The following is a 54,901-nucleotide window of genomic DNA, read 5'->3' as shown; positions in this document are numbered from 1 at the left end:
AGATGTCGGGATCCGGATTAGTCGCGGCGCCCGCCATGTAGCGGCGGTGCGTGAACAGGTTTGCGGTGCCCCAGAGCAGGCGAACCTTGCTCGATGCCATCTTCTGCTCGAACAGATCGGCGATGGCGTTGAGGTTGGCGACGGACTCGGCGAGCGAAGCGCCCTCCGGCGCCGCATCGACGTCGTGGAAGGTGAAGAAGGGGACGTCCAGCAGACGGAACAGCTCGAAGGCGGCATCGGCCTTGGCGCGCGCCATCGCCATGGCGTCGGTGCCGTGGTGCCAAGGCCGCAGGAAGGTCTCGCCGCCGAAGGGATCGCCGCCGGGCCAGCAGAACGAATGCCAATAGCAGACCGCAAAGCGCAAGTGATCCTCGAGCCGGCGGCCATGCACCAGGCGGTCCTTGTCGTACCAGCGGAAGGCGGGCGCGCCTTCGGCCTCCTTGCCGCCGAAGGCGACGGGTGCACTTGCATCGAAGAATTTGGCTGGCGCGTTCACTTAACTAGACTCCTTCAATGCGGGATAAAGCGCGCGCCATCGCCGATAGGCCTCGTCATAGGCCGCGGCGACGGACGGGCGGGGTGTGAAGCTTGCGAGCCGCCGCGGGCGCGTGCAGACGTCCGCGGGGTTCTCGCCGGTCGCGGCAAGCCGGCCGAGCCGCGCAGCGCCGAGCGCGGCGCCGACCTCGCCTTCCTCGACGCGGTGGACGGGCATGCCGAGCACGTCGGCGCAGATCTGCGCCCATAGCGGCGAGCGCGAGCCGCCGCCGACGAGATCGACCTCGCCGATCGGCCCGCTGGCTGTGCTCAGCGCCGCCAGATTGTCGCGCGCGGCAAAGGCGACGCCTTCGAGCACCGCCTGCACGATCTCTGAACGCCCGGTCGCGCCGCGCAGACCGACGAAGGCGCCGCTGGCGGCGGCATCGTTATGCGGGGTGCGCTCGCCGTCGAGATAAGGCAGGAACTGGACCGGGCTTGGTGCATCGACGCGCTCGCCGAGCGGTGCCAGGAGCGCTGCGGCCGGCGTCTCCATCACGCCGGCAAGCCAGGCGAGCGAGGCTGCGGCCGACAGCATCACGCCCATCTGGTGCCAGAGGCCGGGCAGCGCGTGGCAGAAGGCATGCACCGCCGAAGCCGGCGCGGGGGCGAAGCGATCGGTGACGCGGAACAGGACGCCCGACGTTCCCAGCGACAGGAAGGCATCGCCCGGCGCGATGGCGCCGAGCCCGATCGCGCTGGCCGCATTGTCGCCGGCGCCGCCCGCGACGACGACATTTTTCGCCATGCCCCAGCGGTGCGCGTATTCAGGCGCGAGCACCGCGCTCACCGCACTGCCCTCGACGAGGCGCGGCATGTGGTGCAGATCGAGCCCGGTGGCATGCAGCAGCAGCGCGGACCAGCGGCGCAGGCCGACGTCGAGCCACAGCGTGCCTGACGCGTCCGACATGTCCTCGACCATCTCGCCGGTGAGGCGATAGCGAACATAGGCCTTCGGCAGCAGCACCTTTGCCACGCGGTCGAAGATCTTCGGCTCGTGCCGTGCCACCCAGAGCAGCTTCGGCGCGGTGAAGCCTGGCATCGCGAGATTGCCGGCGATCGCGTGCAGCGAGGGACAGCGCCGCTCCAGCGCGGCGCATTCGGCCTGCGAGCGGCCGTCGTTCCAGAGGATGGCCGGACGCAGCGGCCGACCTTCCTCGCCAAGCAGCGTCGCGCCATGCATCTGACCCGACAGCCCGATGCCGCGCACCTGCGCGACCTCGCGCGGATGGCGCGCGGCGAGATCGTCGACGGCGCCGACGGCCGCATCGACCCAGGCGTCGGGATCCTGCTCGGACCACAGCGGCGCCGGATGCGACAGCGCAAGCTCGCGCGCCGCCGTCGCGGTCACCGCGCCGGCTTCGCTCACGAGCACCGCTTTCACACCGGACGTGCCGATGTCGATCCCGAGATACAAATCGTCCTCCCTTTCGCCTGAGGCGGGAGCGCGATCTTGCGTCGCTTTTCCCCGCAGGCCTCCTGTTGCCAAATTCGCCTGCCGCTAGGGCAGATTGTCCCGCATCACGATGTCGATCCGGATCTTCTCCTGTTCACTCAAGATCGGCTCGCCGCGGGCGAGCGCGAGCAGCACGCGGACGGCCGCGCGCGCTTCATGTCCGGGGTTCTGCGAGATCGCGGCATCCATCACGCCCTGCAGGAGCAAGCGGCGCGTCAGCGCGGTGACGTCGTGCCCGACGAAAACCACCTGCTTGTCGCGCCCGGCCGCGCCCGAGGCCTTGTCGTTCAGCGCTTTGGCGACGCCCTGCGTGCCGGCGCCGACGTTGTAGAGGCCGACGATGTCGGGATGCTTGCCGAGCAGCCGCGCCAGCAGCTGCTCCGAACGGTCATCATCGTCGCGCCCTTCCAGCACCGGCAGCACGCTGAGATCGGGGAATTCGGATCCCATCACCTGGTTGAAGCCGAAGATGCGCTCGGCATGGTCGCGCAAGCCTTGCGAGCCCGCGACGATCGCGACCTTGCCGGACCTCTGGCCGACCAGGCGTCCGACCAGCGCGCCGGCGGTGCGGCCCGCGGCGATGTTGTCGATGCCAACATAATGGTGGCGGCGCGAGGACGGCACGTCCGAGACCAGCGTCACGACCTTGGCGCCGGCATCGACGAGGTCGTTGATGGCGGCGCGAACGCTCGGATGGTCGAGCGCCACCACGGCAATTCCGTCATAGTCGCCCGACAGCGCCTCGAGCGAGGCCGCGAGCGCGGCGGGCTCGAACACGTCGGCGGCGACCAGCTCGACAGCGAGGCGGCGGGCCGAGAGCCAGGCCGCCATCTCGCCGAGATAGGCCTCGATCTGCTGCATGAACGGGTTCGGCCCCGACGGCATCACGAAGGCGAAGCGGCGGGCGCGGCCGCGCGCGAGCTCGGCGGCGGCCACATGCGGCTGGAACGAATTGCGCGCGATGGCGTCCTTGACGCGCCGGACCGTATCCGGGCGGACCCCCGGCCGGTTGTGCAGCACGCGATCGACCGTGGCGAGGCTGACACCGGCCTCGCGGGCGATGTCCTTCAGCGTCAGCACGGTCGGGGTCAAGGTCTCGGCCATGGCTGAAGGCTAGCAGAGGTGTTTTGAGGTACGCAACTCATTTGATGAGGGGATCGGTCTTTTTGCTTCCCTGCTCTAGGAACAGCTCCCTGGCTGGAGGAAGCGGCCCGCGACATCGCCCCGGAGCGCGTGCTCGACAAGATTGAGGGGACGCGCTCTTAAGCTATCGGCGGTCCAGCGCCGGCAGCTCCAGCGTCAGGAATAGGCTGTTGGGATCCTCGACATAACCCTCGAACGGGCCGCAGGCGACGAAACCGTGCGCCAGATAGAGTGCGTGCGCCGGCTTGAAATAGTCCCACGAGCCGGTCTCGAGGCTGAGCCGCGTCATGCCGCGCGCGCGGGCTTCCGTGATGATGTGGCGCAGCATCTGGCCGCCATAGCCGCGTCGGCGCGCGGTCTGCAGCGTGTGCATCGACTTGACCTCGCCGTGGCTTGCCGAAAGCATCTTCAACGCACCGGTCGCGACCAGCGTCTCGCCGTCCCAGCCGGTCCAGAACGCCACCTCGGGCGCACGCAGGCCCGCGAGATCGAGCGCATGGGCGCTGCCCGGCGCCGTCTGCGCCCGCGCGGCCGCAACGTGGTGATCGAGCAGCGCGACGACGCGTGGATCATAGGTGTCGCCGGTCCGGATCTGCATCGTGCTCCTCTCCACGCTTTGCCCTCACATCTTGCCGTAGGACGCGCCGCGCCTGACGATGATGACGTAGCGCGCGTCCTGCCTGGTTTCGTTCTCGAAGATCACGGCGCGCATCACGTCGAAATCCAGACAATCGCCCTCGCGCAGCCGCACCGCCTTGGCGTCGATATGCACGGCGATGGCGCCCTCCAGCATCAGGAGCTGCTGGGTGAAGGCGTTGCGGCCCCAGGGGCTGTAGGAGACGCGCGCGCCGGCGGGAAGGTCGACGACAATGATCTCGATGCCGCTGGCCGCATCCGGCGGCGAGGCGTGCCGCCGGCGATAGCCGCTGTCGGGGTCGCGCCAGAGCGGCTGGTCCGCCAGCCGCACCAAGCGCTCCGGCGGCTTCTCGGCGAGCGCGACGACATCGCTGAGCGTGACGTCGAGCGCGGCGCAGAGCTTGTTCAGCAGCGCCGCCGTCGCACTGCTCTGCGCCCGCTCCACCCGCCCGATCATGGCCCGGCTGACGCCGGAGCGCCCTGCAAGCTCGTTCAACGTCATGCCCGCCTGCGTCCGCAGCGTCTTCAGCCGCCGACCGATCGCGCGGTCGAGTTTTTGCTGGTCCATCTGTTTGCAGGTCCTTCATCCGGACATTGGCCGGCACGAGGACTTCACCTGCCGGACGCCCTGGAGCTTAAGCCGGAGAAGCGGTGCATGCCGAGAACGAAGGACTAATATATTGGAATCTTTACACCGCTCGCGAGAGCGAATCCGTCAAGCCGGCACCATTGAAACGTCAATCGGGAAGGCTTGGAGCGGGCGAAGGGAATCGAACCCTCGTATGCAGCTTGGGAAGCTGCCGTTCTACCATTGAACTACGCCCGCGATGCGCGCTTTGCGCCCCTCTTGATTAGCCGAGACGGCGCCTGCCGCCAAGCGGTTTGGCGCGAACGGCCGGGCGGTTGTTAACGTCCTGATAAGATTCCAGGTGCGCCGGATTGTGGCGGTGTTATGATCGCTTCTCCGGGGAGAAACGTGCACTGAGTGGGGCGTGTGCATGGTGGGGCGGGCTTACGCGATATTCGATACGGCCATCGGCCGTTGCGGCATCATCTGGAGCGGCACCGGCGTGGTCGCCGTGCAATTGCCGGAGGCGCGGGAGATCGACACCCGCCGCCGGATTTTCCAGGTCCATCCCGAGGCGCGGGAGCAGCGCCCGTCCGAAAACGCCGAGCTTGCGATCGAGGGCATCACGGGCCTGCTGCAGGGTCACGATCCCGATTTTTCCGAGGTCAGCCTGGACGCCGGCGGGGTGCCGGGCTTCGACCGGCGCGTCTACGAGTACGCCTGCAGCATTCCGCGCGGGGAAACGCGCACCTATCAGGAGGTCGCCCGGGCGCTGGGCGCCTCCGGCGCGTCCTATTCCGTGGCGCAGGCGATTGCGAAAAATCCATTCATGCTGATCGTGCCCTGCCACCGGGTGCTGGAGGCCGGCAATTACACCGACCGGCTCTCGCCCTATGGCGGCGTGATCTCCAAGCGGCGGCTGCTGGCGCTCGAAGGCGCTCATCCCATCGCCAGCAAGACGCTGTTCGAGGTGCTGCTGCCGGTTGCTCCGCCGCGGGCGCCTTCCTAAATAGGCGGCATGCAGGCCAACACGCTGCTGACGACGCCATCGATAAGTGCTTCCGAGTTTCGCTGCGATGCGGGACCGGACGACACGCCGTTTGCGGAATGCCGCACCGGCCATTCCATCGCCTATGTGCGCTCCGGCAGCTTCGGCTGTCGTTGTCGTGCCGGCTTCTTCGAGCTGGTGGCGGGCTCGATGCTGATCGGCGCTCCCGGCGAGGAATACACCTGCACGCATGAGCACGTATCCGGCGACGTCTGCCTCGGCTTCTTCTTCAGCGAGGATTTGGTCGACGCCCTCGGCGGGCGGCGCGAGGTCTGGCAGATCGGCGCGACGCCGCCGCTGCCCGAGCTGATGGTGCTGGGCGAGCTGGCCCAGACGGCAGCAGATGGCAACAGCGATCTCGGCCTCGACGAGATCGGCCAGATCCTGGCCGGCCGTTTTGTCGATGCTGTCTCGGGCAAAGCGCGCAAGCCGGCCACCCCCACCGCACGCGACCGCCGCCGCGCGGTGGAGGCGGCGCTGTGGATCGACGACAACTCGCATGCCGAGCTCGACCTCGAGCAGGCAGCCAAGCAGGCGGGATTGAGCCCGTTTCACTTCCTGCGGCTGTTCTCGGCCGTGCTCGGCGTCACCCCGCATCAATATCTCGTGCGCTCGCGGCTGCGCCACGCGGCACGGCTGCTCGCTGACGACGACATCGCCGTCACCGACATCGCCTATGACGTCGGCTTCGGCGATCTCTCCAATTTCGTCCGCACCTTCCATCGCGCCGCCGGCGTGTCGCCGACCAAGTTCCGGCAGGCGTCGAAGGGGGAGCGCAAGATTCTCCAAGAGCAGCTTGCCCTCAACTGACTAGGGTCGTCTCCGGCGCGTGCCATTCGCGGCACGCTTTTCCGCAATGGAGACGAACATGTACGACCACATCGGATTGCGCGTTGCCGACCTCGACGCTGCCACGCGCTTCTACAGCGCGGTGCTGGCGCCGCTCGGCTTTGTCCTGTGCTCGAGCGGCGACGGTTATGCCGGCTTCGGGCCGAAGGGCGAGCCGGCGCTGTGGCTGCATCTGAACAAGGGCCGCAAGGCCGACGGCGTCCACATCGCCTTCCGCGCCGGGGATCATGAAGCGGTCAAGGCATTTCACAGCGAAGGCCTCAGAAGCGGCGGCCGCGACAATGGCGGCGCCGGGCCGCGCAGGGATTACAGCCCGACCTATTACGCGGCGTTCCTGATCGATCCTGATGGCAACAATGTCGAGGCGGTCTGCGTGTGAAGCGCCGCCGCGCACGAGCACTTGTAGGGTGGGCAAAGCGTAGCGTGCCCACCAACTGCTCGCGACAACGCCGATGAATGGTGGGCACGGCGCGCGAAGAGCGCGCCTTTGCCCACCCTACGGATTCCACCTGATAGGAGAGACCATGGCCTCCATCCACAACGACATCTCCCTCCCCGCCTCCGCGCGCGACGTCTGGGACGCGGTGCATGATTTCGGCGCGCTGCATCGGCGGCTGGTGCCGGGCTTCGTCACGGCGTGCACGCTCGACGGTGATGCGCGCATCGTTACCTTCGCCAACGGCTCGGTGGCGCGCGAAGTGCTGGTCGATTGCGACGATGCGCGGCGGCGCCTCGTCTACGCCATCAGCAACGAGCGGCTGAGGCATTACAGCGCCTCGGTGCAGGTTATTGCCGAGGGTGAGGCGAGCTGCCGCCTCGTCTGGATCATCGACATGCTGCCGAACGAGCTCGCGCCTTACGTTCAGGGACAAACCAAGGAGGCGGTCGCCGCCATGCACAAGGCGTTTCCGCCCGCTTCGGCCTGATCATTCACTGTGAGTTTTCTCACAGAAGCGCGTCCTCGCCGGCCGTAACCATGCCCGCGTGCGTCCGGTCGGCTCCGCTCTCCCGGCGGCGCCACGCACGCGAGGAGCATGCCATGAGAGGTGCGGACAAGGTGATCTGTCAGGCAGCCGCGGTGCTGCTGCTGTTTTCGATCTCGAGCGTGCCGGCAAAGGCGCAATTCCTCGGCGGCGGCGGTGCCGGCGGCGAGGACATGATGACCCAGATGGCGCCGATGCTGGAGATGATGAAGGCGAAGATGGGCAAGCGCCGCTTCGCCATGCTGATGCAGACCATGGGCCCGATGATGAGCCGCATGATGGAGAACGGCGGCGGCGGGCTCGGCGGCATGATGGGCGGCGGCAATTTCGGCGGCGGATTCGGAACACCGAGCTACGGCGGTTACGCGCCGATGGGCGGCGGCACCATGCCGGTCGGGATCGGCAGCATGGGCGGCGGCGACATCATGGGCATGCTCGGCGGCACCGGCGGCAGCGACATGATGGCGATGATCCCGCAATTGATGCGGCTCGCCAATACCGGCGGCGGCGGCCATCGCCGCCACAAGCGTCGCTAATTGCCAGCCGAAAGCGCCGGCTTGATCGCAGGCTTCGTCTCGCGCGGCCCCCAGCGTGTCAGCACGACGCTGGAGCACGACAAGAGGCCGAGCACGACCATCGAGCTCGCGGCGAGCCAGAAGAAGCTCTGCGCGCTGGCGCCGTGCGTCGACAGCCACCAGCCGATTCCGGCGATGTAGATCAGCCGCGCGGTCTGCGCCAGCACCGGGCCGATCACCTTGGCCGCGCCTTGCGAGGAAAAATACATCGTCGTCGCAAGGCCGAAGAAGGCGTAGAACGGCCCGACGGTCGAAAGATATTGATGGCTCGCCGCGCGCACCGCCACGCTGTCGGTGAACATGTTGACCCAAAGATCGGGGAAGATCGCCACGAGGCACGCCGGCGCGCCGACCGCCACGAAAGCGGCAACGCTGGCGGTCCAGGCGATGCGCCGGGCCCGCGCGATGCGGCCGGCGCCGATCGCCATCCCGACCATCGGCACGCATGCGATGCCGAACGAGAACGCGATCGAGGTCAGCAAAAATTCCAGCCTTGCGCCGACGCCGTAGCCGGCGAGGATCGCAGTGCCGAACTGCGCCAGCATGTGCGTGAAGATCGAGACCGTCAGCACCGATTGCAGCGGCGAGAAGCAGGCGATGGCGCCGACCTTGAGGATGTCGAAGAACATCGCCCATTGGATACGCAGGCCGCGCAGCTTCAGCGTGATCCGCGCGCGGCCGGAGAACAGGTACCAGCTCATGATGCCGATGTTCATGGTGTAGGCGATCAGCGCGCCGGCGGCGACGCCGCGCATGCCGAACTGCGGCACTGGCCCGAGCCCGAGACCGAGCGTGCCGCCGAGCACGATCTGCCAAGCCGCTGAATTGAGGATCAGGAACGAGGGCAGCTTCATGTTGCCGGTGCCGCGCAAGATGCCCGCCATGGTGTTGAGCAGCCAGGGCAGCAGGGCGCCGCCGAAGAACACCTGCGTGTAGGCAATCGCATGCGTCAGCACATCGCCGCGGCCGCCGAGCATCTCGAGCACTCTCGGCCCGAAAACCAGCATGCCCAACATGAAGACCAGGCCGAAGCTGATGCCGATCAGCATCGCGTGCACGGCCAATGCGCCGGCGCGCTCGCGATTGCCGGCGCCGAGCGCACGCGCGATAGCCGAGGCCACCGCGCCGCCCATGGCGCCGCCGGACATCGTCATGGTCAGGATGATCGTCGGAAACACCAGCGCCATCGCGGCCAGCGCCTCGACGCCGAGCCGGCCGACATAGGAGGTCTCGGCGATCACCACGCAGATACCGGCCGACAGACCGATCGCGTTCGGCCAGGCGAGCGAGAGCAGCGTGCGCAGGATCGGCCCGTCGGTCAGGGCGCTTCTGATCGGCGGCGGGGGCGGCGGCAGCGGGCGCTCTTGCTCATCGACCGGGATTTCGGCGATGTCGGACATGTCCTCTCCCGGGCGCAGGCGCCGTTTGCGGCGCAGCAATCACTTGGTGTGCCAATGGCGTCGTTCGCGCGAATGGCGCGGCTGAGGCGTGTTAGCACGGCGCGCGGCGCTTCCGCCTGCGCCTGATGCAGGCGTGCCCTGCGGCAGCGCATTTCAAGCGCTCGAATTAGTTCTTCTCCCTCTCCCCGTTCTGACGGGGAAAGGGTTGGGGTGAGGGGCTCTCTCCGCGAAGACGGCGAGGGCTGGACTCGCGGAGGCTCCCCCTCACCCGGATTGCATCTTCGATGCAATCCGACCTCTCTCCGCAAGCGGGGCGAGGTGAAGCCCGCCGCGACGCTCACCTAACCGATGGTCCACACCAGCGGCGGGCGACCGCCTGCAGCGGCGCGCATTTGCACGCCGATATGCCGGCCGCAGCCTGCGGCGAGACCCTCGAACAATCCCTCCAGCAGCTTAGCGCAGGCGCGGTGAGTGTCAGCGACGTCGTCCATCAGCTTCCAGCTCTGCTGGCGGATCTCGAACGTGCCTTCCGATTGCGTCATCTCGGCCGCATCATCCTGCGCGGCGAGCAGCGCGTTCAGGAACGATACGAATTCTCGCGCGCCGCCGCGGGTCGTCGCCAGCGCCGCGGCGACCTCGTCGAAATATTGCATGCCGATCAGCTTGCCGGTGAGGTGCAGCAGATAGCCGGCATCCTCCGGGCCGAACAGCTGCACCATCACGGGCGCGGCGGTGCGGACATATTCCATCGCGTAGTTGCGATAGGCCTTTTCCAGCCGCGGTCTTGGCCAGCTCGCGACCGGCAGGGCGGGCGCCGTCTTCGCATCGAACAAAGGTGCTTCGAGGTGGCGCGCGAACACGAGGCGCTGGTCGAGCTCGAGCGGATGGTCGTAGAGATGGTAGTAGCCTTCGAGCCCGTCCTGGCCGTCGACGCTCTGCTTGGTGCAGACGAAGCCGAGCCTGAGATCGCCGAGAGCCGCGCCATTGTTGGCGTGCCAGCCGCGCAGCATGGCGCGGGAGACTTCGCCCGGCACACCACAGATCGCGGTGCCCTTCCAGATCCAGCGCGGCGGCGGATAGCGGATCCAGGCCTTGGTATCGCTCTCGTACATGTATTCGACATGCACGCCGCCGATCCAGTTGGAGAGATAGTGGTATTGCGCAGCCGCGACCGCCGGCGGCAGATGGTCGATCCCGAGCTTCCTGAGCCCCGGCAGGAAACGCTCCTGCTGCTGGCGACGAAACACGCGGAAGACGAATTCTGCGGCATCCGCCGTGCCGCGGCGCGTGACGACGGTGAGGATCAGCCCGGTGAAACAGGCGTGATAGAGATCGGCGACGGCACGCCAGCGCTTCCATTGCGCTTCCTGCGCGAGGTCTGGTGCGGTGGTCATGTTCGCTCCCGGCTTGTTGTTTTGCCGGAGTGTGTCATCGCGGATCGGGTGACGCAACCAGACGCGCTTTCAGCGGTAGCCCGCATGAGCGAAGCGATATGTGGGAAAACTGTTCCCGGATGTCGCTTCGCTCATCCGGGCTACGGAATATTGCTACACGCGGAAATGCTTCGAGAGCTTCAGGCCCTGCGCCTGGTAGTTCGAGCCGATGCGCTGGCCGTACATCGCGTCGGGGCGGGCCAGCATCTTCTCGTAGACGAGGCGGCCGACGATCTGGCCGTGCTCGAGGATGAACGGCACCTCGCGCGAGCGCACCTCCAGCACGGCGCGCGAGCCTAGCCCGCCGGCGCCGGCATAGCCGAAGCCGGGATCGAAGAAGCCGGCATAGTGCACGCGGAATTCGCCGACCAGGGGATCGAACGGCACCATCTCCGCGGCGTAATCCGGCGGCACCTGCACCGCTTCCTTGGAGGCGAGGATGTAGAACTCGCCGGGGTCGAGGATCAAGCTGCCGTCGGGGCGCGCCGAGATCGGCTCCCAGAAATCCTCCACCGCGTAGCCCGCGCGGCGGTCGACATCGACGACGCCGGTGTGGCGCTTGGCGCGGTAGCCGACGAAGCCGCTCGCCTTCTCGCCCGACAGATCGACCGAGACGGCGACGCCGCCGGACAGATCGGCATCGTCGATGTCGACGAGACGTTCGCTCGCATGCAGCGCATCGAGCTCGTCGGCATTGAGGATGGCATCGCCGGTGCGGAAGCGCACCTGGCTGAGACGCGAGCCCTCGCGCACCAGCACCGGAAACGTCTTCGGGCTGATCTCGGCATAGAGCGGGCCGTGATAGCCGGCGCCGATCATGTCGAAGCGACGGGTGCCGTCGGCGATCACGCGGGTGAAGACGTCGAGCCGGCCGGTCGAGCTTTTCGGATTGGCGGCAGCGACGATCTCCGGCGGCAGCGCCAGGCTCTCCAGCAGCGGCACGATGTAGACGCAGTTGGTCTCGAGCACCGCGCCGTCGGCGAGGCTGAACTCGTGCAGCTTCAACTCGTCGATGCGCTCGGCGACTGTGGCACCGGGCCCGGGGAGGAAGCTGGCACGGACCCGATAGGCGATGTCGCCAAGGCGCAGATCGAGGCTCGCCGGCTGGATCTGGCTCTCGACGAAGTCGTAGGCGGGCAGGATGAGACCTTCTTCCGCCATCGCCGCGATCATGCGGTCGGGCAGGATACCATTGGCGTCGGCGGCGACCGTGAACGTCAACCGGGGGTCCTCATCAGGCGTCGAATGCATCCGGCCATGCCGGAAATACAAGTCTTTTACGGCTATCCGATGGACGCCTTGACGGAAAGGGCATTGCGGAATATGAGCATCACTTATCCCGTGGTGATTTGAGCCGGCCGGCTTGCAGCCACGTTAAATAAGTCGCTAAACAGGCCGGGGACCTCTGTGATCCCGGCCCGTGGAGATATCCAGGCCGGTTTTTTTGTGACCGTTTTCGCCTCGACGGTCATGTCGGAGAGGGTCCTATGTCGAAGTCGTCTGCTGCCTATCGCCCCGAAACCCGCCTGGTCCATTCCGGCACTCTGCGCTCGCAATATGGCGAGACCTCGGAGGCGCTGTTCCTGACGCAAGGCTACGTCTACGCCAGCGCGGAGGAGTGCGAGGCGCGCTTCAAGGGCGAGGATCCCGGCTTCATCTATTCGCGCTATTCCAACCCGACGATTGCGATGTTCGAGCGCCGCATGATCGAGCTCGAAGGCGCCGAGGCCGCGCGCTCGGCGGCAACCGGCATGGCGGCGGTGACGACCGCGATCCTGGCGCCGCTCAAGGCCGGCGATCACGTGGTCGCTTCCCGCGCGCTGTTCGGCTCGTGCCTCTACGTCATCCAGGACCTGTTGCCGCGCTACGGCATCGAGACCACGCTGGTCGACGGGCTCGATCTCGACCAGTGGCAGCGCGCGCTGAGACCCAACACCAAGACGTTCTTCCTGGAGAGCCCGACCAACCCGACGCTGGACGTGCTCGACATCCCCTCGATCGCCGAGATCGCGCACAAGGGCGGCGCGCGGCTCATCGTCGACAACGTGTTTGCGACGCCGATCTGGCAGAGCCCGCTCGCGCTCGGCGCCGACGTCGTCGTCTACTCCGCGACCAAGCACATCGACGGCCAGGGCCGCTGTCTCGGCGGCATCATCCTGTCCTCCGAAGCCTTCATCGCCGAGCACATCCACAATTTCATGCGCCAGACCGGCCCGTCGATCTCGCCGTTCAACGCCTGGGTGCTGCTCAAGGGCCTGGAGACGCTGGGCGTGCGCGTGCGCGCGCAGACCGACACGGCCGCGCGCGTCGCCGAGGTGCTGGCGAGCCATCCCAAGATCTCGCGACTGGTCTATCCCGGCCGCGCCGATCATCCGCAGGCGGCGCTGGTGAAGAAGCAGATGCGCGGCGGCTCGACGCTGGTCGGCTTCGAGGTGAAGGGCGGCAAGGCGGCGGCGTTCCGTGTGCTCAACGAGTTGAAGCTCGCCAAGATCTCCAACAATCTCGGCGACGCCAAGAGCCTCGTCACGCATCCGGCGACCACGACGCATCAGCGCCTCAAGCCGGAAGACCGCGCCGCGCTCGGCATCAGCGAGGGCTTCATCCGCTTCTCGACGGGGCTGGAACATGCCGACGATCTGATCGAGGATCTGACCGCGGCGCTGGAAAAGGCGTGAGAGAGGCGAGGTCTCGTAGGGTGGATTAGCCGAAGGCGTAATCCTCCTCTTCCGCATCCGGGGAGATAGACAGTGGTGGGTTGCGGCTTCGCCTAACCCACCCTACGCACCCTCTCACATCGGCCGGTACGTTCTCACGTCGGCGGGCACGCTCACACCGAGCTTGATCTGGCCGACGGAGCGGATGATGTCGTCGCCGAGCAGCTGGGCGAAGCAGGCATAGCCCCAATCGTTCATGTGCAGGCCGTCGGCGATGACGAAGCTCTCGACCGGGATCGACTGATTCTCGTGCCAGTCGCGCATCACCTCGAAGCGCGGGAAGATGCCGACCTTGCGGAGCTCGGCGACGTTGCCGAGCAGCTTGATCATCTTGCCGGCGCTCTCCTTGCGCTGGTTGACGGCCGGCGAATATTGCGGATCGACCAGCACGATGTCGGTGCCGCCGGCGGCCTGAATGCGGCTGATGCCGTCCTCGACCAGCTTGGCCGTATCGGCAGGATCGAGATTGCGCAGCACGGCATTGGTGCCGACCTGCCAGATCACGAGATCCGGATGCACGTCGATGACCTGCGTCTGCAAGCGCTTCATCATCTCGGGCGCATCCTCGCCGCCGACGCCGGCATTGACGACCGTGATGTCGGCGGCCGGATAGTGCCGGCGCAGCTGCGCCGCGAGACGATTGGGGTAATTGAACTCCGGCGAGCTCGCGCCGAACCCCTGGGTCGACGACGAGCCGAACGCGACGATGACGACGGGCTGGCCGGCAGCCAGCTTGCTTGCGACATGGGGCAGCGAGCCCATCGCCTTGGAGCCGCCCTTCGGCGGCAGGCAGGGCACCCGGCTGAAGATGTCGGCGGCGGACTTCGCGACCTCCTTCACCTTGTCGATGGCGCGCGAGGTGACGCCGCGCTGCTCGGGCGACCTCGCGGCGACGGTGGTCTGGGACGGCGCAGCGGGCGCGGGATCAGGCGACTGGGCGGGTGCGGGGGTCGCCGGCTGTGCAGCCGGCGTCTGCGCATGCGAGGCGGGCGTCAGCAACAACAGCACTGCTGTTGCAGGCACGGCCAGCCATGACGTCAGGCAAAAAGGGCGGAGAGAACTCATTAACGCTAGACCTCAATTTTGCTGCTGGGCCGGCTCCAGATGAGCAGCGTCAATCACGAACTGTGCCAACGCCCGGCCAAGGCAATCATGGACCTGCTTCGCCAGCTCAGGCCCGCGGGACGGGTTGAACAGGTCGAACTGGCCCTGTTCATTCCACTGCCGCATGATCGCGAAACGATCGAACAGCGGGACGTCGTGCTCCTGTGCCACGACGCGCATATTGTCGAGAAAAGGCTGCGCCGAGATCATGGTCTCGGTGCGCGGGCTATATTGCAAATTCATCAAGACGACGTCCGCCCCTGCCTTTTGCAGCGCAACAACCCCGTCGGTCACCGCGCTACGAAATTCGTCGGGATCGATGGATCGGATAGCATCCACGGTCCCGGTCTGCCAGATGACCAAAGTAGGCGTTTTTGCTTCCATCAGCTTAACGAAGGTGGACGCCGTCTCCTCTGCCGTTCTCTTGCTCTGTATTTCTACGGAGACGTGCACCGGCTCGGAGGGCGGCAGCTTCTCCTTGAGGATCGCCTCCATGCGCGCCGGATAGGAGCTGCTCTCCGACGACGGAATCGTGGTCGAGCGGCTGCCGATCACCAGGATGTCGAGCGGTTTGCCGGCCTTGATCGCCTCGGCGACCTTGGGCAGCTGGCTTTCGCTGGTCAGCAGATAGGACGGCAGTTCGCAGGCCGCAGGCGATGCGGCAGACGCGGCATCGCCCGCGCGCGCCGTGGGCGCGGCGAGGTTACCGCATAGCAGGACCAGGCTCAGGAGAACCTTCGCCTTCATCAGCCCCCTCCCGCCAGATCGGCGTTGCCGACGGCGTTTTTGGTTTTCGCACCGCTCTTGTCAGCCACGCGCTTGTACCACGAAATGACCCAGGCCACCGCCCACATGATCAGGATTCCGGAGAGGCTAATCAACGCATGCATGACCGGCCCGCCGGAGATTTCGGCGAGGACGAAATGGCCGGCAAAGGCCAGGAAGACGCCGAGGCAGAAGATCTCGAGCGAATGCTGACCACATAGAATCAATGGTCGCAGCCAGCGCGATTTCAAGCCCGGCCAATCGCGGGGCAGGAAGCGTACGGTGAGCGCCGCCAGCGCCAGGAAGTGCGCGAAGCGCAGCACGTCGAGGTCGGTCTTGTCGATCGGATACATCCATTGCTCGATCCGCTTCGGCATGAACTGGGAGAGCTGAGGCACGTACCAGGTCAAGGTCACGTAGAACGCCGCGATGAGATAGGCGATCGAGATCCACATCGTCACGGGCGAGGCCAGGATGCCAGACATGCGACGCGCACCTCCGAGCGCGCACCAGGCACCGAACACGAACAGCAATTGCCAGGCGAAAGGATTGAAGGCCCAGAAGCCGTTCGGATAGGCCGACAGGTAAAGGTCGTACTCCCAGGTCACCGCGTAGAGCAGGACCGACAGCCCGAGCGTGACGTCCGGCCGCCATTTCATCGACCACAGGATCAGCGGCAGCGCCAGCATCAGCACGATGTAGAGCGGCAGCACGTCCATGTTGACGGGACGGAAGCGCAGCAGCAGCGCCTGCACGATGACGACGTCCGGCTGCTTGAGGAAGTCCATGATGCCCATCTCTTCGGTGTAGAGCGGGTTCTCGAACCTGGTCGCGACATAGGAGATCTCGGCGAGGAAGATCGTAAACAGGAAGACGTGGGCGACGTAGATCTGCCAGACCCGGCGCAGGATGCGCGCGGTGGCGATGAGAACGCCGCTCTCCAGCATGGCCCGGCCATAGACGAAGGCCGCGGTGTAGCCGGAGATGAAGATGAAGATCTCGGTGGCGTCGCTGAGGCCGTAATTGCGGATCGTGAACCAGGTCAGCAGACTGGGCGGCAGATGGTCGATGAAGATCAGCCACAGCGCGAGCCCGCGGAACAGATCGAGCCGGAGCTCGCGCTCGCCGATGGCAGGCAGCGTGATGGCCGGCGCTGCGGCGCGCGCCTTGGTCCCTGCGGGCTTGGCGCCCGCGGTTCCTGCGATGGTCGATCCCGTCACTTGGTCGGCAATGGTCATCGGGGCCTGGAAACCGTTCCGCAAATCGCGACGTTGAAGCAATGTAATGGTCCGGCTGTCGTCTCGCAAAGCGGCCGGATCACATAAGGTGTCTGCCTCGGTGGTGTGCTTTCCCGCCAATTCTGGCGGGACGATGTCGCCAAGGGCGCCCGCGGGGGGTTTGGTTCCCTGGGCGGATTTCGGTATGATGACAGCCATGTACCGCGCCGTGACCCGCCAGATCGAAGTGACCGTCGAGCCGAACTTTGTTCCGGAGCAATCGTCGGCCGACCGCTCGCGCTACTTCTGGTCCTACACCATCGTCATCACCAATTCGGGCGAGGAGACCGTGCAGCTCAAGACGCGGCACTGGATCATCACCGATGCCTCCGGCCGCCAGCAGGAGGTGAAGGGCGAGGGCGTGGTCGGCGAGCAGCCGATCCTCGCTCCCGGCGAGCGCTTCGAATACACCTCCGGCGTGCCGCTCTCGACCGCCTCGGGCTTCATGACCGGCCGCTACCAGATGGTCAGCGAAACCGGCGAGCGCTTCGAGATCGACGTGCCCACGTTTTCGCTGGACAGCCCGGACAACAAGCGGGTGTTGAATTAGCGGCGATCCTTGCGCAGCTAACTTAGGGCGGGCAAAGACGCATCGCGTCGTGCCCACCATGCCGATCATCGCGCATAAGATGGTGGGGCACGCTCCGCTTTGCGGAGAGACTCTGGATTGCTTCGCTGCGCTCGCAATGACGGAGGATAGACTTAAGCGTCCTCGACGCCCGCCTCGTGCGGCGTGAACTGGTACACCGACGAACAGAACTCGCAGGTTACGACGACCTTGTCGTCCTTGACCATGGCGGCGCGGTCGTCGTGCGAGAAGCTCTTGAGCATCGCGGCGACGGCATCGCGCGAGCAGGAGCACCGCGCCTCGAGCACCTGCGGATTGAACACACGCACGCCGCGCTCGTGGAAGAGGCGGTAGAGCAGCCGCTCGCCGGAGAGCTCGGGATCGATCAGCTCGACGTCTTCGACCGTCTCGATCAGCGAGCGTGCCTCGACCCAGGCATCATCTTCGGCGACGCTGTGCACCTCGGTGCCGTCGGGCGCATCGCCGGGATGCAAGTCCGCCTGCCGCGCGCGCTCCGGCGCCTTCGGCAGAAATTGCATCAGCATGCCGCCGGCGCGCCAGCGATGCTTGCCGCCGTCGCTCGAGCGCCACTCCTCGCCGACCGCGAGGCGCACGCGCGTCGGGATCTGCTCGGAGCGCAGGAAATATTCGTGGGCGGCGTCTTCCAGGCTGCCACCGTCGAGCGCAACCAGGCCCTGGTAGCGGCTCATGTCGGGACCCTGGTCGATGGTCATGGCGAGATGGCCGCGGCCGAGCAGCGTGCCGGAATCCTTCGCCGTGCCCAGGCGCGAGGCGTCGAAGCGCGCATAGGCGCGCAGGCGGTCCGGGGCCTGGTAGTCGACCACCAGGAACGACACCGGGCCATCGGTCTGGGCCTGAAGAATGAAGCGGCCCTCGAATTTCAGCGCCGAGCCGAGCAGCGTCGTCAGCACGATGGCCTCGCCGAGCAGCTTGCCGACGGCTGCGGGATAATCGTGCTTGGTGAGGATGTCGTCGAGCGCGGGACCAAGCCGCACCAGGCGCCCGCGCACGTCGAGCGCGTCGACCTCGTAAGGCAGCACGGCGTCATCGATCGGAACCGATGATGGCGCGCGAACCGGGCCTTCAGGCCCGGTTTTCATGTCAGGGGATTGCGAAACCATGGCGCTCTATCTGGGGTCGGAGGGCGGAAATGGAAGGGGGCGCGGAGAACCTCAAACTCAGTGTCGTCCCGGGGCGCGCAAAGCGCGAGCCCGGGACCGATAACCACAGGACGACGTCAATGCGCGAGATGACAACTCGGAGTCATCGCCAAACGCAAGCCTGTGGTTATGGGTCCCGGATCGGCGCTCCACTTCGCTGCGCTTGTCCGGGACGACAGTTGCTTGTGGGGCCGCAGCCGGGCTTCCAGCGCGCCTACTTCACCGCGTCGAAGCACCAGGCCAAGATGCCCTTCTGCGCGTGCAGGCGGTTTTCGGCCTCGTCGAACACGACCGATTGCGGCCCGTCGATCACCTCATCGGTGACCTCCTCGCCGCGATGGGCCGGCAGGCAATGCATGAACAATGCGTCCGCCTTGGCCAGCGACATCAGCTTGGCATTGACCTGGTAGGGCTTGAGCACGTTGTGGCGGTGCTCGCCCTCCTTGTCACCCATCGACACCCAGGTGTCGGTGACGACGCAATCGGCGCCGCGCACGGCGGCCTCGGGATCGGTGCCGAGCACGATCGGCGCGCCCGTCGCCTTGATCCAGTCGCGCATGGCCTTTTTCGGTGCGAGCTCCGGCGGCGTTGCGACATTGAGCTGGAATTTGAAGCGCTCGGCGGCATGGGCCCAGGACGCCAGCACGTTGTTGTCGTCGCCGGTCCAGGCCACCGTCTTGCCCTCGATCGGGCCGCGATGCTCCTCATAGGTCATGAGGTCGGCCATCACCTGGCAGGGATGCGAACGCCGCGTCAGGCCGTTGATGACGGGCACGGTGGCGTTGGCCGCGAGCTCCAGCAGCGCATCGTGGTTGAGGATGCGGATCATGATGGCGTCGACATAGCGCGACAGAACCCGCGCGGTGTCGGCGATGGTCTCGCCGCGACCGAGCTGCATCTCGGCGCCGGTGAGCATGATCGCCTCGCCGCCGAGCTGGCGCATGCCGACGTCGAACGAGACGCGGGTGCGGGTCGAGGGACGCTCGAAGATCATCGCCAGCGTCTTGCCTTCGAGCGGCCTGACCGGCTGCTGCGCCTTCTGCTTCGCCTTCATGGCGGAAGAGGCGGCGAGCATGCTCTTGAGCTCCGACAGCGGCAGCTCGTTGATGTCCAGGAAGTGCTTGGGAGCTTTGTTGGGCGTCGTGCTCATCAGCTTGCCGCCCGCTTGGTCTGGCTGGACGAGATCGCAGAGCAGGCGCGCTCGAGCCTGATGACGCTGTCCTCGATCTCCGCTTCGGTGACGATCAGGGGCGGCAGGAAGCGCACGACATTGTCGCCGGCCCCGACGGTGAGCAGCTTTTCGGCGCGCAGCGCCGCGACGAGATCGCCCGAAGGGACCACCGCTTTGATGCCGATCAGGAGGCCCTCGCCGCGCACCTCGCTGACGACGTCAGGATGACGATCGATCACGGAGGCGAGCTTCTGCTTGAGCAGCAGCGACATCTTCTGCACGTGGTCGAAGAAGCCGGGCTTGAGCATGACGTCGAGCACGGCGTTGGCAGCCGAGATCGCGAGCGGATTGCCGCCGAAAGTCGAGCCGTGCGAGCCGGGCCCCATGCCGGCGGCCGCATCTGCGGTCGCCAGCACCGCGCCGATCGGGAAACCGCCGCCGAGCGCCTTGGCGAGCGACATCACGTCCGGCGTGACGCCGGTACGCTTGTAGGCGAAGAGCTCGCCGGTGCGGCCCATGCCGGTCTGCACCTCGTCGAAGGCGAGCAAGATGTCATGCTCGTTGCAAAGCTCGCGCAGTGCCTTGAGGAAGGCGGGAGGCGCAGAACGAACGCCGCCCTCGCCCTGGATCGGCTCGATGAGAATGCCGGCGGTATGCGGTCCGATCGCCTTCTTCACGGCGTCGAGGTCGCCATGCGGCACCTGATCGAAGCCATCCATCGGCGGACCGAAGCCCTCGAGATATTTCGCAGACCCGGTGGCGGCGAGCGTCGCCAGCGTGCGGCCATGGAAGGCACCCTCGAAGGTGATCATGCTGTACCGCTCCGGATGCCCCTTCGAGAAATGATGGTGGCGCACCAGCTTGATCACGCCTTCCAGCGCCTCGGCGCCGGAATTGCAGAAGAACACGAAGTCCGCAAAGCTCTCGTTGCAGAGGCGGCTTGCGAGCTTCTCGCCATCAGGGCTCTGGAACAGGTTCGACATGTGCCAGAGCTTGGTCGCCTGCTCCTGCAATGCCTTGACCAGCGCGGGATGGACATGGCCGAGCGCATTCACCGCCACGCCCGAGGTGAAATCGAGATAGCGATCGCCGTTGGTCGCGATCAGCCAGCAGCCTTCGCCGCGCTCGAAACCGAGGTCGGCCCTGGCGAAAACGGGGAGCAAATGCGGCGCTGCGCTGTTAGTCATGACGTCACTTGAATGTTGCGGACGGTGTGAGGCACGCATTGGGCAACGCACCATCGACCGGCCCCGGAAAACGAAACGTGCCGCCTTTTAAGGGCGGCACGTGGCACTATCTTATGCCTGGCAAGACGGGTGTCAATGCCGCCCGGAAAGCCTCGCGAAACGCTGATTCCGTAGTCTTGCGGTGCCGATTTTGCGGGTTTTTCACCACGGAACATGTGGAAGCGAGTCGGCGGACTCTTGCGCGGGAGTCACGCCATATTGTAGCGTTTGGACTGTCAGATACGACATCTCGTGCAGTAGTTCTGATCCCAAAAGTCCTCATGTACCGGCGTAAACGTTCGGGCGTCTTGAGCGCGCCCGGCGAGCCTTAAGGGATTCTGACGGCACGGGTTTTTCAAGGCTAAGCATTCGCTGCGAAGGCCCCAGGATGGCAGGCGCGCAGCGAGGGAAAGGGTGCAATGACGGTTTTGACCTGGTCCGATGATCGCGTCGAGCAGCTGAAGAAGCTCTGGGAGGCCGGACTTTCGGCCAGCCAGATCGCGGCGGAGCTCGGCAATGTGACCCGCAATGCCGTGATCGGCAAGGTGCACCGGCTCGGCCTGTCCGGCCGCGCCAAGAGCCCTTCATCGGCAGCGCCGCGGCCGCGCAAGGCACGGCCCGCGCAGCATATGATGCGGGTGACCCGCCCCGTCGCACGCGGCAACACCGCGCTGGCGCAGGCCTTCGAGGTCGAGTTGGAAGCCGAGCCGGTGACCTACGACAACGTGGTGCCGATGAGCCAGCGGCTGTCGCTGCTGGAATTGAACGAGGCGACCTGCCACTGGCCGGTCGGCGATCCCTCGAGCCCGGATTTCTTCTTCTGCGGCGGCAAGGCGCTCTCAGGCCTGCCCTACTGCGCCCAGCATTCGCGCGTGGCCTATCAGCCCGCAGCGGACCGCCGTCGCGCACCGGCGAAGCCAAGCACGCGGTGAGATTGTCGATCTAACCGTTGCAGCCGTTTCACGACGGCCGCTCCACCAATTCGGTGTCATCCCCGCCTGGTGCGCGATTGCGCACGGGGGGCGGGGATCCATAACCACAGCGCGCAATCGTTGCGCGAGATGGTCACGCCAAGTCTTCGTCCAACAATGTTCTGTGGTTATGGATCCCGGGCTCGCGCTGCGCGCGCCCCGGGATGACGGCCGGGATTGTAGCGGCGGTCTGCCAAATCCACCGCCCTCCAAATCCTTACGTCTGCTCGGCCTTGGCGAACCGATCGTCCAGCGCGTAGCCGGCGCCGCGGACGGTGCGGATCGGGTCCTGCTCGCGGCCGAGATTGAGCAGCTTGCGCAGGCGGCCGATATGGACGTCGACGGTGCGCTCGTCGATGTAGATGTCGCGGCCCCAGACGCTGTCGAGCAGCTGCTCGCGCGAGAACACGCGGCCGGGATGCTCCAGGAAGAACTCCAGCAGGCGATATTCGGTCGGACCGAGATCGATCGGCCGGCCTGAGCGCGCCACGCGGCGCTTGTCGCGGTCGAGCTCGATGTCGCCATAGGCGAGCACGGTGGCGAGGCGCTCGGGGCTCGCACGCCTGAGCAGGCCCTTCACACGCGCGAGCAGCTCCGGCACCGAGAACGGCTTGACGATGTAATCATCCGCGCCGGTGGCAAGCCCGCGCACCCGCTCACTCTCCTCGCCGCGCGCGGTGAGCATGATGATCGGCAGCTGCTTGGTCTCGGGGCGCGTCCGAAGCCGCCGGCACAGCTCGATGCCCGACAGGCCCGGCAGCATCCAATCGAGCACGATCAGATCGGGAATGTGCTCCTTGAGGCGGGTGTCGGCGTCATCGCCGCGCATCACCGTCTCGACGTCATAGCCGTCGCCTTCGAGGTTGTAGCGAAGAAGCTCGGTGAGAGCTTCCTCGTCCTCAACCACCATAATGCGTGCGCCCATGTGGTCGTAGCTCCTTAAGTCGTCAGGTATTCGGCACCGTCGTGGCGAAGGTCGTCATGTCGCCCTTCGGCCGCTTGTCGGTGATCGCCTGGCCCTCGATCATGTAGAACACGGTCTCGGCGATGTTGGTGGCGTGGTCGCCGATCCGCTCGATGTTCTTGGCACAGAACATCAGGTGGATACAGAACGAGATGTTGCGCGGATCCTCCATCATGTAGGTGAGGAGCTCGCGGAACAGCGAGGTGCAGATGGCGTCGACTTCCTCGTCGCCCTTCCACACCGCCATCGCCGCCGGCAAATCGTGCGCGGCATAGGCGTCCAGCACGCTCTTGACCTGCTGCTGCACGAGGTCGGTCATGTGCTCCAGGCCGCGGAACAGCTTGAGCGGATGGAAATCCGTCTCCAGCGCCGCGACGCGCTTGCCCATGTTCTTGGCGAGATCGCCGATGCGCTCGAGATCGGTCGCAACGCGCATGGCGCCGACGATCTCGCGCAGGTCGACGGCCATCGGCTGGCGGCGGGCGATGGTGAGCACGGCGCGCTCCTCGATGCGCTTCTGCAGCGCGTCGAGCTCGGCGTCGGTGGCGACGACGCGCTGGCCGAGCGCCACGTCGCGGCGGATCAGCGCGTCGACGGAATCGACGATCATGCGCTCGGCGATGCCTCCCATCTCGGCGACCAGGCGTGTGAGCTCCTGAAGGTCGCTGTCGAAGGCCTTTACGGTATGTTCAGAACCCATGTTCCGTCTCCTCAGCCGAACCGGCCGGTGATGTAATCCTGCGTGCGCCGATCACTCGGCGACGTGAAGATCTTGCTGGTGTCATCGAACTCGATCAACTCGCCGAGATACATGAAGGCGGTCTTGTCGGAGACACGCGCCGCCTGCTGCATGTTGTGGGTGACGATCGCGATCGTGTAGTTCTCGGACAGTTCCTGGATCAGCTCCTCGACCTTGGCGGTCGAGATCGGGTCGAGTGCCGAGCAGGGCTCGTCGAACAGGATCACCTCGGGCCGCACCGCGACGGTGCGGGCGATGCAGAGGCGCTGCTGCTGGCCGCCGGAGAGCGACAAGCCGGATGCATTGAGCTTGTCCTTGACCTCGTTCCACAGCGCGCCGCCGCGCAGCGCCTTCTCGACGCGGCCGTCCATCTCGGACTTGGAGATCTTCTCGTAGAGACGAATGCCGAAGGCGATGTTCTCGTAGATCGTCATCGGGAACGGCGTCGGCTTCTGGAACACCATGCCGACCCGGGCGCGGAGCAGATTGAGGTCGAGCTTGGGGTCGAGGATGTTGGTATGGTCGAGCAACAGCTGACCGTCTGCGCGCTGGCCGGGATAGAGGTCGTACATCCGGTTGAAGATGCGCAGCAGGGTGGACTTGCCGCAGCCGGACGGGCCGATGAACGCCGTGACGCGGTTGGTGCCGAGCGCCAGGTTGATGTTCTTCAGCGCGTGGTGGTCCCCGTAGTAGAAATTGAGGTTGCGCGCCGTGACCTTGGCCGGCGCCTCGGGCAGGGGCTGCGAGCCGGGATGAACGGTCGGTGCGCTGACGGAAACAGACATTTCACTCATTTTGCAGTCCTCTCGGCGCCAAGGATGCGCGCGCCAATGTTCAGGGCAAGCACGGTCAGGGTGATCAGCAGCGCGCCGCTCCAGGCGAGTTGCTTCCAATATTCGTAGGGGCTCTGCACGAAATTGTTGATGGTGACCGGCAGGTTGGCCATCGTCTTGTCCAGACCCAGGCTGAAGAACTGGTTCGACAGCGCGGTGAACAGCAGCGGCGCGGTCTCGCCGGCGACGCGGGCGGTGGCGAGCAGCACGCCGGTGATGAGGCCGGCGCGCGCCGCACGGTACGCGATTCGCCTGATCACCAGCGAGCGCGGCAGGCCGAGCGCGCTGGCAGCTTCGCGCAACGGATTCGGCACCAGCAGCAGCATGTCCTCCGTGGTGCGCACGACGACCGGGATCACGATGACGGCAAGCGCCAGCGCGCCCGCAATCGCCGAGAAGCCGCGCATCGGCACCACCACCGCGCCATAGATGAAGAGGCCGATGATGATCGAGGGTGCCGACAGGAGAATGTCGTTGATGAAGCGGATCACCGAGGTCAGCTTGTCGTTGCGGCCGTACTCGGCGAGATAGGTACCGGCGAACAGGCCGAGCGGCGCGCCGATGCCGACACCGATCACGGTCATGATCAGCGAGCCGACGATGGCGTTGCGCAGGCCGCCCTCGGTCGATCCAGGCGGCGGCGTGTCAGCTGTGAAGACCTGGAGGTTGAGCCCGGCCAGGCCATTGTAGAGCAGCGTGATCAGGATCAGCGCGAGCCAGGTGACGCCGAAGGCGGCGGCGGCGATGCAGAGGCCGCGGATGACGATGTCCCAGCGGCGGCGGCGTGCATAGATCGGGTTCATGGCTTCACTTCCCCGCCTTGGTTTCCAGGCGCAGCAGCATCAGCCGCGCGGCCGCGAGCACGAAGAATGTCAGCACGAACAGCAGGAGGCCGAGCAGGATCAGGCCGGACTGGTGCAGGCCGTCGCTCTCGGCGAACTCGGATGCGATCGCCGCCGAGATGGTGGTGCCCGGCGCAAAGATCGACGAGGAGATCCGGAACGAGTTGCCGATGATGAAGGTCACCGCCATGGTCTCGCCGAGCGCGCGGCCCAGCGCCAGCATGACGCCGCCGATGATGCCGACGCGGGTGTAGGGGATCACGACGCTGCGGACGACTTCCCAGGTGGTGCAGCCGACGCCATAGGCGGCTTCCTTCAGCACCGGCGGCACCGTCTTGAACACGTCGACCGAGATCGAGGTGATGAAGGGCAGCACCATGATGGCGAGGATCAGCGCGGCGTTGAACAGGCTGAGATAGGACGGGGGGCCGGCGAAGATCGCGCCGAGCACGGGAACGCCGTCGAACACCCGGATCATGAAAGGCTGGAAGGTGTTGGCCAGGAACGGGCCGAGCACGAAGAAGCCCCACATGCCGTAGATGATCGAGGGAATGCCGGCGAGCAGCTCGACCGCCATGCCGATCGGGCGGCGCAGCCATTGCGGGCAGAGCTCGGTGAGGAAGATCGCAATGCCGAGACCGACGGGAATGGCGATCAGCATCGCGATGAAGGAGGTGACGAGCGTGCCGTAGATCGGCCCGAGCGCGCCGAGCACCGGCGGATCGGCCGAGGGCGCCCAGCGCTGCGTCCACAGGAAGGAGATGCCGAACTGCTGGATCGCCGGGAAGGCGCCGACGATCAGCGAGATGATGATGCCGCCGAGGATCAGCAGCACCGAGATCGCGGACAACCGCGTGATCCAGTAGAAGGTGACGTCGCCGAGCTTGAACGCGCTCAAGGCCTTGGCGCGGTCATATGGACCGGCAGCATCAATCACATTGCTCTCAACAGCCATCTCAGCCACGCCGATCCCCTATACCCGTTTATTTACGCTTGTTGTTGGCGGCGCGCTCCGGATACAGGCAGGAGGCCGATCCGGAGCGGAGATCTTGCAGCATCCCGGAACCGTGTCCGGGACACATATAGCGCCTTAGCTCTTGATCTCGGCAGCCCAGGTCTTTTCGATCTGCTGGACGACGCTGTCCGGCATCGGGATGTAGTCGAGCTCCTCGGCCATCTTGCCGCCGTTCTTGAAGGCCCAGCGGAAGAACTTGATCGCTTCCTGCGCGGACGCCTTGTCGGTGGCGGACTTGTGCATCAGGATGAAGGTCGCCGCCGTGATCGGCCAGGACTTCTCGCCGGGCTGCTCGGTCAGGATGACGTAATAGCCGGGAGCCTTGGACCAATCGGCGTTGGAAGCGGCCGCCTGGAAGGCCTCGACGGTCGGCTGCACCGGCTTGCCGGCCTTGTTGACGAGACCGGTGTGGGTGAGCTTGTTCTGCTTGGCATAGGCGTATTCGACATAGCCGATCGAGTTCTTGGTCTGGCTGATGTTGCCCGACACGCCTTCGTTGCCCTTGGCGCCGACGCCGACCGGCCACTCGACCGCGGTGCCCTCGCCGACCTTGCTCTTCCAGTCCGCGCTGGCCTTGGAGAGATAGTTGGTGAAGTTGAAGGTGGTGCCCGAGCCGTCCGAACGACGGACCACGGTGATGGCCTCTGACGGCAGCTTCGCGTTGGGATTGAGCTTCTTGATCGCGGCATCGTCCCACTTGGTGATCTTGCCGAGATAGATGTTGGCCAGGGTCTCGCCGTCGAACACCAGCTCGCCTGGCTTCACGCCCTCGAGGTTGACGACGGGGACGATGGCACCCATCACCATCGGCCACTGGACGAGGCCGTCCTTCTCGAGCTGCTCGGCCTTGAGCGGCGCGTCGGTGGCGCCGAAGGTCACGGTCTTGGCCTGGATCTGCTTGATGCCGCCGCCGGAGCCGATGGACTGATAATTCAGACCGTTTCCGGTCTCCTTTTTGTAGGCGTCGGCCCACTTCGAATAGATCGGGAACGGGAACGTCGCGCCGGCACCGGTGATGTCGGCCGCAAAGGCTACCGTCGTCGATGCGGCGACCAAGCCGGCAGCGACCATGGTTTTGAGGAAATTCATGCTGGTCTCCATACAGGGGAGCGAAGCGCCATCCGCGCCCGATCGCGCTCCCCGCGCCGCCGCTTTAGGGGCGGTCGGCTGTGCTTTTACGAAGGTTTCATGACAGTTGGATGACTGACACAAGCAATTGAAATTGCTTATATTTTAGATCAAGCCGGAGTCTTGATCTGGGGAAAACAGGCGGTGAAGGTAGCACCCTGCCTGGGCAGGCTTTCGATCACAAGGCGGCCGCGATGACGGTTAAGAATATGTTTCACCAGCGATAACCCGAGCCCGGTGCCGCCTTGCGAGCGGCTGTCGCCGACGTCGACCCGGTAGAAGCGTTCGGTCAGCCGCGGCAGGTGCTCCGGCGCGATGCCCGGGCCGAAATCGCGGACCATGACCCGGATTTCCTGAGTTCCGTCAGCGGCGGCGCTCGAGACCAGCGACACGATGACGCGCCCGCCGGAGGCGCCGTATTTGAGTGCGTTCTCGATCAGGTTCTCGAACAGGCGGAGCAGCTCCTCGCGGTCCCCCGCGATCATCACCGGCGGCTCCGGCAGGTGGATTTCCACCTCGACCTGACGCTCGCGCGCCAGCGGCTCGAGCCCGTCGGCGACCTGACGGATGATCGGGACGAGATCGACCAGGGTGTCGGGCCGGACATGGGCCGACAGCTCGACCCGCGACAACGACAAGAGATCGTCGATCAGGCGCGCCATGCGCGTGGCCTGGTTGTGCATGATGCCGAGAAAGCGCTCGCGCGCCTTGGGATCGTCCTTGGCCTGGCCCTGGAGCGTATCGATGAAGCCCGACAGCGCCGCCAGCGGCGTGCGCAGCTCGTGGCTGGCATTGGCGACGAAGTCGGCGCGCATCTCCTCGACCCGGCGCAGCGGCGTCTGGTCGTGGAAGGTCATCAGCATGCATTTGTCGGCGCCGCCGAAGCTGGTCGGCACCGGTACCGGCGTGATGATCAGCTCCATCCAGCGATCAACCGGAACATGATCGAGATAGGTCGCGCGCCGCGGCTCGGTGGTCGCGATGGCCTCGCGCAGCGCGGTGATGATCTCCGGCGAGCGCAGCGCGAACTGGGCGAGCTCGTTCTTGCGCAGCGCCGGCGCGAGCTGGGCGGCGGCGGCGTTGAGGTGGATGACGCGGCCGGCCCGGTCGAGCAGCACCGCCGGATCCGGCATGCCGGCGACCACCGCGGCCACCGCCGCGCTCTCGACCGGGTTGATGCGTCTGACGTCGTCGCGGGAGGTGGCGGGATCGTGCAGCCGCCACGGGATCAAGGCCGCCGCCGCGATGCAGAGGAACACGATTGCAGCGTGCAGCGCCGACAATTCGCCGAGCGAGACCACGACGGACAGCGCCAGCGCCGCGGCGATCAGGATGATGGTCGAGTGCCGCAGCCGATCGGACCAGGGCTGGGCGGAGGGAGAAGAGGGGGCGTCGATCGCCATCGGGGCGGACTTCTCCTGGGGACTGTCCTTAAGGACCTGACACCGGTCAGGCGCCGCTGTCGCTGCGCTCTCTCACATAGGCGGCTTCAGGCGCCGGGCCGGGGTCCAGCTTGAGCGCCGCCTGTTGCAAGCGCTTCGATCGGGCGCCGATTATAACCTCTCGAAACGTCAGCAAGATTACAGATAAGACGAACGGAGACAGATAATAGAGGACGCGGAACAGGAGCATGCCGCCCAGCAGTTCCTCGCGGTCCATCTGCCAGAGCCCGACCAGCATGGCGGCGTCGAACACCCCCAGGCCTCCGGGTGAATGGCTGGCGAAGCCGAGCAGGGTCGCCGAGACGAAAATCACCGCGACCATCACGAAGCCGAGATTGGGCTCGTCGGGGACCAGCACATACATCGCCAGCGCGCAGAAACCGAGATCGACGATGCCGATCGCGATCTGGAGCAGCGTCAGCGGGCCGCCCGGCAGCACCACCGTCCAAGGGCCGCGGCCGACCACCCGCGGCTGGCTCCAGACCCAGATCACGTAACCGATCAGCGCCACGATGATCATCAGCGCCAGTGTCCGGTTCAGCCAGACCGGCAGCTGGTCGATCGAGGCTGCCGCCTCCGGATGGTAGGCGATGCCGAGGCCGAGCACCGCGGCATTGCCCAGCCAGAAGGTCAGGCCGGCGAGAAAGCAGATCTTTGCGACGTCGATCGCGTTGAGCCCATAGGCCGAATAGATGCGGTAGCGCACCGCCCCGCCGGTGAAGACGGAGGCGCCGACATTGTGGCCGATCGAATAGCTGGTGAAGGCCGCGAGCGCGTTGATGCGATAGGGCACATGAGCATGGCCGATCGCGCGCGTGGCGAAGAGGTCGTAGAAGGTCAGCGTGAAATAGCCCGCAGTGACGAATAGCGCCGCCATCGCAATCTGGCTCGGCTCGGTGCTCTTGATCGCTTCGAGGACCTCGTTGAAATCGATGCCGCGCAGCATGTGGTAGAGCACGTAGCAAGCGATGCCGATGACCGCGATGCTGATCACGACTCCAAGCTTATGCAGGACTTGCTTCTGGCGCAGAAACGTCATCGCCCTGCGTATGGCTTCCAGCATCTAGACCTCGAACAACGCTTCAGCGGCCAGGGTGGCCGGCGGATAGGCGGACGCGCAGGCATTCAACGAACCCTCGCCGCCGGCGCCGGTATCGCGCATGCCCCCTGCCCCTCCACTAGCGCGTTTTCGGCCGAAGTGGAATTCGCCAATTCGAACAAAAACACGTGCCTTCAATATTTTAGGCAGGGTTGCAGCTCCCAGTGCAGGGTTTGGCGCTTTCGTCGGCAAGGCTTGGCGCGAATCTCCAGGCGATCCTGCGCAGGGGCCATGAAGTTTTGATGATTTCGGCCGCACAATGTTCCGTCACGCCTTAAGCCGACGTCAATCTATGGAGCCGGCCTGCCTGTTGAAAGAGGGGTGACTGGAGCGGCCAGGTCCCGGTTTTCCAATGCGCCGAAAGGCCGCGGCGGTGGCACACCCCGTCCCGCGCGTGAGGGTGCATAGCAACATCACACAGCGGCTGGCGGCGCGGTGCGCGAGACCACCCGATCGCGCAGCCACGCTCCGATCGTGCCGCCGACGAGATAGCAGGCGAACATGATCAGGCCGAGGTCGAGCCAGTAGCCGAAGCGACCGGGGACCACATGGGTGAGAGAGACCGCGACCAGGGCGGCGGCAAGCACTGCGAGCCACCGCGCAGTCACCTTCGAGGTGCCGTTGCCGCGCTGGACCACCGAGATCCAACCCATGCAGAAGCCCAGCAGCAGCGAGCCGATCAGCCAGCCCAGATGGAACGAGACGAGATAGGGCATCGTCACCTCACCAGAAATTCGATGCGGCGGTTCTGCGCCTTGCCTTCATCGGTGTCGTTACCGGCGACGGGCTGCGTGCTGCCATGGCCGACCGCGGTGAAGCGGCTGGCAGAAAGGCCCGCCTTGACCAGATAGTCGATCACCGCCTGCGCACGCTTTTCCGAAAGGGCCTGGTTGAAGGCATCCTCGCCATCGGCGTCGGTATGTCCGACGACCTCGATATTGGTGGTGGGGCACCGCAGCGCGGTCTCGATGAGGCGATCGAGAATGCCGGCCGAGTCAGGATCGATGTCCGCGCGCCTGTTCGCGAAGCGGATCTTGCCCTTGGTCAGAAGCTCCGAGAACAATTGCTGGCACACGGTGCCGTCCACCGGGCCTGCGGCGGGCTTCACCGTGATCTCCGGCTTGTACTGCCAGTTCTTCGGGAAGTCCTTGCCGAGGCCTGCGCGGATCTCGTTGGCGGCGCCCTCGTAGAGCGCATCGCCCGACAGCTTCACCTCGCGGTCGGAGACGACCAGCGTGCCGGTCGACAGCCGCGACAGCGCGCCGAGCGCGGCGATAACAGCCGTGCTGAAGGAGCCGGGTGCGCCGATGCTGGCCTTGAGATTGTCGACGACCTTTTCGGTGAAGAACTTTCGCGAGGCGCTGGTGCCGATCGCGGCGTGGACGTTGCTGTCCGGAACATAGCCGGTCAGCGTCACCGTCGCAGCCACCGGATCCTTGTAGGCCTGGAAGATGTAGGGCGGCGCCTTGATCTCGTTGGCCGCAATCGAAAAACCTTCGGGCAGGTTCTTCAGCGCAGCCGCGATCGCCTCACGGCCGCCGAGCTCGCGCGCCATGCCCGACAGATTGACCTTGGTGTCGGTGATCGTGATCTTGCCGTCCTTCAGCTTGCCGATCTGATCCAGCAGCAGCATCGCGGCGGCTTCGAACCGAGGCGGCGCGCCGCGCGCCAGCCCCATCTGGTCGGCGACCTCGACGCCGCCGACTTCCTTGCGGGCCGCCTCGGTCAGCCGGGCCCTCATCGATGGCAGCGGCGCGGAGCCCGACAGCGTCACCCGCACCACGTCGCGCTCGGCATTCCAGACGAAGGGCTTGGCCTCGGGAACGAGGCGGGTCCGGTCGTCGACCAGCCGCACGCCGGGCACAGTTTCGACCGCCATCACGGCGTCGCGGCGCCCCTCCTCGGAGAAGGCGTCCGCGGCCAGGCTGACGTCGCGGCCGTCGACCGCGATCCGGGTCTTGTCCAGAACGGTGTCCTTGAGCGCAGCAGAGCTGCGGGCCGACAGATCGGCCTCCACCGGTAAGGTATTATTCCAGGCCGCAAATCCCCACATGACGGCAAGGGGGATCAACCCCGGCCACCATTTGCTGGCCCACGAGAAAAGCTTCTGCATTCGACGACCCGACCTCTGGAAACGGAGACAAAACAAACCCTTGGCAGGCTGTCAAACCGGAAATGGCCCTGGTCCCAAGGCCCGGGCGGGACAATTGGAATAACTTTTTCTTCAAGGGTTCTTCCGTAAGTTGAGGCCGGAATGCCAAAGTCCCCCACCCGGTCATGAAACAACTGCGTAACAACGTCATCCGCGCCGGGCTGGGAGCACTCTATCTCAGCGGGGCGCACCACCTGTTGCGCCCGCTCTTGTCGGGCGTCGGCGCCATTTTCATGCTGCACCATGTGCGGCCAGCGCGCGAAGCCGCGTTCCAGCCGAACCGGCATCTCGAGGTCACCCCCGACTTCCTGCGCGCCACGCTGTGCCATTTGCGCTCGCGCGACATCGACATCGTCAGCATGGACGAGCTGCATGAGCGGCTGGTGCAGGGCCGGTTCGACCGTCGCTTCGCCGCCTTCACCCTCGACGACGGTTACCGCGACAATCTGGATTACGCGCTGCCGGTGCTGCGCGAATTTGACGCGCCGCTGGCGGTCTATGTCGCGAGCGATTTTGCCGACGGCACCGGGCGATTGTGGTGGACGGCGCTGGAGGCCGTGATCGCCAAGGCCGAGCAGATCGACATTCAGATCGGCAATTCCGCGCTGCGGCTCGATGCGACCACGGTCGCCGCGAAGCAGGCGGCATTCGACCGCCTGCACGACTGGCTGCGCGCGCTGCCGGGCGAGCACGATCTTGCGCGCGAGATCGGGGCGCTGTGCAGGACTTACGGCGTCGACATGGAAGCGCTGTGCCGCAGCCTCTGCCTGTCCTGGGCCGAGCTCAAGTCCTTTGCCGCCGATCCGCTGGTCACGATCGGCGCGCACAGCGTCAGCCATTGCAACCTCGCCAAGCAGACGGAAGACATCGCCGCGCAGGAGATGGCCGCAAGCCGCGCGCGGATCGAGCAGGTGCTGGGGCGCCCCGTGCTGCACCTCGCCTATCCCTATGGCGACCGCGACGCCGCGGGCGCGCGCGAATTCGCCCTTGCCGCATCCGCCGGCTTCAAGACCGCGGTGACGACGCGGCCCGGCATGCTGTTCGCGGAGAACGCCGGCCACATGACCGCGCTGCCCCGCGTCTCGCTCAACGGCAATTATCAGGACGCGCGGATCCTGCCGGTGCTGACCTCGGGCGCCGCGACCGCGATGTGGAACGGCTTCCGCCGCATCGCGGCGGCTTAGCGGCTGCATTCTCCGCCTTCGTCGAGGACAAGCGTAGCTTCCTTGACTCCCCTCCCTGCTCCGCCCACAACCGGCGGCAACAAAGGGAGGAACGCATGTTCAACGATCTGTTCTCGCTCAAGGGCCGCATCGCGCTGGTGACCGGCGGCTCGCGCGGCATCGGCAAGATGATCGCGGCGGGATTTCTCAGTGCCGGCGCGGCGAAGGTCTACATCACCGCGCGCAAGGCCGGACCGTGCGAGGCCACCGCGAAAGAGCTCAGCGCACAATATGACGGCGAGTGCATCGCGCTGCCGATCGACATCTCCACGGTTGCGGGCTGCGAGCTGCTGGCGAGTGAATACGGCAAACGCGAGTCCCGGCTCGACATCCTCGTCAACAATGCGGGCGCGGCCTGGGGCGCGGAGTTCGACGAATTCCCGGAGAGCGGCTGGGACAAGGTGATGAACCTGAACGTGAAGGCGCCGTTCTTCCTGACCAAGGCACTGGCGCCGACGCTGCGCGCGTCGGCAAGCGCGGAACGGCCGGCGAAGGTGATCAACATCGCCTCGATCGACGGCATCTTCGTCAATCCCGGCGAGACCTATTCCTATGCCGCGAGCAAGGCCGGGCTGATCCATCTGACGCGGCGCATGGCGGTGAAGCTGATCCCGGACCACATCGTGGTCACCGCGATCGCGCCGGGCCCGTTCGCATCGGACATGAACCGCGCCGCGCGCGACCACGCCGACGAGGTCGCAACGCGCGTCCCCGTGGGCCGCATCGGCACCGACGAGGACATGGCGGGCGCTGCGATCTACCTCGCCTCCCGCGCGGGCGACTACGTGGTCGGGGCGACCATCGCGGTGGATGGCGGCATCGTCTATGCGAACCCCGGGATCAAGGGCAGCGGCTGGGACAGCGATTGATCCGGCGATCTCCCATCACACGCAGTAGGGCTCAAAACCAAGACGTCGAAAACAACCCCATGCAAAGTAGGAGGCCCGTTGATCGACAAGGGGTTTTCTGACCGCGCGGAAATGACCCTTGCAGCCGCGATGATGTTGACACGTCGGGCAAAACACGGCGTCGGCAAAAGCCGATTGCGAAGAGCAACCACGACGGAGGGCTGCTCTCATCGGGCGCAGCACCCCCTTTTGGACTCGCTGTGTCGTTCCGGTGACAGCAATCCGACCGGGACCAAGTATTCTGCGAACCTAATTTACGACTGGGTTGCCAATACGATGAAGGTTATCGCCACGCTCGCCGTTTCGGCGGCACTCACTGGATCGGCTGTTGCGGCGGATCTGGCAGCCCGGCCCTACACCAAGGCGCCGGTCCCGGTCACTGCCGTCTACGACTGGACCGGCTTCTACATCGGCGCCAACGCCGGCGGCGGCTGGGCTCGCAAGTGCTGGGACAACTTCTCCGTGCTCGGCGGTCCCAGGCCGGTGACCACCGAAGGATGCCACGATGCGACCGGCGGCACGGTCGGGGGCCAGATCGGCTATCGTTGGCAGGCGACCAATTGGGTGTTCGGGCTCGAGGCGCAAGGTAACTGGGCCAATTTCACCGGGTCCAATGAGAGCCTGCTATTTCCCGCCCCCTTTGGCCAGATCAACCGCAGCAAGGTTGACGCCTTCGGCCTGTTCACCGGTCAGGTCGGCTACGCCTGGAACAATGTCCTTTGGTACGTGAAGGGCGGCGCCGCTGTCGCCCACGACAAGTACGAGGGTATCGACATCCCGACCGGCGCCGTGTTCGATCGTGCGAGCGAGACCCGCTGGGGCGGGGCCGTTGGGACCGGCATCGAATATGGCTTCGCCCCGAACTGGTCGCTCGCGATCGAATACAACCATCTGTTCATGGGCAAGCGCGACATCAGCTTCAACTTTGTGCCGCCGTTTGCAGGGCCCTCGCGCAGCGACACCATCCGTCAAGATGTCGATGTGGTCACCGCCCGCATCAACTATCGCTTCGGCGGCCCGGTCGTCGCCCGCTACTGATCGACAGACGCCCTCTCGGATAACAAAGCCCCGGCACTGCACGGGGCTTTTCTTTTGATGGTTTGATGATCGGCCGGCCGGAGACGGCCTAGCCGGCGATCGTCTTCAGGCCGCCATACGGCTTACGACTCGATCTTCACGTACTCGAAATCGCCGGGCTTGTTGTCGATGCCGACCTTGGGCGGCGAGATCCAGGAGGCGAACTGGCCGATCTCGGTGACAGGCTGCATCAGCGAGGTGATGAAGTCGCCGTCGCTCGCCGACGGCAGCCATTCGTCCTTGCGCTTGGCCCAGGTGGCATCGTCGATCAGGATGCCGTCGGGCGTCGCGTGCACGTCCTTGAACTCGCCGATGTGGCGGTGGAAGGCGACGTTGGGCAGCGTCAGCTTGAAGTCGTAGCCCGCGGTCGAGATCACCTTGTTCCAGCGCAGCATGCCCTTGACGCAATCCTGGCTGTAATCGTCGCGCAGGCGCATGTTGAGCGCGGTCAGCGCCGGCTCGTCCACCAGCTTGACCTCGCCGTTGATCAGCTTGAGCACCGGATAGGTGGAGTTCTTGAGCTGGTGATCGTCGTCGATCTGGGTCTCGTGATAGCGGCCCTTGATGCCGGCGTTGAACGCGTTGGCGGCGTTGGTCGAGACTTCCGAGCCGAACAGGTCGAGCGAGAGCGTGTAGTGCAGGTTCAGCTTCTTCTGGATGGTCGGAAGATCGATCACGCCGAGCGCGCGGACTTTTGCGATGTCGGTCGGATCGGTGATGCCGGCCGCGCGCATCGCATCGCAGGTGCGCTGCACGACGCGGGTGATGCCGGTCTCGCCGACGAACATGTGGTGCGCTTCCTCCGTCAGCATGAAGCGGCAGGTGCGCGACAAGGGATCGAAGCCGGACTGCGCGAGCGAGTGCAGCTGCATCTTGCCGTCGCGGTCGGTGAAATAGGTGAACATGAAGAAGGACAGCCAGTCCGGCGTCGCCTCGTTGAACGCGCCCAGCATGCGCGGCGCGTCGGCATCGCCGGAGCGGCGGCGCAAGAGATCGTCGGCCTCCTCACGGCCGTCGCGGCCGAAATACTTTTGCAGCAGATAGACCATGGCCCAGAGGTGACGGCCTTCCTCGACATTGACCTGGAACAGATTGCGCATGTCGTAGAGCGATGGCGCGGTCTTGCCGAGATGGCGCTGCTGCTCGACCGAAGCAGGCTCGGTGTCGCCCTGGATCACGATCAGGCGGCGCAGCATGGCGCGATGCTCGCCCGGGACTTCCTGCCAGGCCGGCTCGCCATAATGCTCGCCGAACGGCACGACACGATTCTCCTCCTGCGGCGCAAGCAGAATGCCCCAGCGATATTCGGGCATGCGGACGTAGTCGAACTTGGCCCAGCCGCGCGGATCGACGGAATAAGCGGTCCGCAAATAGACCAGCGATTCCTGGAAGCCTTCGGGGCCCATGTCGCTCCACCAGTCCATGTAGCCGGGATGCCAGCCCTCCAGCGCCTTGAGCACCTGGCGGTCTTCGGCGAGGTTGACGTTGTTGGGAATCTTGGTCGAGTAGTCGACGTTCATGATGTTCATGTTCATGGCCGTGCTCCTTGCGATCTCTTTCCGTCATGCCCGGCCTTGTGCCGGGCATCCACGTTCTTGCTTCCTCGAGCCAAGGACGTGGATGGCCGGGACATTTGTGCGAAGACGCGCTTCTGCCCGGCCATGACGCGGTGAATGTCAGACCCGTGTCATATCGAATTTCGGTTTCTGGCCGCTGCCGTAGCGGCGCAGCGCGCCCTCTTCTCCGACGGCGTTCGGGCGCTGGAATATCCAGTTCTGCCACGCCGTGAGGCGCGCGAAGATCTTCGATTCCATCGTCTCGGGGCCGACGAAGCGCAGGCTCGCTTCCATGCCGGTGAGGCTGTCGGGCGAGAAGCTGGCGCGCTCCTCGAGGAACACGCGGACCTCGTCGTCCCAGTCGATGTCGTCGAGCGCGAAGGTGACGAGGCCGAGCTCTTCCGCCTGCTCGGCGTCGAGGCTGGTCCCGAGCGTCGCTTCCGCGCGCTCCAGATCGGACGGGTCGGCCTGGAAGCGCGATTCCAGCCGCGTCAGGCCGTGGCTCATCGGATAGGGGCCGAAATTCATGGCGGACAGTTCGATCGACGGCGGCGGACGATTGTCGCCCTGGCGGGTGCCGATCAGCATGTAGGAGCGGTCGGCGGCAAAGACGAGCTCGGCCAGCGTGCCGGCAAAGCAGGAGCCGGGCTCGACCAGCGTCACCAGCGTGCGCGAGGTGACGTCGACGCGCTTGAGCACGCGCTTCCAGTAATGCCTGATCTCGTTGACCAGCCAGTGCGCCTTGTTGGCTTCGAGGAACGCATCGCAGGCGAGCACATGGGCGCGGTCGCCATGGCTCTTGAACACCAGCATCGCAATCTCGAGCTCGTTGATGCGCAAGTGCAGGATGGCGTCGTCGAGCTCGCGCGCCACCTGCAGCGGCCAGAACGAGACGCCTTGCGCCATCATGCCGTCGACGTCGGCGGGCGGCGCTGTCTCCGGCGCCTTGATCGAGATGGTGGCGATGCGGGCGGTGCGATCGATGTCGACGGTGACGAAGCCGTAGCGGATGCTGTTTTCGTCGATCAGGCGCCTGAGCGGCGTCAGCGCGATGCCCTTGCCGCTGCCCTTGCGCTTGGAAGCAGCCGCGAACTCCTTGGCCCGCTCGGCGATCTTGGCTTCCAACTTGGAGTTCGGCGCGATCTCGTCGACGAGGCGCCATTGCACGGCGCGCTTGCCCTTCACGCCCTCTTCGATGGTGCAGAAGACATCGGCGTGGTCGCGCCGCACCTTGCGCTTGTCGACCACCCGCGTAAGACCGCCGGTGCCCGGCAGCACCGCGAGCAGCGGCACTTCGGGCAGCGCCACGGCCGACGAGCCGTCGTCGGCGAGGATGATGTGATCGGTCGCGAGCGCCAGCTCATAGCCGCCGCCGGCGGCGGAGCCGTTCACGACGGTGATGAAGCGCTGGCCGGAATTCTCCGACGAATCTTCCATGCCGTTGCGGGTCTCGTTGGTGAATTTGCAGAAGTTCACCTTGTGGGCGTGGGTTGAGCCCGCAAGCATGCGGATGTTGGCGCCAGCGCAGAACACGCGGTTCTTGGCCGAGCGCAGCACCACGACCTTCACTTGCGGATGCTCGAAGCGCAGCCGCTGGATCGCGTCAGCGAGCTCGATGTCGACGCCAAGATCGTAGGAATTGAGCTTGAGCTGGTAGCCCTCGAACAGGCCGCCATTCTCGTCGACGTCCATGGTCAGCGTCGCGACGTCGCCCTCGACCGCGAGCTTCCAATGCTTGTAGCGGGACGGTTCGGTCTGGAAATCGATGAATGTCGCGCCGCCTGCGAGGCGCCGATCTTCCCCGGCCATGGGTCATCCCTGAGCTTGATTATGCGTTTTGGCTGTAGCGTTAGATGCACAATAGTGCATCTTATAAGGTTAGTCTAGCCCGAATCGCGGTCTCACATGCACTTTGCTTCATCTCGGCGCGCATGCGCCTCATGCAGCCTGAAGCCCCGGATCGTCCCGCAAGGCGGCCTTTGCGAACTGCACGATGGCCTCGAGGGTCGGCCCCGGGGCCTCGCGATGGGGGGAATGCCCTGCGCCGGCAATGATTTTCAGGTCGACCGGGCAGTAACATTCCTCCTGCGCGATCTCGGCCTGACGCAATGTCCCGTATTGATCATTCGCGCCCTGCACGATCATGACGGGCACGCGGATGTAAGCGAGGTATTCCGAGATATCCCAATCGCGGAATTTCGGATCGAGCCAGGCGCCGTTCCAGCCGTAGAAGGCGTTGTCGACGTCCTTGTGCCAGCGCGCCAGCTTTGTCTTGAGGTCCGTGGTCTCGAATGTCGTCTTGATCGCGGCGATGGATTTGATCGAGATGTCCTCGACGATGAAATGCGGCGCGATCAGCACGAGGCCGTTGAGGCGATGATCCTGATGCGCCCCGGCATAGATGGTCGCGATCGAGGCCCCGTCGGAATGGCCGAGCAGGAGGCCGCGCTTGAAGCCGATCGCATCGAGCAACTTGGGCAACACGTCCAGCGCCTCGCGATGCATGTAGTCGAGCGGCCGCGGCAGTGCGACCGGGCTGGACTGGCCGTAGCCTGCGCGCGAATAGGCGAAGATGCCAGCGCCCGTGGCGTGCTGCAGCTTCTCGGGGAAATCGCCCCAGAGGCCGACAGAGCCGAGGCCCTCATGCAGCATCACGATGGTGGGAGCGTCGGGGACTAGCGGCGCGAGCCATCTGTATTCGAGGCTGGCACCGCCGATGTCGAGGAAGCCGGTGGGGGTGAGGTTGGTCATTTCTGCACTCTTCTCTCTCGATCGTCATGCCCGGGCTTGACCCGGGCATCCACGTCTTTGCTCATGCGTGGCGGCGCGTGGATGGCCGGGTCAAGCCCGGCCATGACGGCTGCTATTAATGCACGCCTTCCCGCAGCTTGAACCGCTGGATCTTTCCGGTCGCGGTCTTCGGCAGCGAATCCACCACATCGATCCAGCGCGGATATTTCCAGGGGCCGATCTTCTGCTTGACGTGCTCCTTGAGCATCTCCTGCAAATCCGTCGTCTTGGCGCCCGGGCGCAGCACGACGAAGGCCTTGGGCTTCAGCAAGCCTTCCGGATCTGCCTCGGGCACGACGGCAGCTTCCAGCACGGCCGGATGGGTGATCAGCGCGCTTTCGACCTCGAACGGCGAGACCCAGATGCCGGAGACCTTGAACATGTCGTCGGCGCGGCCGCAGAAGGTGTAGCGGCCATCGGCGTCACGGATGTATTTGTCGCCGGTGCGGGTCCACGGCCCCTCGAAGGTGCGGCGGCTCTTGTGACGCTGGTTCCAGTAGCCCTCGCCGGCCGAGGGCGCATCGACCAGGAGTTCGCCGACCTCGCCGTCGGCGACGTCCTGCCCGGCCTCGTTGACGAGCCGCACCGCATAGCCCGGCACCGGCTTGCCGGACGAGCCGTATTTGATGTCGCCGGGCGCGTTCGACAGAAAAATGTGCAACAGCTCCGTCGAGCCGACGCCGTCGAGAATGTCGACACCGAAGCGTGCCTTCCAGCTGTGGCCGACGGATTCCGGCAGCGCTTCGCCGGCGGAGGTGCAGATGCGCAAAGCCTTGCCGCCGCGCTCGCTCTTCATCGTCTCGTCGTTGAGCATCGCCGCGAACAAGGTCGGCACGCCGTAGAAGATCGAGGGATTGTAGCGGTTCATCAGGTCGAACATGCGCGCCGGCGTCGGCCGCTCGCTGTTGAGGATCACGCTGGCGCCGACCGACATCGGGAAGGTCAGCGCATTGCCGAGGCCATAGGCAAAGAACAATTTCGCCGCGGAGAGACACACATCGCTCTCGCGAATGCCGAGCACCTGCTTGGCATAGGTGTCGGCGGTCGCCTGCAAATTGGAATGGATATGGCGCACGCCCTTCGGCATGCCCGTCGACCCCGACGAATAGAGCCAGAACGCCGGCTCATCCGGGTGGGTCGCCGCGGTGGTGAACTGGTCGCTCTCGCCGGCGAGCTCTTCGGCGAGCTGCTTGTGACCGTTCTGCTTGGCGCCGGAGACCACGACATGCTCGAGATCCGGCATGCGGCCGACGACGTCCCTGATGACGGGATAGAGCGCTTCGGACACGAACAGCACGCGCGCGCGGCAGTCGGCGAGGATGTAGGCGTATTGGTCCGCAGTCAGCAGCGTGTTGAGCGGCACCGGCACGATGCCGGCGCGGATCGCGCCCAGGAACACGATCGGGAAGTCGACCGTGTCCAGCATGATCATCGCCACGCGCTCCTCGCGGCGGACGTCGAGCCGGCGCAGCATGTTGGCGGCGCGCCGGGTCTGTTGCTGGAGCTCGCCATAGGTGAGCCGCAAGACGGTGTCGTCGAAGGCGAGCTTGTTGCCGCGGCCCGCCTCGACATTACGGTCGAGCAGCCAGGTCACCGCATTGTAGGATCCCTCGCTCACGGACATCTCCCCGGAATTTTGAATTATAATTCATAGAAAGACACCACGGCGGCTTGCTGTCAATGCCAGCAGGCACTATGTTTCATTAAAACGCGCCGCAGGACCCCTGTAAAGAAGGCTCATGACCGAAAGTCCCGACGCCGAATCCCGCTTCCTCGAACAACTCGGCCAGCGTGTGCGCACCATGCGCGCGCTGCGCGGCATGTCGCGCAAAGTGCTCGCCAAGGTGTCGGGGATTTCGGAGCGCTACATCGCGCAGCTCGAGAGCGGCAAGGGCAATGTCTCGATCGTGCTGCTGCGCCGCGTCTCCGACGCGATGGGCGCCCATCTCGAAGATTTGCTGCCCAGCGCCGATCCGACGCCGGACTGGCAGATGTTTCGCGACCTCTTGCGCAAGGCGACGCCCAGCCAAATCGCGCAGGCCAAGGATCTGCTCGCCGGCGGCAGCGCCTCCGCGCCGCGGCGCGCGCCATTCTGCGGCATCGCGCTTATCGGCCTGCGCGGCGCCGGCAAGTCGACACTTGGCCGGATGCTGGCGAAGAAGATCGGCTGGAGTTTTGTCGAGCTGAACAAGGAGGTCGAGCAGCAGAACGGGCTCTCGGTCGCCGAGATCATCGCGCTGTACGGCCAGGAAGGCTTTCGCCGCATGGAGCAGGCGGCGCTGCAACAGCTGCTCGCGCGCAACGAGCTGATGGTGCTGGCAACCGGCGGCGGCATCGTCTCCGAGCCCCTGACCTTCGATCAGGTCCTGAGCTCGTTCTACACGATCTGGCTGAAGGCCGAGCCCGAGGAGCACATGGCGCGCGTCCGCCGCCAGGGCGATCTGCGCCCGATGGCGGATGATCGCTCGGCGATGACGGAGCTGCGCAATATTCTGCTCAGCCGCGAGCCGCTCTATTCGCGCGCAACCGCGGTGGTGGATACCGCGGGGCTGTCGGTCGACGCCGCCGCCGTGCGCCTGATCGATGCGGTGCGGCCGGTGCTGCAGAACGAAGCCCGCAGCTTCGGGCTGCGCAGCGTGGCGCTGTAGAGATGACCTCCGCCGACGTCGCCATCTCCATGTTCGAGCGGATCGGCGGCCGCGCTACGATCGAGGCTCTCGTCGACCGTTTCTACGACCGCATGGACACCCTGCCGGAGGCGAAGATCATCCGCGCCATGCATGCGGACGATCTCGGCCTGATCAGGGACGTGCTGAAGCGCTACCTCACCGAGTGGACCGGCGGCCCGCGGCTCTATACCCCCGAGAAAGGCCATCCACGGCTGCGCCAGCGCCATTTCGGCTTTGCCATTGGGGACGCCGAGCGCGACGCCTGGATGCTGTGCATGCGGGGCGCGATGGAGGAGACGATCGCCGACGCCGGCGCGCGGCAGGATCTCGACAAGGCGCTGTCCGGCCTGGCCGACTGGATGCGCAACCGGCCGTGACGGGGCGGCAGCGCTTCGGCACAATTCGACGGCGTGCCACGCACCGGGTCATTTGAGTTCCGCGGCGATCGCCTGCTAAACTCAAGGCATGACCGACACGCTCCCCGACACCATACGCATGGAGCGCGAAGCGACGGAGCGTTAGCGCGTGATGGACGCACCTCCCGATGTCATCCGTCGACCGCCCTCGCCGCGCCTTGCGCGGCTGGTCTCCAGCATTTCCTTCTACCGCGAGCGCGGCATCGGCCTGGCCGCCTTCCGCCACGCCGCGCCGCTTGCACTGCCTCTGCTGGTGAATTTGGGAACGCCCTTCCGCATTGCGCTCGGACACCGACCGGACACCGCCGATGCGCGGCCGAGTTTCGCGGCGGGTCTTTTTCCCGGGCCGGTCGTGATCGAATCCGACGGGCGCGCCGAATGCGTTCAGGTCGATTTCACGCCGCTTGGGGCGTATCGCTTCTTCGGAGACGCCGTGCCCGATCTGACCGCGCGGATCGTCGGCCTCGACGACATTCTGGGACGGCACGGTGGGGAGCTCCGCGCCAGGGTGGCCGAGGCGGCCGGCTGGCAGCGACGATTCGAGATCGTGGAAGACTTCGTGCTTCGCCGCGCCATACACGAGCCCTCGCCTGAGGTCGCTTTCGCGCTGGACACGCTCTGGCGAGGCGCGGGCGCGGTCAGGATCGCCGACATTGCCTCCGACATCGGCTGGAGCCGCAAGCATCTCACGCGCCGCTTCCATCACGAGATCGGCGTCCCGCTAAAGGTGCTGGCGCAGATGCTGCGCTTTCATCGCGCTTGCGTCCTGGCCCGGACGGATGGCGCAGGCGGCTGGGCGGCCATTGCCGCGGACGCCGGCTATGCCGACCAGGCACATCTTGCGCGCGATTTCCGCTTGTTCAGCGGCGAGACGCCGACCGGATGGGCCGCGCGGCTTGATGTCGTCGATCCACGCCTGATGCGGGACGGCGGAGGCTAGCGCCAAAACAGCGCGAGTCGGCGCGAGGCTCGGTCAGGTCCCATTTGTTCAAGCCGGCCGCCATGATCCGAACTAGGGTCGGTTTCGATAAGCAACTCGGAGAGTGTCATGAGCCAGACAAACGGCTATGAAGCGCCGCGCCTCTACCACACCATGCGCTGCAAGGATGCCGAGGCGATGATCGCCTGGCTGAAGAACGTTCTCGGCTTTGCCGAACGGGTGGTTTACCGCAAGGAGGGCACGGTCGTTCACGCCGAGCTGGCGTTCGGATCGTCGATCCTCATGCTGGGCGCGCATCGCGACGACGCCTACGGCAAACTGATTGGTGACATCGACGCCCGGCGGACGGACGCCGTCTATCTGGCTGTCGCTGATCCCGACGCGCTCTATCAAAAGGTGAAAGCCGCCGGGGCGCAGATCGAGATGGAGCCCACCACGACCGATTATGGCAGCCGCGATTTCGCCGCACGCGACGTGGAGGGCGGCCTCTGGAGCTTTGGCACCTATTGGCCCAAGGTCGGCGAGCAGCCGCTCGCGGGATAGCGGGCGCTCGCGTCGGACAACGCTCGGCCACCGCTTGAGCCAGCCGCATTCGCGCCGAGCATGCGAGCTGGCCGGCCGTTTCCCACTAGACCGACCAGTAGTGCGGATGCGGGTAGGGCCGCGAGCGGTCGCCCCAGTCGAACGCGTCGCCATCGAACTCGCACGGGCCGCTGCTGAGTTCGTCCAGCGTCTGCTCGATCTGGAACGCCTGCCGTGCTGGATCGTACTTCAGCGCGCTCCACTGCAGCGGATAATGGTGACGCGTACCGAGCAGCCCGCCGGTCTTGATCACGGCATAGGCAACCGTTCCGCTCATCTTGTCGAGCATCAACCGCTCGATCGTGCCGAGCTTCGTGCCGTCGCGTCCGTAGACGGCGACGTGCTCCACGCGATCACTGGGAACCATGGTGTGGTTCATGGTCTCCTCCCTGTTCTCTTGTGTTCACGATATTATAGCACCGGTTTCGCGGCGGCGGGAGCAGCTACAATTGCTGCAAGCGGCCCGCCCCGGCCACCAGAGCGTCACTTCAGCCGAATCGTGTCGACGCGACGGCACTGGACGCAATGATAGACGTGCTCCGCAGGCAGCGTGACTATTCCAGGTAGTGTCGCCAGGAATTTCATTGGCCGTCTGCATTTTGAGCAGATGAGGATCGGCGGATCGTCTTGGCGATCGGAACTCATACAATAACCGGGGCTGAAGGCCGCCCGCACGTTACTGCCGCGCTGCGCGCGCTTCATCCCGGGAGAACTACCGGCCTTGATCGGAATCCGATCGGCCCCGCTCGCGCGCCGCTTCACGCGCGCGTGAGGCGACTTCGTCCGGACTGTTGCGACGACATCGCGCCGCCCCCGGACGAAGCCATTTTCCTCATTCGGCGAAAAACGCCGGAAAGGCAGGCGGGCTAGAATTCCCTGCATTGATCAACAACGGAGTTCGGTCATGTGGGGTCAACTTTTCAGCCTGATCTATCGCCTGTCCTGCCGGACCACCCTGATCGAGATCGGCGCGCACCGACTCGCGCGCTAATCCCATGAAGTCCAAGGGAATTGGGTCAGATCGATTGACCAGATGACGGGGATTACCATGCGCAAGCTGATCCTGATCGCAGCCATGTCGCTGCTGGCAAGCCAGGCCCATGGCGGAGGCTCGCGGAGCCTCAGCCTGGCGGCGGCCGATTCGAAGCAACCGGCCACCGAGCAGCCGGCCGCGCCGGTCGCCGTGCCGCCGCAGGCGACGCAAGCGTCACCGGCAAACGTCCAGACGCCGACCGCACCGGCCGCAACGACATCGACCACCGCAGCTCCGGTGCAATCAAGCACGACGCCGGCAAGGACGAGCGAAACGCCAAAGCCGAAACGCCGGCAGCCGTCCGTCGAAGCCCGCGTGATCCGCGAACTGCACCGCCACGGGATCTATTGGTAATCGTCCCGCCGCGTCCGCCCGGCGGCTCCGCTCACCAGCGATAGCCGAGCGTGGCGATGACGGTCAGCGGCGCGCCGCGGTAGCAGTAGCCGACCTGACACGTCGTGTAGTGCACATTGAACAGGTTCCTGGCGTTGACCTGGAACTGAAGTCCTTTCAGCTCCTTCGCCGCCTCGCCGAAGTCGTATTTCAGCGCGGCGTCGACCAGGGTCACCGAACTGTTCTTGAACGTGTTCTGATCATCGCCATAGCTCCAAGACATGTAGCGCGCGCCGGCACCGACGCTCAGGCCAGCGAAGGGGCCAGCCAGCGGCAGGGCGTAATTGCCCCACAGCGTCACGGTGTGCGGAGGATTGCCCGACGGAAACTTGCCGACCAACGCGCTGTCGCCGGCCTGCTTGGTGACCATGTCGAGATAGGTGTAGGACGAGGTGATGTCGAAACCATTGCCGAGGCTTGCAAGCCCCTGCAACTCGAAGCCGCGGCTTTGAATCTCGCCACGCTGGACCGTCACGCCCGTGCCCGTCGTCACCAGGCCGCCATCCTGCGTCAGGTCGAACACGGCAGCGGTAATGAGGCTTCGCGTCCCCGGCGGCTGATACTTTACGCCGATCTCGGTCTGCTTGCCGGTGGTCGGCTTGAAGAAGGCGCCGGACGGATCGACGCCGAGATTGGGAAAGAACGACGTCGAATAGGCGACGTAGGGCGCCACACCGGAATCGAACACATAGGTCAGGCCTGCCCGCCCACTATAGGCCTGATCGGATTGCGTCTGTCTTGTCAGCGCGAACCGGTCCTCGCCGGTGGTGCGGACCCAGTCGCTGCGGCCGCTCAGCGTCAGGATCCAGTGGTCGAGTTTGGCCTGGTCCTGAATGTAGACGCCGGACTGGGTTTGCCGCTGCGCCGTGGACGAGGAGATCGCGGGATCCGGAATGGATTCCGGCGCATAGACCGGCGCAGCCAGATTGAGATCGGACACGCCGAAGCCGAACCCCTGCTTGTCGGTGAACTTCGACGAGGTGTAGTCGGTGCCGACCAGGAGCGTGTGCTGCACCGGGCCGGTGGAGAGCTTCGCCTCGACCTGGTTGTCCATGATGGCAGATTGCAGCGTGTCGTGGACGTAGCCGGTATAGCGCGACACGACGTTGCCGACGGGAGCACCGAGAAAACCGACATAGCGCGTGACCGCATCGAGATCGACGTAGCGGAATTTCTGGCGGACGGTCACGGCGTTGTCGAACGCGTGCTCGAACAGATAGCCGACACGCCCCTGCTCCTGATCGAGCGAATTGTAGGACGGGCTGCCCGTGAAGATGTCCGTCGTCGTCCCGATGCCCGAAGAATAGGTGAACATCGACCCCGGCGTCTTCGATTTCTGATAGGCGCCGAGAAGCGTGAGGGTTGTCGATTGGTCCGGTCTCCAGGTGATGGCGGGAGCGACATAGGTGCGGTTGTCCTTGCCGCCCGGCACGAACACATCGGCGTCTCGCACTAGGCCGGTCAGCCGATAGGAGAATTGGCCGTTGGGATCGATCGGCCCCGAAAAATCGAAATTGCCCTGAACGCGATCGCGGTCGCCGAACAGCGTCTGCACCTCGTGGAAAGGCTGGCTGGTCGGCAGCTTGCTTTGCAGATCGACCAGTCCGCCTGGCGAGCCGAGGCCGTAGAGCGCCGAGCTCGGGCCGCGGACCACGGTGATGCTGTCGACCCCATAGGGCTCCGTCTTGAACACGCCAAGGCCAGCGCCGACGAGACGCAGGCCGTCGAGATAGATGCCGTTATAGGTGATGTCGAAGCCGCGGATCGAGATGGCATCGAAGCGCGGATCGTAGCCTGAGGCATCGATGCGCACGCCCGGCTCATAGCCGACTGCCTGCGTCAGCGTCTGCACGGCGCGGTCGTTGAGCTCCTTGCGCGTCACGACCGAGATCGACTGCGGCGTCTCCAGCAGGGGCGTGTTCGTCTTGGTGCCCGCAGAGCTGCTGCTGGCAACGTAGCTTCTCTCGCTCGACGTGGCAGGACCGCCACCTGCCTCGCGCGCATCCTGGCTTGCGGCTTGCCTGGAGGCGGCATTGCGTTGCGCCGCGACACGACCGCGTTGCGACGGTGAAGTGCGCTGGGCAGACACGGCGCGCGGGCGCACCTGGTTCGGCGCCTCCACGGTGACGGGCGGCAATGTCGCGGCCGTCGATCCCGAATTGGACCCGGAGACCTGTGCAAGCGTCGGTGTCACCTGCAAAACCACGCCCAGACCGGCCATACCCAGACCAGCCTTCATCACCCGTTCCCAACCGAACGTTTGCCCGTCGCCACGCCTCATCGTCTTCCCCAAGCTCCGTCTTTGGACCACCCGGGAGTAATCAGATCGGGGCGCACGCCGCCTTTGCGACCGCGCAAATCGCCTTTGATTCCACGTGGAGGCTTTCAAGACTGAGGCGTGAGGCGGCGCATCGCGTGATGCCGTTACTGGCAGCGACTGGGCGAATGACCGAAGCGCCTGCGAAAGGCCGTCGCGAAGTTCGCCGGATGGGTATAGCCGACCCGATAGGCCGCCTCGGTGACCGACAAGCGCTGGTGAATCAGAAGAGCTCGTGCAGTATCGAGCCGGCGCGCCCTCAGATAATCGATGGCGCTCTCGCCATAGGCGATCTGGAATTTCTGATTGAAAGATCGCCGGCTCAGGCCTGCGTTCCGCGCCAGCTCGTCGATGCTCCAGGGATAGGCAAGGTCGGCGTCCATCCGCTCCTTGACCGATTGCAGCCTCATACGCTGGAGGTCTGTTGCCGGATCGACCGCGATCCGGCTGCACTCGCCGAACAAGGCATGGACGACGATCTCGGTGGCATGCGCCGACATCAGCAATCGCGCCGCGTTTCCGGCGACCGGCGGCGAGAACATTTCCGCCGCGACGGCCTGCACCCGCGCCGATGCGGCGAGCGAGAGGATGACCGCGCCAGATCCTTCGCCCTTGAACAGCGTCCGAAACGCGGCGCCGAGTCCGAGCTGATCGATGGAAGCTCCGGGCAACGCAAGGCCGATGGCGCTCCGCATCGAGCGTTTCACGGCGAGGCGCTCGCGCACCGCGATCACGCCCATCCGCCTCTCGCCGATCGAGCGCGTCAGAGTGCCGGGGCCAGCACCGACCTCATCGAACGCCACCGAGATGAACAAGCCCGGCGCTGCGATTGCGGGCCCCTCATCGTCGGCGCGGAACTCACCTTGAACGACCACGCAGCCCGGATAATCCAGCCATTGGGCTGCCCCTTGCTGTGCGGAACCGACGTCGTCCTCAGGCAACCCGACAATTTGCTCGTAAAAGTCCCGCATCGAATCCACAACGCCGCGTCTTCTTTGACGGCTGACGGCGGCACGCTCAAGAGCTCAGCGCGCTGTTTGGAGGATTTCGAAATTGGATTTGCTCGAAGAGAGCTCGCATTGCCGCGGCGAAGGCGACGAACGCGTCAAATTCCCAGATATTTGTGCTGCAGGTCCGGCGCCGCCATCAGCTGGTCGGAGGTGCCGCTCCACACCGTCTTGCCGCGCTCGATGATGTAGTGGCGATCGCAGATGCGGGCGAGATGGTCGACGTTCTTGTCGACGACCAGGATCGACTGCCCGCGGCTCTTGAGCAGCGACAGGCAATTCCAGATCTCCTCGCGGATCAGCGGCGCGAGACCTTCGGTCGCCTCGTCCAGGATCAGGAGTTTTGGATTCGTCATCAGCGCGCGGCCGATCGCGAGCATCTGCTGCTCGCCGCCGGAAAGCTGGTTGCCCATGTTGGACGCGCGTTCGGCGAGGCGCGGAAACATCACGTAGATTGCGGCGAGCGTCCAGGGATTATCGCTGTTGAAGCGATCGGCCGCGGCCGCGACCAGGTTCTCGCGCACGGTGAGGTTCGGAAAGATCTGCCGGCCCTCGGGCACGAGACCGACGCCGAGTTTCGCAATCCGGTAGGACGGAAGCTGCCGCACCTCCGCGCCCGCGAAGCGAATGGTGCCCGCGCGCGCCGGCGTCAGGCCCATGATGGAGCGGATGGTGGTGGTCTTGCCCATGCCGTTGCGGCCCATCAGCGAGACCATCTCGCCCGGCTTGATCGACAGCGACAGGCCGAACAGCACCTGGGACAGGCCGTAACAGGTCTCGATGCCGTCGACCTCGAGCAGCGTGTCAGCCATGATGCGTCACCACATGCTGATCGCCGAGATAGGCGCGCTTGACGTCCTCGTTGGCGCGGATCGCGGCCGGATCGCCGGAGGCGATGACGCGGCCGTAGACCAGCACCGTGATGCGGTCGGCCAGCGCGAACACCGCCGGCATGTCGTGCTCGACCAGCACGATCGAGACCTCTTTCCGCAGCTCCTGGAGCAGCTTCACCATGCGCTGGGATTCGGTGACGCCGAGGCCCGCCATCGGCTCGTCCAGCAGCAGCAATTTCGGCTTGCTCGCGAGCGCGACCGCGAGCTCGAGCTCGCGACGCTCGCCATGGCTGAGCCTGGACACCACGACATCGGCACGGTGACCGAGGCCGACGCGATCGAGCGCCGCCTGCGCGGCATCGCGCAGGCCCTGCTCCTTGCGCGCGTTGGCGAAGAAGCGGAACGAGGTGCCGGCATGCGCTTGCGCCGCCAGCGCCACATTGTCGGCGGCGGTGAAGTCGAGCAGCAGCGAGGTGATCTGGAACGAACGCGCCAGGCCCAGCGCGCAGCGGCGATAGGCCGGCAGATAGGTGATGTCGCGCCCGGCCAGCGAGACGCTGCCGGAATGCGGTTCGAGATGCCCGGTGAGCTGGCTGATCAGCGTGGTCTTGCCGGCGCCGTTCGGGCCGATGATGGCGTGCAGCTCGCCTGATGCGACGTCGAGCGAGACGTTGTCGGTGGCGATGATGCCGCCGAAGCGACGCACCAGCTTTTCGACGCGGAGCAAGGGTTCAGCCACGGCCAGCCCTCCCGAGTGCGCCCATGATGCCGCCGCGGCCGAACAGGACGATGAGCAGCAGCAGCGGGCCCAGGATCAGCGCCCAATATTCGGTGATCTGCGACAGCAGCTCTTCCAGCAGCAGGAACACCACCGCACCCATGACCGGGCCGAACAGCGTGCCCATGCCGCCAAGGATCACCATCACCATGAGGTCGCCGGAACGGGTCCAGTACATCACGGCCGGGCTTACGAAATCGGTGTTGTTGGCGAGCAGCGCGCCGGCAAGGCCGCACATCGTGCCTGATATGACGAAGCAGACCAGTTGGTAGCGCTTGGCCGGGAAGCCGATGGCCTGCATGCGCTGCTCGTTGGAACGCAGGCCCTGCACGACAAGACCGAAGCGCGAGTTGACGATGCGCCATATCAGGAGCATGACGCCGAAAAGGCAGGCGAGGCAGAGATAGTAGAACTGCGTGCGGTTGCCGAGATCGATCAGGCCCGAGAAGTCGCTGCGCTTGTAGATCGTGAGGCCGTCATCGCCGCCGTAGCGGGCCAGCCCCGAGGCGACGTAATAGGCCATCTGGGCGAAGGCCAGCGTGATCATGATGAAGTAGACGCCACGGGTGCGCAGCGACAGCGCGCCGATCACCAGCGCATAGATCGCCGACGCCGCGACCGCGACCGGAAACTGGATGAAGCCGGACCCAACGCCCTCCTGCGCCAGCATGCCGACGGCGTAGCCGCCGATGCCGAGATAGGCAGCATGGCCAAAGCTCATCAGGCCCGCAAATCCCATGATGAGGTTGAGGCTCGCAGCCGCCAGCGCCAGGATGATGATGCGGGTGAACAGCGTCAGGATGAAGATGTTGCCGGACAGATGCGAGTAGAGCGGCAGCAGCACGAGGCCCGCCAGCATCAGGGCCGTGACGGCCTTGCTCACGCTCAGACTCTTCATCGACGGTTGGCCGGAAACAGCCCCTCCGGCCGCACTACCAGCACGATCGCCATGAGCAGGTAGATCAGCATGGAGGACAGCGCGGGTGCGGCGGTGGATGCGGCGGCGCCGCTCAGCACCTGGCGGAGCAGGTTCGGCAGGAAGGCGCGGCCGAGCGTGTCGATCATGCCGACGAAGATCGCGGCCAGGAAGGCGCCGCGGATCGAGCCGATGCCGCCGATCACGATGATGACGAAAGCGAGGATCAGGATGTTCTCGCCCATCCCGATCTGCACGGTCAGGATCGGCGCCTGCATCAGCCCGGCAAGGCCCGCGAGTGCGGCGCCGAGGCCGAACACCAGCGTGTAGAGCAGCTTGATGTTGATGCCGAGCGCGCCGATCATCTCGCGGTTCGAGGCGCCGGCCCGGATCAGCATGCCGATGCGGGTGCGCATCACGCCGAGATAGAGCAACAGCGCGACCAGCAGCGCCACCGCGATGATGGCGAGGCGATAGGCGGGATAGTGAATACCGGGAAGGATCGGCACCGGCACGGTGAGCCAGGCCGGCAGCGGCAGCGCCAGGCCCGCCGGGCCCCAGATCAGCCGCACGGCTTCGTTGAAGAACAGGATCAGGCCGAAGGTCGCGAGCACGTGGTCGAGGTGGTCGCGGCCATAGAGATGCCGCAGCGCCGTCACCTCCAGCACGATGCCGAGCACGAGCGTGGCGCCTAGCGCCATCAGCGCACCGAGCAGGAAGCTGCCGGTCCACGCCGCGAAGGTCGCGGCGAAATAAGCGCCCATCATATAGAGCGAGCCGTGCGCGAGGTTGACGAGATCCATGATCCCGAACACCAGCGTCAGGCCCGCGGCGAGCAGGAACAGCAGCAGACCGAACTGCAGCCCATTCAAGAATTGTTCGACGACGAGCAGCATCAAGACTCTTTCAGGCGCGCGCAGCGTCGCGCCGATGTTCGAACACAGTCGCCATCAGTGAAAGAGCTCCCCCTGCCTCTTCAAGGCCGAAAAATGGGTAATGGCAGTATCGTTCCGAGGCAAGAGCGATTCGACACCAGACATGCACTTTGTTGCATCTCGGCACATGCGGCCGAGACGCGCATCGCAATGCAAAAAGGCTGCCGAGCGGCATGAGGCAACCTGCCGCAGCCAAACGACATCACCCTCTCACCGGCTGGCGGTGAGAGGGCGCGATCGTCGTCAAATCGAGCAGGGCTGCGTCTAGTGCGACGTCATCTGCCGGGGGAGGTCGTCCGGCTCGGCGAGAACACTGTTGGCCGTCGACGCCTCCAGGGCCGCCATCCGAAACAGATAGGCGAGCGTCGTCAATCCGGTGTCCTCCGCCATTTGCGCCAGCTCGAGCGCCATGTCGGACATGTAGCCGAGATCCTCGTCTTTCATTTGCGCCATGATCTGGCTGTCCCGCATCACGTTCGACATCTCAGGCGCTCTTTCGTTGCGCGGCAGCATGACCGCTGAGGTTGGCACGGGCGACGCAGTCGATCCTCGGACCGTTCTGCTGGACGATGCTCGCCATCCCGATACGGCCGCGCACGACGTCGAGCGACTCCCGGCGCATCTCGATGGTTGCTGCCATGGTCCAGGAATTCTCCACCAGCGCTGGCAATCCCAGCGGCGTCACGACGAATCCGATCTCGTGGAACCGCGGCAACCACCACGTCTCCATGACGAGGCAGAGCCGCTCGATGCCCTGATCGAGACAGAATTCCTGCGCGGCTGCCATCAATTGTAAATTGAAAGCGCCGTCGCGGCGCTCGCGCGTGACGAAGAAGCGCGACCATTCCCAGACCAGCGGGTCAGCAGGGCAACCTCGCACCGCAGCGAGATGCGGGAAAACCTCGCTCATCATCGTCGGCCGGGTGGTCGGATACAGGCGGGAGCCGCCGAGCACCCGGCGGTTTTCGAGAGCCAGCAGGTAGACCGCGTCCTCGTTGTCGTAGCTGTCGACCTCGCGGCCATCAGGCTTGCGAAGCGCCTCCCATTTCCGCTCCTCGACGAAAATCTCGTGACGAACCCGGAAATGCTGTTCGAGCACGTCCTCGTACAGGTGCCGATTGACGCAAGAAATCACATGAATCATGAAGTCCCCCATCGCTTGAAATGAGGGAAGCCTCAGCGAAAAAGGCAAAATCGACTATTGGGAAATTTCCCAGTAGGCGGAGATTTCAGGGAGAGATGATTCTGTTGCGGATCGCGATGGCGACCGCATGCGTCCGGTTGACGGCGCCGAGCTTGCGCGCAGCAGTTGCAAGATGCTCTTCGGCGGTGCGTTGCGTGATGTGCAGGATCTCGCCGATTTCCCAGGCAGACTTCCCTTGCGAGGCCCAGGCGATCACCTCGCGCTCGCGGGGAGTAAGACGCGTGGACGGATGCGGCACCGGCTCGAGCAGACGGCGGATGTGATCGAAGCCGTACATCCCGATCAGGTGCAGCGCCGGCTTGCTGCGCGCATTGAGATCGAGGTGGACGCCGGCGAGCGAGACGCCGGCCTCATAGCCAGTCAGGCCATGGATCGGCACGACGAAGCCGCGCGACATGCGAAAATCGGCTGCGCGCCGCATCACCTCCACCGCACCGGGCTCCAGCTCCGGATCGTACGGCGCTTCGGACCATTCGAAAGGGTTCACCGTCTGCCGACATTTGCGGACCACGGGATCGACCCGGTCGTAGCTCTTTTCGGTGTAGAGGCTGAACCACTCCGCCGGCCACTTCTTGGCAAGCACCATCTGGGAAAAGCGCTGCTCGGGATTCGGCAAGCCCGTGACAATGATGTGTTCGAAACCGTAGCGACCGAACGCAGTTGCAAGCGCGTCCATGGCGTCTGGAACCTTGGTGTAGGCTCCGAGCCCTTCGATGAAGTCGAGCGCCTCCCGGCCATAATCAACGGCGTCTGTGGCCGACATCGGTAAGTTTCCTGACCTTCGGTCTTCCCGTATAGCACGTAATTGGGCGCTGCCTCAATTCGCTGTGGCCGTAGTTTCCCGGTGCTCATCCGCTCTGAAGATTTAACTACTTGTGGCAGAATTGACGCCACGATACACCTGAGAACGTCGAAGCGGGAAACCAACGATGGAAGACGAGGACATCGCCCTCAACAGCGTGCTCGGCCTGGAATTGAACCGCGTGTTTTTTGCCGTCCGCGAAACGGCGAACAAGCAGAAGATCATCGAGTTTGCTCGCGAGGTGCTGCAGAGCGAGCGCGCGGAGCTGGCCGAGGGCCTGTCGCCGGAAGGGCCGGCGAGCTAGAACGCCGTTGCAACAGAAGACGGCGAAGCGACAGATCGCCCGACGAGGACGCCTCTCCATCTGACCACGCGGACTTGGTCGAAACACTTTGACCGCCAAGTTGAGTTTCCCTTCTCCCCTTGTGGGAGGAGGTGGCGCGAAGCGCCGGATGAGGGGTCTCTCTCCGCGAAGCCGATTCCCATGTGAAGTCGCGGTGAGAGACCCCTCACCCGTCTCGCCGCTCTGCGGCGATCCACCCTCTCCCACAAGGGGCCTGTTGCGCTACTGCTTTTTGAGGCCGAAGACGTCAGGATAGAGGGCCGCAGTCGCGTGGATTGCGGTCCGAGTTTGTAATTGCCACCCTCGGCGGGCAGTTCAGGCGGTGATCGTGGCCCACCGCCTCATATTGAACGCGATGGAGGC

The 54,901-nt window shown here is 65.3% G+C and carries 55 protein-coding genes, 1 tRNA gene and 1 riboswitch (1 of these 57 cut by a window edge); of the genes, 17 read left to right on the top strand and 39 right to left on the bottom strand.

Features of this window, described 5'->3' with window-relative positions:
- From xylA to P0R31_RS35835, 6 genes are all read right to left on the bottom strand, one after another.
- Nucleotides 1–496, bottom strand: partial view of a xylose isomerase gene (gene xylA, locus P0R31_RS35860; protein WP_275519526.1) — the 5' end (the start) only. 827 nt of this gene lie to the left of the window's left edge; only the first 496 of its 1,323 coding nucleotides appear in the window; its start codon is at nt 494–496; its stop codon lies beyond the left edge, outside the window.
- Nucleotides 497–1,951 (bottom strand): xylulokinase, encoded by a 1,455-nt coding sequence (gene xylB, locus P0R31_RS35855; protein ID WP_275519524.1) that lies wholly within the window; start codon nt 1,949–1,951, stop codon nt 497–499. It lies immediately after the preceding gene.
- A gap of 84 nt (nt 1,952–2,035) precedes the next feature.
- A complete protein-coding gene (locus P0R31_RS35850; protein WP_275519522.1) occupies nt 2,036–3,094 on the bottom strand; it encodes a LacI family DNA-binding transcriptional regulator in 1,059 nt (352 codons plus the stop codon).
- A 163-nt stretch (nt 3,095–3,257) separates the two neighbouring features.
- Complete coding sequence (locus tag P0R31_RS35845; RefSeq protein WP_275519520.1) at nt 3,258–3,731, bottom strand: GNAT family N-acetyltransferase; 474 nt, start codon at nt 3,729–3,731, stop codon at nt 3,258–3,260.
- Nucleotides 3,732–3,755: 24 nt separating this feature from the next.
- Nucleotides 3,756–4,337: a helix-turn-helix domain-containing protein gene (locus P0R31_RS35840; protein ID WP_225174173.1), complete on the bottom strand. Its 582-nt coding sequence runs from the start codon at nt 4,335–4,337 to the stop codon at nt 3,756–3,758.
- Between the two features lie 184 nt (nt 4,338–4,521).
- Nucleotides 4,522–4,595, bottom strand: a tRNA-Gly gene (locus P0R31_RS35835).
- A 172-nt stretch (nt 4,596–4,767) separates the two neighbouring features.
- Between P0R31_RS35835 and P0R31_RS35830 the strand changes: the two genes are divergently transcribed.
- The 5 genes from P0R31_RS35830 to P0R31_RS35810 all read left to right on the top strand — a co-directional run bounded on the left by P0R31_RS35830 (nt 4,768) and on the right by P0R31_RS35810 (nt 7,753).
- Nucleotides 4,768–5,346, top strand: coding sequence for a methylated-DNA--[protein]-cysteine S-methyltransferase (locus P0R31_RS35830; protein ID WP_275519518.1), 579 nt, complete (start codon nt 4,768–4,770; stop codon nt 5,344–5,346).
- A 9-nt stretch (nt 5,347–5,355) separates the two neighbouring features.
- On the top strand, nt 5,356–6,195 hold the full coding sequence (locus P0R31_RS35825; protein WP_275519516.1) for a helix-turn-helix domain-containing protein: 840 nt from the start codon (nt 5,356–5,358) through the stop codon (nt 6,193–6,195).
- Nucleotides 6,196–6,253: 58 nt separating this feature from the next.
- Nucleotides 6,254–6,613, top strand: a complete 360-nt coding sequence (locus P0R31_RS35820) for a VOC family protein (RefSeq protein ID WP_275519514.1) — start codon at nt 6,254–6,256, stop codon at nt 6,611–6,613.
- Nucleotides 6,614–6,758: 145 nt separating this feature from the next.
- On the top strand, nt 6,759–7,160 hold the full coding sequence (locus tag P0R31_RS35815; RefSeq protein ID WP_275519512.1) for an SRPBCC family protein: 402 nt from the start codon (nt 6,759–6,761) through the stop codon (nt 7,158–7,160).
- 113 nt (nt 7,161–7,273) lie between these two features.
- A complete protein-coding gene (locus P0R31_RS35810) occupies nt 7,274–7,753 on the top strand; it encodes a hypothetical protein (RefSeq protein WP_275519510.1) in 480 nt (159 codons plus the stop codon).
- Here P0R31_RS35810 and P0R31_RS35805 read toward each other — a convergent pair.
- From P0R31_RS35805 to P0R31_RS35795, 3 genes are all read right to left on the bottom strand, one after another.
- Nucleotides 7,750–9,192, bottom strand: a complete 1,443-nt coding sequence (locus tag P0R31_RS35805) for an MATE family efflux transporter (RefSeq protein WP_275519508.1) — start codon at nt 9,190–9,192, stop codon at nt 7,750–7,752. The two genes, P0R31_RS35810 and P0R31_RS35805, sit on opposite strands and share 4 nt — an antisense overlap.
- 341 nt (nt 9,193–9,533) lie before the next feature.
- The gene (locus P0R31_RS35800) at nt 9,534–10,586 is read right to left on the bottom strand and encodes a hypothetical protein (protein WP_275519506.1); all 1,053 of its coding nucleotides are present in this window, start codon (nt 10,584–10,586) and stop codon (nt 9,534–9,536) included.
- A gap of 153 nt (nt 10,587–10,739) precedes the next feature.
- Nucleotides 10,740–11,876: a 2'-deoxycytidine 5'-triphosphate deaminase gene (locus tag P0R31_RS35795; RefSeq protein ID WP_085968651.1), complete on the bottom strand. Its 1,137-nt coding sequence runs from the start codon at nt 11,874–11,876 to the stop codon at nt 10,740–10,742.
- Nucleotides 11,877–11,956: 80 nt separating this feature from the next.
- Nucleotides 11,957–12,036, top strand: a riboswitch (SAM riboswitch).
- A gap of 76 nt (nt 12,037–12,112) precedes the next feature.
- Here P0R31_RS35795 and P0R31_RS35790 point away from each other — a divergent pair.
- Nucleotides 12,113–13,300, top strand: a complete 1,188-nt coding sequence (locus P0R31_RS35790; protein ID WP_275519504.1) for an O-succinylhomoserine sulfhydrylase — start codon at nt 12,113–12,115, stop codon at nt 13,298–13,300.
- 114 nt (nt 13,301–13,414) lie between these two features.
- Here the strand turns inward: P0R31_RS35790 and P0R31_RS35785 are convergent, their stop codons facing one another.
- Genes P0R31_RS35785 through P0R31_RS35775 form a run of 3 tightly spaced genes read right to left on the bottom strand, consistent with a single transcriptional unit; the run spans nt 13,415 to nt 16,446 of the window.
- The gene (locus tag P0R31_RS35785) at nt 13,415–14,404 is read right to left on the bottom strand and encodes an SGNH/GDSL hydrolase family protein (RefSeq protein ID WP_275519502.1); all 990 of its coding nucleotides are present in this window, start codon (nt 14,402–14,404) and stop codon (nt 13,415–13,417) included.
- A 12-nt stretch (nt 14,405–14,416) separates the two neighbouring features.
- Nucleotides 14,417–15,190 carry an SGNH/GDSL hydrolase family protein gene (locus tag P0R31_RS35780; protein WP_275519500.1) on the bottom strand — a complete coding sequence of 258 codons (774 nt, stop codon included), beginning with the start codon at nt 15,188–15,190 and terminating at the stop codon, nt 14,417–14,419.
- The gene (locus P0R31_RS35775; RefSeq protein ID WP_275519499.1) at nt 15,190–16,446 is read right to left on the bottom strand and encodes an OpgC domain-containing protein; all 1,257 of its coding nucleotides are present in this window, start codon (nt 16,444–16,446) and stop codon (nt 15,190–15,192) included. The genes P0R31_RS35780 and P0R31_RS35775 overlap by 1 nt, the downstream gene beginning before the upstream one ends.
- A gap of 196 nt (nt 16,447–16,642) precedes the next feature.
- Here P0R31_RS35775 and apaG point away from each other — a divergent pair, with 196 nt between their 5' ends.
- Entirely contained in the window at nt 16,643–17,035 is a 393-nt protein-coding gene (gene apaG, locus P0R31_RS35770; protein ID WP_024337101.1) for a Co2+/Mg2+ efflux protein ApaG, read from the top strand.
- Nucleotides 17,036–17,187: 152 nt separating this feature from the next.
- Here apaG and P0R31_RS35765 read toward each other — a convergent pair whose 3' ends face one another.
- The 3 genes from P0R31_RS35765 to P0R31_RS35755 all read right to left on the bottom strand — a co-directional run bounded on the left by P0R31_RS35765 (nt 17,188) and on the right by P0R31_RS35755 (nt 20,592).
- Entirely contained in the window at nt 17,188–18,195 is a 1,008-nt protein-coding gene (locus P0R31_RS35765; protein WP_275519497.1) for an Hsp33 family molecular chaperone, read from the bottom strand.
- A 253-nt stretch (nt 18,196–18,448) separates the two neighbouring features.
- Nucleotides 18,449–19,384 (bottom strand): ornithine carbamoyltransferase, encoded by a 936-nt coding sequence (gene argF, locus P0R31_RS35760; RefSeq protein ID WP_036042744.1) that lies wholly within the window; start codon nt 19,382–19,384, stop codon nt 18,449–18,451.
- The gene (locus P0R31_RS35755) at nt 19,384–20,592 is read right to left on the bottom strand and encodes an aspartate aminotransferase family protein (protein WP_275519495.1); all 1,209 of its coding nucleotides are present in this window, start codon (nt 20,590–20,592) and stop codon (nt 19,384–19,386) included. The genes argF and P0R31_RS35755 overlap by 1 nt, the downstream gene beginning before the upstream one ends.
- Nucleotides 20,593–21,050: 458 nt before the next feature.
- Between P0R31_RS35755 and P0R31_RS35750 the strand changes: the two genes are divergently transcribed.
- A complete protein-coding gene (locus P0R31_RS35750; protein WP_275519493.1) occupies nt 21,051–21,563 on the top strand; it encodes a GcrA family cell cycle regulator in 513 nt (170 codons plus the stop codon).
- 256 nt (nt 21,564–21,819) lie between these two features.
- Here P0R31_RS35750 and phoB read toward each other — a convergent pair whose 3' ends face one another.
- The 10 genes from phoB to P0R31_RS35700 form a co-directional block, all read right to left on the bottom strand.
- Entirely contained in the window at nt 21,820–22,527 is a 708-nt protein-coding gene (gene phoB / locus P0R31_RS35745) for a phosphate regulon transcriptional regulator PhoB (RefSeq protein WP_008143479.1), read from the bottom strand.
- A 22-nt stretch (nt 22,528–22,549) separates the two neighbouring features.
- A complete protein-coding gene (phoU, locus tag P0R31_RS35740; protein WP_271546345.1) occupies nt 22,550–23,266 on the bottom strand; it encodes a phosphate signaling complex protein PhoU in 717 nt (238 codons plus the stop codon).
- Nucleotides 23,267–23,277: 11 nt separating this feature from the next.
- The gene (gene pstB / locus P0R31_RS35735) at nt 23,278–24,099 is read right to left on the bottom strand and encodes a phosphate ABC transporter ATP-binding protein PstB (RefSeq protein ID WP_271546347.1); all 822 of its coding nucleotides are present in this window, start codon (nt 24,097–24,099) and stop codon (nt 23,278–23,280) included.
- A complete protein-coding gene (gene pstA / locus P0R31_RS35730) occupies nt 24,096–24,941 on the bottom strand; it encodes a phosphate ABC transporter permease PstA (RefSeq protein WP_275519491.1) in 846 nt (281 codons plus the stop codon). The genes pstB and pstA overlap by 4 nt, the downstream gene beginning before the upstream one ends.
- Nucleotides 24,942–24,945: 4 nt before the next feature.
- A complete protein-coding gene (gene pstC, locus P0R31_RS35725) occupies nt 24,946–25,935 on the bottom strand; it encodes a phosphate ABC transporter permease subunit PstC (RefSeq protein WP_275519536.1) in 990 nt (329 codons plus the stop codon).
- 135 nt (nt 25,936–26,070) lie between these two features.
- Nucleotides 26,071–27,084: a phosphate ABC transporter substrate-binding protein PstS gene (pstS, locus tag P0R31_RS35720; RefSeq protein WP_275519489.1), complete on the bottom strand. Its 1,014-nt coding sequence runs from the start codon at nt 27,082–27,084 to the stop codon at nt 26,071–26,073.
- Between the two features lie 149 nt (nt 27,085–27,233).
- The gene (locus P0R31_RS35715; protein ID WP_275519487.1) at nt 27,234–28,526 is read right to left on the bottom strand and encodes an ATP-binding protein; all 1,293 of its coding nucleotides are present in this window, start codon (nt 28,524–28,526) and stop codon (nt 27,234–27,236) included.
- A 46-nt stretch (nt 28,527–28,572) separates the two neighbouring features.
- Nucleotides 28,573–29,628, bottom strand: a complete 1,056-nt coding sequence (locus P0R31_RS35710) for a lysylphosphatidylglycerol synthase domain-containing protein (protein WP_275519485.1) — start codon at nt 29,626–29,628, stop codon at nt 28,573–28,575.
- Between the two features lie 449 nt (nt 29,629–30,077).
- Nucleotides 30,078–30,380 carry a hypothetical protein gene (locus P0R31_RS35705; RefSeq protein ID WP_275519483.1) on the bottom strand — a complete coding sequence of 101 codons (303 nt, stop codon included), beginning with the start codon at nt 30,378–30,380 and terminating at the stop codon, nt 30,078–30,080.
- Between the two features lie 2 nt (nt 30,381–30,382).
- The gene (locus tag P0R31_RS35700) at nt 30,383–31,777 is read right to left on the bottom strand and encodes an OmpA family protein (RefSeq protein WP_275519481.1); all 1,395 of its coding nucleotides are present in this window, start codon (nt 31,775–31,777) and stop codon (nt 30,383–30,385) included.
- 164 nt (nt 31,778–31,941) lie between these two features.
- Here P0R31_RS35700 and P0R31_RS35695 point away from each other — a divergent pair, with 164 nt between their 5' ends.
- The 3 genes from P0R31_RS35695 to P0R31_RS35685 all read left to right on the top strand — a co-directional run bounded on the left by P0R31_RS35695 (nt 31,942) and on the right by P0R31_RS35685 (nt 34,985).
- Nucleotides 31,942–33,000, top strand: coding sequence for a polysaccharide deacetylase family protein (locus P0R31_RS35695; RefSeq protein WP_275519479.1), 1,059 nt, complete (start codon nt 31,942–31,944; stop codon nt 32,998–33,000).
- A 95-nt stretch (nt 33,001–33,095) separates the two neighbouring features.
- On the top strand, nt 33,096–33,908 hold the full coding sequence (locus P0R31_RS35690; protein ID WP_275519477.1) for an SDR family oxidoreductase: 813 nt from the start codon (nt 33,096–33,098) through the stop codon (nt 33,906–33,908).
- Nucleotides 33,909–34,223: 315 nt separating this feature from the next.
- Nucleotides 34,224–34,985 carry an outer membrane protein gene (locus P0R31_RS35685; protein WP_275519534.1) on the top strand — a complete coding sequence of 254 codons (762 nt, stop codon included), beginning with the start codon at nt 34,224–34,226 and terminating at the stop codon, nt 34,983–34,985.
- A gap of 122 nt (nt 34,986–35,107) precedes the next feature.
- Here the strand turns inward: P0R31_RS35685 and boxB are convergent, their stop codons facing one another.
- From boxB to P0R31_RS35665, 4 genes are all read right to left on the bottom strand, one after another.
- A complete protein-coding gene (gene boxB / locus P0R31_RS35680) occupies nt 35,108–36,559 on the bottom strand; it encodes a benzoyl-CoA 2,3-epoxidase subunit BoxB (protein WP_128266003.1) in 1,452 nt (483 codons plus the stop codon).
- A gap of 141 nt (nt 36,560–36,700) precedes the next feature.
- Nucleotides 36,701–38,389, bottom strand: a complete 1,689-nt coding sequence (boxC, locus tag P0R31_RS35675; protein ID WP_275519475.1) for a 2,3-epoxybenzoyl-CoA dihydrolase — start codon at nt 38,387–38,389, stop codon at nt 36,701–36,703.
- A gap of 129 nt (nt 38,390–38,518) precedes the next feature.
- A complete protein-coding gene (locus P0R31_RS35670) occupies nt 38,519–39,331 on the bottom strand; it encodes an alpha/beta fold hydrolase (RefSeq protein WP_275519473.1) in 813 nt (270 codons plus the stop codon).
- 115 nt (nt 39,332–39,446) lie between these two features.
- Nucleotides 39,447–40,988: a benzoate-CoA ligase family protein gene (locus tag P0R31_RS35665; RefSeq protein ID WP_275519471.1), complete on the bottom strand. Its 1,542-nt coding sequence runs from the start codon at nt 40,986–40,988 to the stop codon at nt 39,447–39,449.
- 121 nt (nt 40,989–41,109) lie between these two features.
- Between P0R31_RS35665 and P0R31_RS35660 the strand changes: the two genes are divergently transcribed.
- The 4 genes from P0R31_RS35660 to P0R31_RS35645 all read left to right on the top strand — a co-directional run bounded on the left by P0R31_RS35660 (nt 41,110) and on the right by P0R31_RS35645 (nt 43,938).
- Complete coding sequence (locus P0R31_RS35660; protein WP_275519469.1) at nt 41,110–42,018, top strand: helix-turn-helix transcriptional regulator; 909 nt, start codon at nt 41,110–41,112, stop codon at nt 42,016–42,018.
- A 2-nt stretch (nt 42,019–42,020) separates the two neighbouring features.
- Nucleotides 42,021–42,416 (top strand): group II truncated hemoglobin, encoded by a 396-nt coding sequence (locus P0R31_RS35655; protein WP_275519467.1) that lies wholly within the window; start codon nt 42,021–42,023, stop codon nt 42,414–42,416.
- A 151-nt stretch (nt 42,417–42,567) separates the two neighbouring features.
- A complete protein-coding gene (locus P0R31_RS35650) occupies nt 42,568–43,395 on the top strand; it encodes a helix-turn-helix domain-containing protein (RefSeq protein ID WP_275519465.1) in 828 nt (275 codons plus the stop codon).
- Nucleotides 43,396–43,503: 108 nt separating this feature from the next.
- Entirely contained in the window at nt 43,504–43,938 is a 435-nt protein-coding gene (locus P0R31_RS35645) for a VOC family protein (RefSeq protein WP_275519463.1), read from the top strand.
- A gap of 85 nt (nt 43,939–44,023) precedes the next feature.
- Here the strand turns inward: P0R31_RS35645 and P0R31_RS35640 are convergent, their stop codons facing one another.
- Nucleotides 44,024–44,356, bottom strand: a complete 333-nt coding sequence (locus P0R31_RS35640; protein ID WP_275519461.1) for a PRC-barrel domain-containing protein — start codon at nt 44,354–44,356, stop codon at nt 44,024–44,026.
- 654 nt (nt 44,357–45,010) lie between these two features.
- Here P0R31_RS35640 and P0R31_RS35635 point away from each other — a divergent pair.
- A complete protein-coding gene (locus P0R31_RS35635; protein WP_430516886.1) occupies nt 45,011–45,364 on the top strand; it encodes a hypothetical protein in 354 nt (117 codons plus the stop codon).
- A 31-nt stretch (nt 45,365–45,395) separates the two neighbouring features.
- Here the strand turns inward: P0R31_RS35635 and P0R31_RS35630 are convergent, their stop codons facing one another.
- The 9 genes from P0R31_RS35630 to P0R31_RS35590 form a co-directional block, all read right to left on the bottom strand.
- Nucleotides 45,396–47,642 carry a TonB-dependent siderophore receptor gene (locus P0R31_RS35630; protein WP_275519458.1) on the bottom strand — a complete coding sequence of 749 codons (2,247 nt, stop codon included), beginning with the start codon at nt 47,640–47,642 and terminating at the stop codon, nt 45,396–45,398.
- A 185-nt stretch (nt 47,643–47,827) separates the two neighbouring features.
- Complete coding sequence (locus P0R31_RS35625) at nt 47,828–48,661, bottom strand: helix-turn-helix transcriptional regulator (protein WP_275519454.1); 834 nt, start codon at nt 48,659–48,661, stop codon at nt 47,828–47,830.
- 164 nt (nt 48,662–48,825) lie between these two features.
- Nucleotides 48,826–49,539 carry an ABC transporter ATP-binding protein gene (locus P0R31_RS35620; protein ID WP_275519452.1) on the bottom strand — a complete coding sequence of 238 codons (714 nt, stop codon included), beginning with the start codon at nt 49,537–49,539 and terminating at the stop codon, nt 48,826–48,828.
- Nucleotides 49,532–50,299, bottom strand: a complete 768-nt coding sequence (locus P0R31_RS35615; RefSeq protein ID WP_275519450.1) for an ABC transporter ATP-binding protein — start codon at nt 50,297–50,299, stop codon at nt 49,532–49,534. Before P0R31_RS35615 ends, P0R31_RS35620 begins: the two co-directional genes overlap by 8 nt.
- Nucleotides 50,292–51,236: a branched-chain amino acid ABC transporter permease gene (locus P0R31_RS35610; protein ID WP_275519448.1), complete on the bottom strand. Its 945-nt coding sequence runs from the start codon at nt 51,234–51,236 to the stop codon at nt 50,292–50,294. The genes P0R31_RS35615 and P0R31_RS35610 overlap by 8 nt, the downstream gene beginning before the upstream one ends.
- Nucleotides 51,233–52,150, bottom strand: a complete 918-nt coding sequence (locus P0R31_RS35605; protein ID WP_018644491.1) for a branched-chain amino acid ABC transporter permease — start codon at nt 52,148–52,150, stop codon at nt 51,233–51,235. The genes P0R31_RS35610 and P0R31_RS35605 overlap by 4 nt, the downstream gene beginning before the upstream one ends.
- 303 nt (nt 52,151–52,453) lie before the next feature.
- Nucleotides 52,454–52,672, bottom strand: coding sequence for a hypothetical protein (locus P0R31_RS35600; RefSeq protein WP_275519446.1), 219 nt, complete (start codon nt 52,670–52,672; stop codon nt 52,454–52,456).
- 1 nt (nt 52,673) lies between these two features.
- Complete coding sequence (locus tag P0R31_RS35595; RefSeq protein WP_275519444.1) at nt 52,674–53,333, bottom strand: acyl-homoserine-lactone synthase; 660 nt, start codon at nt 53,331–53,333, stop codon at nt 52,674–52,676.
- 85 nt (nt 53,334–53,418) lie between these two features.
- Complete coding sequence (locus P0R31_RS35590) at nt 53,419–54,156, bottom strand: helix-turn-helix transcriptional regulator (RefSeq protein ID WP_275519441.1); 738 nt, start codon at nt 54,154–54,156, stop codon at nt 53,419–53,421.
- A gap of 166 nt (nt 54,157–54,322) precedes the next feature.
- On the opposite strand from P0R31_RS35590, the gene P0R31_RS35585 reads away from it, so the two are divergent.
- Nucleotides 54,323–54,499, top strand: a complete 177-nt coding sequence (locus P0R31_RS35585; protein ID WP_275519439.1) for a hypothetical protein — start codon at nt 54,323–54,325, stop codon at nt 54,497–54,499.
- Nucleotides 54,500–54,901: the final 402 nt, after the last annotated feature.

Origin of the sequence: Bradyrhizobium yuanmingense, from assembly GCF_029167105.1 — a bacterium.
GTDB lineage: Bacteria > Pseudomonadota > Alphaproteobacteria > Rhizobiales > Xanthobacteraceae > Bradyrhizobium > Bradyrhizobium yuanmingense_A.
Note: the sequence above shows the minus strand (reverse complement) of the source record. Positions and strands in the feature narration are given on the sequence as shown.

What these genes read in the sequence shown, in the direction of transcription:
- P0R31_RS35705 (WP_275519483.1), bottom strand. Translation starts at nt 30,380, where the DNA reads ATGCCCTATCTCGTCTCGTTCCATCTGGGCTGGCTGATCGGCTCGCTG.
- P0R31_RS35670 (WP_275519473.1), bottom strand. Translation starts at nt 39,331, where the DNA reads ATGACCAACCTCACCCCCACCGGCTTCCTCGACATCGGCGGTGCCAGC.
- P0R31_RS35785 (WP_275519502.1), bottom strand. Translation starts at nt 14,404, where the DNA reads ATGAGTTCTCTCCGCCCTTTTTGCCTGACGTCATGGCTGGCCGTGCCT.
- P0R31_RS35810 (WP_275519510.1), top strand. Translation starts at nt 7,274, where the DNA reads ATGAGAGGTGCGGACAAGGTGATCTGTCAGGCAGCCGCGGTGCTGCTG.
- P0R31_RS35640 (WP_275519461.1), bottom strand. Translation starts at nt 44,356, where the DNA reads ATGAACCACACCATGGTTCCCAGTGATCGCGTGGAGCACGTCGCCGTC.
- pstS (WP_275519489.1), bottom strand. Translation starts at nt 27,084, where the DNA reads ATGAATTTCCTCAAAACCATGGTCGCTGCCGGCTTGGTCGCCGCATCG.
- P0R31_RS35600 (WP_275519446.1), bottom strand. Translation starts at nt 52,672, where the DNA reads ATGTCGAACGTGATGCGGGACAGCCAGATCATGGCGCAAATGAAAGAC.
- P0R31_RS35825 (WP_275519516.1), top strand. Translation starts at nt 5,356, where the DNA reads ATGCAGGCCAACACGCTGCTGACGACGCCATCGATAAGTGCTTCCGAG.
- P0R31_RS35660 (WP_275519469.1), top strand. Translation starts at nt 41,110, where the DNA reads ATGACCGAAAGTCCCGACGCCGAATCCCGCTTCCTCGAACAACTCGGC.
- argF (WP_036042744.1), bottom strand. Translation starts at nt 19,384, where the DNA reads ATGAGCACGACGCCCAACAAAGCTCCCAAGCACTTCCTGGACATCAAC.
- P0R31_RS35690 (WP_275519477.1), top strand. Translation starts at nt 33,096, where the DNA reads ATGTTCAACGATCTGTTCTCGCTCAAGGGCCGCATCGCGCTGGTGACC.
- P0R31_RS35775 (WP_275519499.1), bottom strand. Translation starts at nt 16,446, where the DNA reads ATGACCATTGCCGACCAAGTGACGGGATCGACCATCGCAGGAACCGCG.
- P0R31_RS35765 (WP_275519497.1), bottom strand. Translation starts at nt 18,195, where the DNA reads ATGGTTTCGCAATCCCCTGACATGAAAACCGGGCCTGAAGGCCCGGTT.
- P0R31_RS35800 (WP_275519506.1), bottom strand. Translation starts at nt 10,586, where the DNA reads ATGACCACCGCACCAGACCTCGCGCAGGAAGCGCAATGGAAGCGCTGG.
- P0R31_RS35585 (WP_275519439.1), top strand. Translation starts at nt 54,323, where the DNA reads ATGGAAGACGAGGACATCGCCCTCAACAGCGTGCTCGGCCTGGAATTG.
- P0R31_RS35790 (WP_275519504.1), top strand. Translation starts at nt 12,113, where the DNA reads ATGTCGAAGTCGTCTGCTGCCTATCGCCCCGAAACCCGCCTGGTCCAT.
- P0R31_RS35610 (WP_275519448.1), bottom strand. Translation starts at nt 51,236, where the DNA reads ATGAAGAGTCTGAGCGTGAGCAAGGCCGTCACGGCCCTGATGCTGGCG.
- P0R31_RS35645 (WP_275519463.1), top strand. Translation starts at nt 43,504, where the DNA reads ATGAGCCAGACAAACGGCTATGAAGCGCCGCGCCTCTACCACACCATG.
- P0R31_RS35685 (WP_275519534.1), top strand. Translation starts at nt 34,224, where the DNA reads ATGAAGGTTATCGCCACGCTCGCCGTTTCGGCGGCACTCACTGGATCG.
- phoB (WP_008143479.1), bottom strand. Translation starts at nt 22,527, where the DNA reads ATGGGCGCACGCATTATGGTGGTTGAGGACGAGGAAGCTCTCACCGAG.
- boxB (WP_128266003.1), bottom strand. Translation starts at nt 36,559, where the DNA reads ATGAACATGAACATCATGAACGTCGACTACTCGACCAAGATTCCCAAC.
- P0R31_RS35850 (WP_275519522.1), bottom strand. Translation starts at nt 3,094, where the DNA reads ATGGCCGAGACCTTGACCCCGACCGTGCTGACGCTGAAGGACATCGCC.
- P0R31_RS35635 (WP_430516886.1), top strand. Translation starts at nt 45,011, where the DNA reads ATGACGGGGATTACCATGCGCAAGCTGATCCTGATCGCAGCCATGTCG.
- P0R31_RS35755 (WP_275519495.1), bottom strand. Translation starts at nt 20,592, where the DNA reads ATGACTAACAGCGCAGCGCCGCATTTGCTCCCCGTTTTCGCCAGGGCC.
- phoU (WP_271546345.1), bottom strand. Translation starts at nt 23,266, where the DNA reads ATGGGTTCTGAACATACCGTAAAGGCCTTCGACAGCGACCTTCAGGAG.
- boxC (WP_275519475.1), bottom strand. Translation starts at nt 38,389, where the DNA reads ATGGCCGGGGAAGATCGGCGCCTCGCAGGCGGCGCGACATTCATCGAT.
- P0R31_RS35715 (WP_275519487.1), bottom strand. Translation starts at nt 28,526, where the DNA reads ATGGCGATCGACGCCCCCTCTTCTCCCTCCGCCCAGCCCTGGTCCGAT.
- P0R31_RS35650 (WP_275519465.1), top strand. Translation starts at nt 42,568, where the DNA reads ATGGACGCACCTCCCGATGTCATCCGTCGACCGCCCTCGCCGCGCCTT.
- P0R31_RS35830 (WP_275519518.1), top strand. Translation starts at nt 4,768, where the DNA reads ATGGTGGGGCGGGCTTACGCGATATTCGATACGGCCATCGGCCGTTGC.
- P0R31_RS35840 (WP_225174173.1), bottom strand. Translation starts at nt 4,337, where the DNA reads ATGGACCAGCAAAAACTCGACCGCGCGATCGGTCGGCGGCTGAAGACG.
- P0R31_RS35630 (WP_275519458.1), bottom strand. Translation starts at nt 47,642, where the DNA reads ATGAAGGCTGGTCTGGGTATGGCCGGTCTGGGCGTGGTTTTGCAGGTG.
- P0R31_RS35750 (WP_275519493.1), top strand. Translation starts at nt 21,051, where the DNA reads ATGACGGTTTTGACCTGGTCCGATGATCGCGTCGAGCAGCTGAAGAAG.
- P0R31_RS35695 (WP_275519479.1), top strand. Translation starts at nt 31,942, where the DNA reads ATGAAACAACTGCGTAACAACGTCATCCGCGCCGGGCTGGGAGCACTC.
- P0R31_RS35795 (WP_085968651.1), bottom strand. Translation starts at nt 11,876, where the DNA reads ATGCATTCGACGCCTGATGAGGACCCCCGGTTGACGTTCACGGTCGCC.
- P0R31_RS35710 (WP_275519485.1), bottom strand. Translation starts at nt 29,628, where the DNA reads ATGCTGGAAGCCATACGCAGGGCGATGACGTTTCTGCGCCAGAAGCAA.
- pstC (WP_275519536.1), bottom strand. Translation starts at nt 25,935, where the DNA reads ATGGCTGTTGAGAGCAATGTGATTGATGCTGCCGGTCCATATGACCGC.
- apaG (WP_024337101.1), top strand. Translation starts at nt 16,643, where the DNA reads ATGTACCGCGCCGTGACCCGCCAGATCGAAGTGACCGTCGAGCCGAAC.
- pstB (WP_271546347.1), bottom strand. Translation starts at nt 24,099, where the DNA reads ATGAGTGAAATGTCTGTTTCCGTCAGCGCACCGACCGTTCATCCCGGC.
- P0R31_RS35700 (WP_275519481.1), bottom strand. Translation starts at nt 31,777, where the DNA reads ATGCAGAAGCTTTTCTCGTGGGCCAGCAAATGGTGGCCGGGGTTGATC.
- P0R31_RS35605 (WP_018644491.1), bottom strand. Translation starts at nt 52,150, where the DNA reads ATGCTGCTCGTCGTCGAACAATTCTTGAATGGGCTGCAGTTCGGTCTG.
- P0R31_RS35820 (WP_275519514.1), top strand. Translation starts at nt 6,254, where the DNA reads ATGTACGACCACATCGGATTGCGCGTTGCCGACCTCGACGCTGCCACG.
- P0R31_RS35815 (WP_275519512.1), top strand. Translation starts at nt 6,759, where the DNA reads ATGGCCTCCATCCACAACGACATCTCCCTCCCCGCCTCCGCGCGCGAC.
- P0R31_RS35620 (WP_275519452.1), bottom strand. Translation starts at nt 49,539, where the DNA reads ATGGCTGACACGCTGCTCGAGGTCGACGGCATCGAGACCTGTTACGGC.
- P0R31_RS35805 (WP_275519508.1), bottom strand. Translation starts at nt 9,192, where the DNA reads ATGTCCGACATCGCCGAAATCCCGGTCGATGAGCAAGAGCGCCCGCTG.
- P0R31_RS35595 (WP_275519444.1), bottom strand. Translation starts at nt 53,333, where the DNA reads ATGATTCATGTGATTTCTTGCGTCAATCGGCACCTGTACGAGGACGTG.
- pstA (WP_275519491.1), bottom strand. Translation starts at nt 24,941, where the DNA reads ATGAACCCGATCTATGCACGCCGCCGCCGCTGGGACATCGTCATCCGC.
- P0R31_RS35590 (WP_275519441.1), bottom strand. Translation starts at nt 54,156, where the DNA reads ATGTCGGCCACAGACGCCGTTGATTATGGCCGGGAGGCGCTCGACTTC.
- P0R31_RS35655 (WP_275519467.1), top strand. Translation starts at nt 42,021, where the DNA reads ATGACCTCCGCCGACGTCGCCATCTCCATGTTCGAGCGGATCGGCGGC.
- P0R31_RS35845 (WP_275519520.1), bottom strand. Translation starts at nt 3,731, where the DNA reads ATGCAGATCCGGACCGGCGACACCTATGATCCACGCGTCGTCGCGCTG.
- P0R31_RS35780 (WP_275519500.1), bottom strand. Translation starts at nt 15,190, where the DNA reads ATGAAGGCGAAGGTTCTCCTGAGCCTGGTCCTGCTATGCGGTAACCTC.